The organism is Crenalkalicoccus roseus, from assembly GCF_004761865.1.
Lineage (GTDB): Bacteria > Pseudomonadota > Alphaproteobacteria > Acetobacterales > Acetobacteraceae > Crenalkalicoccus > Crenalkalicoccus roseus.
Genome location: NZ_SJDM01000010.1, coordinates 342 through 57,195 on the forward strand (window position 1 = coordinate 342; position 56,854 = coordinate 57,195).

General features: G+C 76.5%; 44 protein-coding genes, 2 tRNA genes and 1 other RNA gene (1 of these 47 running past the window's edge). 17 read left to right on the plus strand and 30 right to left on the minus strand.

Annotated features, from left to right (window positions below; genetic code table 11):
• The 7 genes from ftsL to ET526_RS09825 all read right to left on the minus strand — a co-directional run.
• The coding region (gene ftsL / locus ET526_RS21250; protein ID WP_456305112.1) for a cell division protein FtsL at window positions 1-418 on the minus strand (418 nt) is incomplete at its 3' end.
• Entirely contained in the window at window positions 415-1,386 is a 972-nt protein-coding gene (gene rsmH / locus ET526_RS09800; protein WP_135467516.1) for a 16S rRNA (cytosine(1402)-N(4))-methyltransferase RsmH, read from the minus strand. The genes rsmH and ftsL, both read right to left, overlap by 4 nt.
• The gene (locus ET526_RS09805) at window positions 1,383-1,751 is read right to left on the minus strand and encodes a division/cell wall cluster transcriptional repressor MraZ (protein WP_135467517.1); all 369 of its coding nucleotides are present in this window, start codon (window positions 1,749-1,751) and stop codon (window positions 1,383-1,385) included. The genes rsmH and ET526_RS09805 overlap by 4 nt, the downstream gene beginning before the upstream one ends.
• 458 nt (window positions 1,752-2,209) lie before the next feature.
• An RNA gene (rnpB, locus tag ET526_RS09810) (RNase P RNA component class A) lies at window positions 2,210-2,624 on the minus strand.
• Window positions 2,625-2,658: 34 nt separating this feature from the next.
• Window positions 2,659-3,363, minus strand: coding sequence for an N-acetylmuramoyl-L-alanine amidase (locus tag ET526_RS09815; RefSeq protein ID WP_192898677.1), 705 nt, complete (start codon window positions 3,361-3,363; stop codon window positions 2,659-2,661).
• A gap of 184 nt (window positions 3,364-3,547) precedes the next feature.
• Window positions 3,548-4,303 carry a TerB family tellurite resistance protein gene (locus tag ET526_RS09820; protein ID WP_135467518.1) on the minus strand — a complete coding sequence of 252 codons (756 nt, stop codon included), beginning with the start codon at window positions 4,301-4,303 and terminating at the stop codon, window positions 3,548-3,550.
• Window positions 4,304-4,370: 67 nt separating this feature from the next.
• Window positions 4,371-5,972 (minus strand): sensor histidine kinase, encoded by a 1,602-nt coding sequence (locus ET526_RS09825; protein ID WP_135467519.1) that lies wholly within the window; start codon window positions 5,970-5,972, stop codon window positions 4,371-4,373.
• A 173-nt stretch (window positions 5,973-6,145) separates the two neighbouring features.
• On the opposite strand from ET526_RS09825, the gene ET526_RS09830 reads away from it, so the two are divergent.
• The 4 genes from ET526_RS09830 to ET526_RS09845 all read left to right on the plus strand — a co-directional run bounded on the left by ET526_RS09830 (window position 6,146) and on the right by ET526_RS09845 (window position 15,024).
• Window positions 6,146-9,775, plus strand: coding sequence for a hydantoinase B/oxoprolinase family protein (locus ET526_RS09830; protein WP_135467520.1), 3,630 nt, complete (start codon window positions 6,146-6,148; stop codon window positions 9,773-9,775).
• 22 nt (window positions 9,776-9,797) lie between these two features.
• Complete coding sequence (locus ET526_RS09835) at window positions 9,798-12,650, plus strand: AsmA family protein (protein ID WP_135467521.1); 2,853 nt, start codon at window positions 9,798-9,800, stop codon at window positions 12,648-12,650.
• A gap of 94 nt (window positions 12,651-12,744) precedes the next feature.
• Window positions 12,745-14,145 carry a M20 family metallopeptidase gene (locus tag ET526_RS09840; RefSeq protein ID WP_135467522.1) on the plus strand — a complete coding sequence of 467 codons (1,401 nt, stop codon included), beginning with the start codon at window positions 12,745-12,747 and terminating at the stop codon, window positions 14,143-14,145.
• Between the two features lie 288 nt (window positions 14,146-14,433).
• Window positions 14,434-15,024: an EF-hand domain-containing protein gene (locus tag ET526_RS09845; RefSeq protein ID WP_204623589.1), complete on the plus strand. Its 591-nt coding sequence runs from the start codon at window positions 14,434-14,436 to the stop codon at window positions 15,022-15,024.
• Between the two features lie 227 nt (window positions 15,025-15,251).
• Here ET526_RS09845 and ET526_RS09850 read toward each other — a convergent pair.
• A tRNA-Val gene (locus tag ET526_RS09850) sits at window positions 15,252-15,326 on the minus strand.
• A 91-nt stretch (window positions 15,327-15,417) separates the two neighbouring features.
• Here ET526_RS09850 and ET526_RS09855 point away from each other — a divergent pair.
• A complete protein-coding gene (locus tag ET526_RS09855) occupies window positions 15,418-16,203 on the plus strand; it encodes a DUF3108 domain-containing protein (protein WP_135467524.1) in 786 nt (261 codons plus the stop codon).
• A 192-nt stretch (window positions 16,204-16,395) separates the two neighbouring features.
• Here ET526_RS09855 and gph read toward each other — a convergent pair whose 3' ends face one another.
• Window positions 16,396-17,049, minus strand: a complete 654-nt coding sequence (gph, locus tag ET526_RS09860; RefSeq protein WP_135467525.1) for a phosphoglycolate phosphatase — start codon at window positions 17,047-17,049, stop codon at window positions 16,396-16,398.
• A 150-nt stretch (window positions 17,050-17,199) separates the two neighbouring features.
• Between gph and glmU the strand changes: the two genes are divergently transcribed.
• The 3 genes from glmU (at window position 17,200) to ET526_RS09875 (ending at window position 21,423) form a co-directional block, all read left to right on the plus strand.
• Window positions 17,200-18,507 (plus strand): bifunctional UDP-N-acetylglucosamine diphosphorylase/glucosamine-1-phosphate N-acetyltransferase GlmU, encoded by a 1,308-nt coding sequence (glmU, locus tag ET526_RS09865; protein WP_135467526.1) that lies wholly within the window; start codon window positions 17,200-17,202, stop codon window positions 18,505-18,507.
• Window positions 18,507-20,330: a glutamine--fructose-6-phosphate transaminase (isomerizing) gene (glmS, locus tag ET526_RS09870; RefSeq protein WP_135467527.1), complete on the plus strand. Its 1,824-nt coding sequence runs from the start codon at window positions 18,507-18,509 to the stop codon at window positions 20,328-20,330. The genes glmU and glmS overlap by 1 nt, the downstream gene beginning before the upstream one ends.
• 121 nt (window positions 20,331-20,451) lie before the next feature.
• Window positions 20,452-21,423, plus strand: a complete 972-nt coding sequence (locus ET526_RS09875; protein ID WP_158295551.1) for a Bug family tripartite tricarboxylate transporter substrate binding protein — start codon at window positions 20,452-20,454, stop codon at window positions 21,421-21,423.
• A 339-nt stretch (window positions 21,424-21,762) separates the two neighbouring features.
• Here ET526_RS09875 and ET526_RS09880 read toward each other — a convergent pair whose 3' ends face one another.
• Window positions 21,763-22,938 carry a UxaA family hydrolase gene (locus ET526_RS09880; RefSeq protein WP_135467529.1) on the minus strand — a complete coding sequence of 392 codons (1,176 nt, stop codon included), beginning with the start codon at window positions 22,936-22,938 and terminating at the stop codon, window positions 21,763-21,765.
• 16 nt (window positions 22,939-22,954) lie between these two features.
• On the minus strand, window positions 22,955-23,239 hold the full coding sequence (locus ET526_RS09885; RefSeq protein WP_135467530.1) for a UxaA family hydrolase: 285 nt from the start codon (window positions 23,237-23,239) through the stop codon (window positions 22,955-22,957).
• Window positions 23,240-23,381: 142 nt separating this feature from the next.
• Between ET526_RS09885 and ET526_RS09890 the strand changes: the two genes are divergently transcribed.
• On the plus strand, window positions 23,382-24,116 hold the full coding sequence (locus ET526_RS09890) for a GntR family transcriptional regulator (RefSeq protein ID WP_135467531.1): 735 nt from the start codon (window positions 23,382-23,384) through the stop codon (window positions 24,114-24,116).
• A 186-nt stretch (window positions 24,117-24,302) separates the two neighbouring features.
• Window positions 24,303-24,626, plus strand: coding sequence for an ankyrin repeat domain-containing protein (locus ET526_RS09895; RefSeq protein ID WP_135467532.1), 324 nt, complete (start codon window positions 24,303-24,305; stop codon window positions 24,624-24,626).
• Between the two features lie 15 nt (window positions 24,627-24,641).
• Here the strand turns inward: ET526_RS09895 and ET526_RS09900 are convergent, their stop codons facing one another.
• The 8 genes from ET526_RS09900 to ET526_RS09935 form a co-directional block, all read right to left on the minus strand.
• Window positions 24,642-26,153 carry an MFS transporter gene (locus ET526_RS09900; RefSeq protein ID WP_135467533.1) on the minus strand — a complete coding sequence of 504 codons (1,512 nt, stop codon included), beginning with the start codon at window positions 26,151-26,153 and terminating at the stop codon, window positions 24,642-24,644.
• A gap of 209 nt (window positions 26,154-26,362) precedes the next feature.
• Window positions 26,363-27,403, minus strand: a complete 1,041-nt coding sequence (locus ET526_RS09905) for a carbohydrate-binding domain-containing protein (protein WP_240048348.1) — start codon at window positions 27,401-27,403, stop codon at window positions 26,363-26,365.
• A 249-nt stretch (window positions 27,404-27,652) separates the two neighbouring features.
• Window positions 27,653-28,795 (minus strand): alpha/beta hydrolase, encoded by a 1,143-nt coding sequence (locus ET526_RS09910; protein WP_135467535.1) that lies wholly within the window; start codon window positions 28,793-28,795, stop codon window positions 27,653-27,655.
• Window positions 28,796-28,806: 11 nt separating this feature from the next.
• Window positions 28,807-29,619 carry an aspartate dehydrogenase gene (locus ET526_RS09915; RefSeq protein ID WP_135467536.1) on the minus strand — a complete coding sequence of 271 codons (813 nt, stop codon included), beginning with the start codon at window positions 29,617-29,619 and terminating at the stop codon, window positions 28,807-28,809.
• Window positions 29,620-29,745: 126 nt separating this feature from the next.
• The gene (locus tag ET526_RS09920) at window positions 29,746-30,702 is read right to left on the minus strand and encodes an acetyl-CoA carboxylase carboxyltransferase subunit alpha (RefSeq protein ID WP_135467537.1); all 957 of its coding nucleotides are present in this window, start codon (window positions 30,700-30,702) and stop codon (window positions 29,746-29,748) included.
• A 315-nt stretch (window positions 30,703-31,017) separates the two neighbouring features.
• Window positions 31,018-31,317, minus strand: coding sequence for a phosphoribosylamine--glycine ligase (locus ET526_RS09925; protein ID WP_135467538.1), 300 nt, complete (start codon window positions 31,315-31,317; stop codon window positions 31,018-31,020).
• Complete coding sequence (nudC, locus tag ET526_RS09930; protein ID WP_135467539.1) at window positions 31,314-32,255, minus strand: NAD(+) diphosphatase; 942 nt, start codon at window positions 32,253-32,255, stop codon at window positions 31,314-31,316. The genes ET526_RS09925 and nudC overlap by 4 nt, the downstream gene beginning before the upstream one ends.
• 54 nt (window positions 32,256-32,309) lie before the next feature.
• On the minus strand, window positions 32,310-33,893 hold the full coding sequence (locus tag ET526_RS09935) for an ABC transporter substrate-binding protein (protein WP_135467540.1): 1,584 nt from the start codon (window positions 33,891-33,893) through the stop codon (window positions 32,310-32,312).
• Window positions 33,894-34,001: 108 nt separating this feature from the next.
• Between ET526_RS09935 and ET526_RS09940 the strand changes: the two genes are divergently transcribed.
• Together ET526_RS09940 and ET526_RS09945 are read left to right on the plus strand one after the other, a co-directional pair.
• Entirely contained in the window at window positions 34,002-34,580 is a 579-nt protein-coding gene (locus ET526_RS09940; RefSeq protein ID WP_135467541.1) for a tyrosine phosphatase family protein, read from the plus strand.
• 114 nt (window positions 34,581-34,694) lie between these two features.
• Window positions 34,695-35,432, plus strand: coding sequence for an ABC transporter substrate-binding protein (locus ET526_RS09945; RefSeq protein ID WP_135467542.1), 738 nt, complete (start codon window positions 34,695-34,697; stop codon window positions 35,430-35,432).
• 62 nt (window positions 35,433-35,494) lie between these two features.
• On the opposite strand, the gene ET526_RS09950 is transcribed toward ET526_RS09945, so the two are convergent.
• Entirely contained in the window at window positions 35,495-36,775 is a 1,281-nt protein-coding gene (locus tag ET526_RS09950) for a capsule biosynthesis protein (RefSeq protein WP_135467543.1), read from the minus strand.
• An 85-nt stretch (window positions 36,776-36,860) separates the two neighbouring features.
• Here ET526_RS09950 and radC point away from each other — a divergent pair, with 85 nt between their 5' ends.
• The gene (gene radC / locus ET526_RS09955) at window positions 36,861-37,748 is read left to right on the plus strand and encodes a RadC family protein (protein ID WP_240048342.1); all 888 of its coding nucleotides are present in this window, start codon (window positions 36,861-36,863) and stop codon (window positions 37,746-37,748) included.
• A 14-nt stretch (window positions 37,749-37,762) separates the two neighbouring features.
• Here radC and ET526_RS09960 read toward each other — a convergent pair whose 3' ends face one another.
• Genes ET526_RS09960 through ET526_RS09975 form a run of 4 tightly spaced genes read right to left on the minus strand, consistent with a single transcriptional unit; the run spans window position 37,763 to window position 48,433 of the window.
• The gene (locus ET526_RS09960; protein ID WP_135467544.1) at window positions 37,763-38,566 is read right to left on the minus strand and encodes a formyltransferase family protein; all 804 of its coding nucleotides are present in this window, start codon (window positions 38,564-38,566) and stop codon (window positions 37,763-37,765) included.
• A complete protein-coding gene (locus ET526_RS09965; RefSeq protein ID WP_135467599.1) occupies window positions 38,566-39,852 on the minus strand; it encodes an aminotransferase class I/II-fold pyridoxal phosphate-dependent enzyme in 1,287 nt (428 codons plus the stop codon). The genes ET526_RS09960 and ET526_RS09965 overlap by 1 nt, the downstream gene beginning before the upstream one ends.
• Window positions 39,853-39,857: 5 nt before the next feature.
• Window positions 39,858-47,147, minus strand: a complete 7,290-nt coding sequence (locus ET526_RS09970; protein ID WP_135467545.1) for a type I polyketide synthase — start codon at window positions 47,145-47,147, stop codon at window positions 39,858-39,860.
• A complete protein-coding gene (locus tag ET526_RS09975; protein WP_240048344.1) occupies window positions 47,144-48,433 on the minus strand; it encodes a glycosyltransferase family 4 protein in 1,290 nt (429 codons plus the stop codon). Before ET526_RS09975 ends, ET526_RS09970 begins: the two co-directional genes overlap by 4 nt.
• 179 nt (window positions 48,434-48,612) lie before the next feature.
• Between ET526_RS09975 and ET526_RS09980 the strand changes: the two genes are divergently transcribed.
• Entirely contained in the window at window positions 48,613-49,044 is a 432-nt protein-coding gene (locus tag ET526_RS09980; protein ID WP_135467546.1) for a hotdog fold thioesterase, read from the plus strand.
• 12 nt (window positions 49,045-49,056) lie between these two features.
• On the opposite strand, the gene ET526_RS09985 is transcribed toward ET526_RS09980, so the two are convergent.
• Window positions 49,057-49,743 (minus strand): hypothetical protein, encoded by a 687-nt coding sequence (locus ET526_RS09985; RefSeq protein ID WP_135467547.1) that lies wholly within the window; start codon window positions 49,741-49,743, stop codon window positions 49,057-49,059.
• A 244-nt stretch (window positions 49,744-49,987) separates the two neighbouring features.
• On the opposite strand from ET526_RS09985, the gene ET526_RS09990 reads away from it, so the two are divergent.
• Window positions 49,988-50,064: transfer RNA gene (locus ET526_RS09990), tRNA-Pro, on the plus strand.
• A 55-nt stretch (window positions 50,065-50,119) separates the two neighbouring features.
• Here the strand turns inward: ET526_RS09990 and ET526_RS09995 are convergent.
• Window positions 50,120-50,311: a DUF2842 domain-containing protein gene (locus tag ET526_RS09995; RefSeq protein ID WP_135467548.1), complete on the minus strand. Its 192-nt coding sequence runs from the start codon at window positions 50,309-50,311 to the stop codon at window positions 50,120-50,122.
• Window positions 50,312-50,518: 207 nt separating this feature from the next.
• On the opposite strand from ET526_RS09995, the gene ET526_RS10000 reads away from it, so the two are divergent.
• Window positions 50,519-51,034 (plus strand): adenine phosphoribosyltransferase, encoded by a 516-nt coding sequence (locus ET526_RS10000; RefSeq protein ID WP_135467601.1) that lies wholly within the window; start codon window positions 50,519-50,521, stop codon window positions 51,032-51,034.
• Between the two features lie 318 nt (window positions 51,035-51,352).
• Entirely contained in the window at window positions 51,353-52,330 is a 978-nt protein-coding gene (locus tag ET526_RS10005; RefSeq protein ID WP_135467549.1) for a hypothetical protein, read from the plus strand.
• A 192-nt stretch (window positions 52,331-52,522) separates the two neighbouring features.
• On the opposite strand, the gene ET526_RS10010 is transcribed toward ET526_RS10005, so the two are convergent.
• From ET526_RS10010 to ET526_RS21255, 4 genes are all read right to left on the minus strand, one after another.
• A complete protein-coding gene (locus ET526_RS10010) occupies window positions 52,523-52,882 on the minus strand; it encodes an Hpt domain-containing protein (protein WP_135467550.1) in 360 nt (119 codons plus the stop codon).
• A 133-nt stretch (window positions 52,883-53,015) separates the two neighbouring features.
• On the minus strand, window positions 53,016-54,044 hold the full coding sequence (locus tag ET526_RS10015; RefSeq protein ID WP_135467551.1) for an NAD-dependent epimerase/dehydratase family protein: 1,029 nt from the start codon (window positions 54,042-54,044) through the stop codon (window positions 53,016-53,018).
• A gap of 109 nt (window positions 54,045-54,153) precedes the next feature.
• A complete protein-coding gene (locus ET526_RS10020; protein WP_135467552.1) occupies window positions 54,154-55,182 on the minus strand; it encodes a phosphatase PAP2 family protein in 1,029 nt (342 codons plus the stop codon).
• Between the two features lie 22 nt (window positions 55,183-55,204).
• A protein-coding gene (locus ET526_RS21255) for an adenylate/guanylate cyclase domain-containing protein (RefSeq protein WP_158295552.1) crosses the window boundary here: on the minus strand, window positions 55,205-56,854 show its 3' portion. Its footprint extends 96 nt past the window's final position; the window shows 1,650 of its 1,746 coding nt (coding positions 97-1,746); its start codon lies off the right edge, out of view; the stop codon is at window positions 55,205-55,207.

Here is a 56,854-nt window from a genome sequence, read left to right on the forward strand (position 1 = left end):
TGGCCGGCTTCGGCGCCGCCGCGGCGGCGAGCTGCACCGGCGCCTCGCGCGGCAGCAGCGCCAGCACGCCGCCTTCCGGCTCGGGCGGGGCCTCGCGCGCCGCGAACAGGGCCGGCGGCCCCTCATAGGCCACCACCGCCGGCAGGCGGCGCTCGAGGTCGGCGAGGCGCAGGAACTGCGCGGGCTGCATCGGCTCGAGCTGCAGGTGGCGCTGCGCCGCCTGGCGCAGCCGCTCCGGCTCGTTCAGCCAGGCCCACTCCGCCTGCAGGGCGAGGCTGCGCTCGTTCGCCTCCTCGATGGCGCGGACGATGCCGCGCAGCTCGCGGTCGAGCAGCGCGACCTCGTGCTTGGTCTGATAGACGTGCAGCCCGGCGCCCATCGCGGCGACCATGGTGACGAGGGTGAGCGGACGGATCATGCGGCCTCCCGGCGGGGCAGGCGTTCGAGGGCGCGCAGCCTCGCGGAGCGGGCGCGCGGGTTGGCTTCGGTCTCGGCCGCGCTGGGGCGGAGCGCCCGCGGCGTGAGCAGGCGGAAGGCGGGGCCGGCGCCCTCCGGGCGGCGCAGCGCCGCCGGATCGTGGCGCGAGGCGCCGGCGCCGCGGCCCGCCGCCTCCTGCATGAAGCGCTTCACGATCCGGTCCTCGAGCGAGTGGAAGGAGACGACGACGAGCCGCCCGCCCGGGGCGAGCAGCGCGGCGGCGGCGGCGAGGCCGCGGCGCAGCTCGCCGAGCTCGTCGTTCACCGCGATGCGCAGCGCCTGGAAGCTGCGCGTGGCGCGGTCGATGCCGGAGGGGTCGCGGGGCGCCGCGGCGCGGATGATCTCGGCGAGGCGGGCGGTGGTCGCGATCGGCGTCTCGCGCCGGGCGGCGACGATGGCGCGGGCGATGCGCCGCGCGTGGCGCTCCTCGCCGAACTCGAAGAGCAGCTCCGCGAGCTCCGATTCGGGCAGGGTGTTGACGAGGTCCGCGGCCGAGCGGCCGGCCCTCTCCATGCGCATGTCGAGCGGCCCCTCGGCGCGGAAGGAGAAGCCGCGCGCCGCGTCGTCGAGCTGGAAGGAGGAGACGCCGAGGTCGAGCACCACGCCGTCGAGCGTCATCTCCGGCCCGCCGCCGGGGCCGGCGAGGCCCCGCGCGGCGAGGAGGGAGAGCATGTCGCCGAAGCGGCCCGCGATCAGGTGCAGCCGGCCCGGATGGCGCGCGGCGAGGGCGGCGCCGCGGGCGATCGCCTCCGGGTCGCGGTCGATGGCGTAGAGGGTGCAGCGGGCGGCGCCGAGGATCGCCTCGGCATAGCCGCCGCCGCCGAAGGTGCCGTCGAGATAGGTGGCGCCGTCGCGGGGGGCGAGGGTGGAGAGCACCTCCCGCAGCATCACCGGGCGATGGCCGCTCATGCCGCGTCCTCCGCCTCGTCGGCCTCCTGGGCCTCGCGCCAGCGGGCGGCGTTCCAGATCTGGAAGAACTTGATGCGGCCGGAATAGACGATCTCGCCGTCCAGCCCCGCCTTCTCGATCAGCTCGCGCGGCAGCACCACGCGGCCCTCGGCGTCGGGCTGGAGCGGATGCACGTTGGCGACCAGTCGGCGCACCTGCTTCTCGTAGTCCGGGGCGAAGGGATCCAGGCTGGCGACGCGGCGCTGCACCTCCTCCTCGAAGGCCTGCTTGGGCCAGAGGTCGATGCAGGGCGAGTGGCTGGACTTGCGCGCCATGAGCTCGTTCGAGTCGAAGCGGGCAAGCACGGCGCGGAACACGGCGGGCACGGAGATACGTGCCTTCTTCGTATCGAACGTCCCGGGCACCGTGCTGGCGAAAATCGACCCGCCCCCCTCCGCGCCGACGGCCAGGGGCTGCCGCAGACTGTCGCCGCGCGCTCCGACGCCGCCGGCAACCCCCCTGGGCTGCGACCGGCGGGGCCCCCCGACCCCGCCGGCTCGCCCGACCACCCGCTTCGGACCACTCGCCCCCCCGAGCTTTCCGGTCCGTCACGGGTGAGCCTGGGATAGCACGGGAGGTTCCGGGATTTCAAGCCACTCCTGCTCGTTCCGCTCCACAAAAAAACCGGTACAAACCCGTGAGACCGCAGGCGCTTAGCCAAGAATTCCGCCGGCCGTACAGAATCCGGGGCGGCCAAGATGGTATTTCCGCCACATACCCCTTTTGTTCTTTCCGCGGGCCGAAGCATCCGGTGGACAGAACTGTGGACAGTCTGTGGACAGTATGCGCCAGGCGGCCTGTAAGCCGGGTTCTGTCCATCCCGTGAATCACGGGGATGGGACGGCCATTCCTCTGCGGCCCGCCTCGCGGCGAGGCTCTCGCGGCCAACCCGGGCGGCGGGGCGGGAACGCCCCCGCGGCCATCCCCCTCGCGGAGAACGCCGCCGGCCACCCCTATTCGGCCTTGCTCCCGGTGGGGTTTGCCCTGCCGCCCCCGTTGCCGGGGGCGCGGTGCGCTCTTGCCGCACCCTTTCACCCTTGCCGCGGGGCCGGTCGCCCGGCGCCGCGGCGGTCTGCTCTCTGTGGCACTTTCCCTGGGGTCGCCCCCGCCGGCCGTTGGCCGGCACCGTGTTCCCGTGGAGCCCGGACTTTCCTCCAGCCCCGGATCGCTCCGGGACCAGCGGCCGTCCGGCCGCCTGGCGCGCCCCTGAGATCGGCCCGCGGCGGCGCCGCGTCAACGCCCCCCGGCGCAGAGCGCCGCCACCGCCGCGAGCCGCGCCAGCGTGCCGGCATCGGCCCGCCCGTCCACCCGCTCCGGCCGCCAGTGGCGCTGGAAGGCGGTGAGCAGCACCGGCACGGGCAGGTCGGTGCGGTAGCCGATGGCGCCGAGCAGCGGCAGCGCCGCGCCCTCCTCGGCCGGCGCCGCGTCCCCGCCCGGCACGCCCGCGGGCCACAGCCCGACGCCGTTCGCCGCCAGCCCCTCCCAGTCGAACAGCTCGCCCGGATCCTGCTTGCGGTCCGGCGCGATGTCGCTGTGCGCCACCACGTCGCGCGGCGCGATCGGGTGGCGGGCCAGGATCTCGAGGCAGAGGTCGCACAGCGCCGCCATCTGCAGCGCCGGGAAGGGGCGGTAGCCCCATTCGTGGCCGGGATTGACCACCTCGATGCCGATGGAGCGGCCGTTCAGCGCCTCCCGCCCGCGCCAGTGCGAGACCCCGGCGTGCCAGGCGCGCCGCGCCTCCGGCACCAGCCGCCAGACGCGGCCGTCCTCCTCCACCACGTAGTGGGCGGAGACGCGCGAATCGGGGTCGCGCAGCCGCGCGATCGCCTCCTTCGCCGTGCGCATGCCGGTGTAGTGCAGCACCAGCGTGTCCACCTGCGCGCCCTCGGGGCGCGGATCGTGGTTCGGGCTCGGCAGGTCGCGGATGCGCAGGCTCATCGGCGGGAGGGCCGGCCCGTGGCGCGCGGCCGGCGCGATTCCCGCCGCCCGGCCTGCCGGGCGGTTGCGTGGCGGGCCTGGGACCGCGGCGGATGCCCCACAGCCCGCGCTCGCGCTTGATGCGGTCCCCGCCGCCCGGCCTGCCGGGCGGTTGCGTGGCGGGCCTGGGACCGCGGCGGATGCCTCACAGCCCGCGCTCGCGCTTGATGCGGTCCCAGGCGGCGTTGATCTCGGCCACCTTGGCAGTGGCACGGCGGACGAACTCCTGCGGCACGCCGCGCGCGGCCAGGCTGTCCGGGTGGTTCTCGCGCATCAGCCGCCGCCAGGCGAGGCGCACCGCCTCGTCGCTCGCCCCGCGCTCCACGCCGAGCACGGCGTAGGGGTCCGGCCCCTCGGGCACCGGCGCGGCATGCGCGGTGCGGCCGTCCCGCGCCCGTTCCCAGGCCCGCGCGTCGAGGCCGAAGCCCACCTGCACGCGCTGCAGGAAGGCGACCTCCGCCCGGGTCAGCGGGCCGTCGGCGCGGGCGATCTGGAACAGCGCCGCCAGCACGTCCTCGAGCATGCCCTTGTTGTCGGCGAAGGCCTCGCCGAGGCGGTCGGCGAAGCCCTCATAGCCCTCGGGCGTCTCGCGGGCGCTGTCGAACAGCCGCGCCACCTCGCGCAGGTTCTCGGGCGGGATGCGGAAGTGGCGCTTGAAGGCGTCGATCTCCTCCCGCCGCACCGGGCCGTCGCATTTCGCCAGCTTGGCCGAGAGCACCACGACGCCGATGGAGAAGAGCTGCTCCTTCGAGCCGAGCAGGGCGGCGAGGCTGGCCGCGCCCGGCGGCAGGCCGCGCCCGGCGTCGGCGGCGTGGCCGAGCGCCGCCCCCACCACGGCGCCGAGCGGCCCCCCGGTGAAGAACCCCGCCACCCCACCGATGATCTTGCCCCAGACTCCCACGCCACCCTCGCGCCGCCCGGCGATGGATTACCACCGCCCCGGCCGCGGCGGGAGGGCCGCGGCGGTATCAGTCCGCGGCCGCCGCCCGGGGCGAGGCGAGCGGCACCGTCAGCTCGCACACCAGCCCCTCCGGCTTCCAGGCGAGCGAGACGGCGCCGCCAAGCTGGCGGCGCGCCGCGGCGTCGAGCAGGCGCGTGCCGAGGCCGCGCGCCGCCGGCGGCGCGGCGGGCGGCGGCCCGCCCTCCTCGGTCCAGCGCAGGCGCAGCGACCCGTCCTCGACCTGCCAGCACACCGAGACCCTGCCCTCCGGCGCCACGAGCGCGCCGTGCCGCGCCGCGTTGGTGGCGAGCTCGTGCACCGCCATGGCGAGCGGCGGCGCGGCGCCCGCGGGCAGCAGCAGGGGCGGCCCGTCGAGCCGCACCCGCCGCCCGGCGCCGAGGAAGGGCGCGAGCTCGCCCTCGAGCAGCGCCCGGAGGTCGGCGCCGCGCCAGCGATCCTCGGCGAGCAGGGTGTGCGCCCGCGCCAGCGCCCGGATCCGCCCCTCCACCGCGCGCACGAAGCCGGCCGGATCCCCGGCCGGGGTCAGCCGCAGCGTCGCCTGCACCACGGCGAGCAGGTTCCGCGCCCGGTGGTCCACCTCCCGCGCCAGCAGCGCCTGCCGCTCCTCCGCCTCCTTGCGCTCGGTGATGTCGATCACCGCGCCGGCATGGCCGAGATAGCTCCCGTCCGGGGCGAGGTGCGGCTCGGCGGCGTCGATCGCCCAGCGCCAGGCCCCGTCGGCGCGGCGCAGCCGGTAGTCGAGGCGGAAGCCCTCTTGCCGGGCATTGGCGGCCAGGAAGATGCGGCGCGCCTCCTCCCGGTCCTCCGGATGCACGGCGTCGAGCCAGCCGAAGCCGAGTCCCTCCGCCTCCCCCTGGCCGGTGAAGGCGTGCCAGCGGCGGTTGAGGAAGGTGCAGCGCCCGCCGGGATCGGTGACCCAGACCATCACCGGCAGCGCGTCGAGCAGCGCGCGCAGCCGCGCCTCCCCCTCGCGCAGCGCCTCGCGCGCGCGGTGCTCGCGCGTGACGTCGTTGCACAGCACCAGCACGCCGCCGATGCCGCCCGGCGCGGTGTCGTCGTCGATCGGGCTGTAGGAGTAGGTCCACCACACCTCCTCCCGCCGCCCGTGGCGGGTGATCGGCACCAGGTGGTTCTCGTGCCAGGTGGCGCCGCGGCCCGACATCACCTGCTCGATCTGCGGGCCGATGACCGGCCAGGTCTCCGCCCACACCTCGCGGCCCGGCCGGCCGAGCGCGCCGGGATGGCGCTCGGGGCCGATGGTGGCGGCGAAGGCGTCGTTGTAGAGGCAGATGAGCTCGGGGCCCCAGAAGACGAACACCGGGTGGCGCGTGCCGAGCGCCAGGCGGATGGTGGTGCGCAGGCTCTGCGGCCAGGCCCCGGGCGGGCCGAGCGGGGTGGCCGCCCAGTCATGCGCGCGCATCAGCGCACCCATCTCGCCCCCGCCTTCGAGGAAGGCGGCCGAGGCGGCCTCCCGCCGGCGCTCCTCCCGCTCGAGCAGCAGCAGCGCCGCCCGCAGCGCCTCCGCCGCGCTGCCGTGGCGGCCGGAGGCGAGCCGGGCGTCGAGAAGCGCCGCGAGCTCGGGCGTGAGCGGCAGGCTGGGGCAGACCATGCTACACCGAACGCGAAGCCACCCGACCCGTCAATTGTCGCCCCGCATCAAGCCACGGTGTCCGCCGCGGCTGCGCGGGCTTGCGCCGCGGCGCGGCTGGCGCCATCACGCCGGCGCGGCAGGGCGGGCCGCTCCGCGCGATCCCGCGCGGCCTCCCGCCCGAAGGGGCGGCGATGGGCGCGGGCTGGCAATTCTGGATCGATCGCGGCGGGACCTTCACCGACATCGTGGCGCGCGACCCCTCCGGCCGCCTGACCGCCCGCAAGCTGCTCTCCGAGAATCCCGGCCGCTACCGCGACGCCGCCGTGGCCGGCATCCGCGCCTGCCTCGGCCTCGCCCCGGACGCGCCGATCCCGCCCGGCCTGATCGAGGCGGTGAAGATGGGCACCACGGTCGCCACCAACGCCCTGCTCGAGCGCAAGGGGGAGCGGGTGCTGCTGCTGGTCAACCGCGGCTTCGCCGACCTGCTGCGCATCGGCAACCAGGCGCGGCCGCGCCTCTTCGACCTCGACATCCGCCTGCCCGAGCTGCTGCACGAGCGGGTGGCGGAGATCGGCGGGCGCATCGCCGCCGACGGGACGGAGATCGAGCCGCTGGACGAGGCGGCCGCCCGCGTCGCGCTGCGCGAGGCGCACGCCGCCGGCATCCGCGCCGTCGCGGTGGCGCTGATGCACGCCTGGGCGCATCCGGCGCACGAGCTGCGCCTCGGCGCCATCGCGCGGGAGGAGGGGTTCGCGCAGGTCTCGCTCAGCCACCGGGCCTCGGCCCTGCCGCGCATCGTGCCGCGCGGCGACACCACGGTGGTGGACGCCTACCTCTCCCCCATCCTGCGCCGCTACGTGGAGCAGGTGGCGGGCGAGCTCGGGGAAGGCACGCGGCTCTACTTCATGCAGTCCTCGGGGGGGCTCGCCGAAGCCGGCAGCTTCCAGGGCAAGGACGCCATCCTCTCCGGCCCCGCGGGCGGCATCGTCGGCGCGGCGCGCACCGCGGCGATGGCAGGGCTCGACCGCGTCATCGGCTTCGACATGGGCGGCACCTCCACCGACGTCGCCCTCTACGCCGGGGAGTTCGAGCGCGCCTTCGAGACGCAGGTGGCGAGCGTGCGCATGCGCGCGCCGATGATGGCGATCAACACCGTGGCGGCGGGCGGCGGCTCCGTCCTGCACTTCGACGGCGCGCGCTTCCGCGTCGGGCCGGACTCCGCGGGCGCGGTGCCGGGGCCGGCCTGCTACCGCCGCGGCGGGCCGCTCACCGTGACGGACGCCAACGTGATGGTGGGCAAGATCCAGCCCCGCCACTTCCCGCCGATCTTCGGCCCCGGCGCCGACCAGCCGCTCGACGAGGCGGTGGTGCGGGAGAGGTTCGCCGCGCTGGCGCGCGAGATCGCCGCCGCCACCGGCCGGCCCGAACAGGATCCGCGCGCGGTGGCCGAGGGCTTCCTGCGCGTCGCCGTCGCCAACATGGCGAACGCGATCAAGCAGGTCTCGATCCAGAAGGGCCACGACGTCACCCGCTACGCGCTGCAGTGCTTCGGCGGCGCGGGCGGGCAGCATGCCTGCCTGGTCGCCGACGCGCTCGGCATGGAGACGGTGTTCATCCACCCCTTCGCCGGCGTGCTCTCGGCCTACGGGATGGGCCTCGCCGACCAGACGGTGATCCGCGAGGGCGCGGTGGAGGCGCCGCTCTCCCCCGAGGGCATGGACGGCCTCGCCGCCCAGCTCGACGCGCTGGAGGCGGCGGGGCGGGAGGAGCTGGCCCGCCAGGGCGCCGACCCCGCGCGCATCGCCTGCGCGCGGCGCCTGCACCTCCGCTACGCCGGCACCGACAGCTTCCTGCCCGTGCCCTTCGGCCCGCACGAGGCGGTGCTCGCCGCCTTCACCGCGGCGCATCGCCGCCGCTTCGGCTTCGCCACGCCCGAGCGCGAGGTGGTGGTCGAGGCGGCGGTGGCCGAGGTCACCGCCGCCGGCGAACGGGTGGAGGAGGCGGCGCTGCCGCCCCGCCCCGCGGGCGAGGCGCCGCCCGTGCTCGACACCATCACCCTCTGGACCGCCGGCGCCGAGCACCGCGCGCCGGTGTTCGACCGCGAGGCGCTGCGCGCCGGGGACCGGCTGGAGGGCCCCGCCCTGATCCGCGAGGCCAACGCCACCACCGTGGTCGAGCCCGGCTGGGCCGCCGAGGTGACGCCGCGCAACCACCTCATCCTGCGCCGCGCGCAACCGCGCGCCGCCGCCGCGCCCGGCGCCGCGGCGCGCGCCGCCGGTGCCGGCCGCCCCGACCCGGTGATGCTTGAGCTGTTCAACAGCCTCTTCATGTCCGTCGCCGAGCAGGCCGGGGCGGTGCTGCAGAACACCAGCCTCTCGGTGAACATCAAGGAGCGGCTGGACTTCTCCTGCGCCGTCTTCGACGCGGAGGGGCGGCTGGTCGCCAACGCCCCGCACGTGCCGGTGCACCTCGGCGCCATGGGCGAGAGCGTGCGCACGGTGATCCGCCTGCGCGGGAAGACGCTGCGGCCGGGCGACGTGGTGGCGCTGAACAACCCCTACAACGGCGGCACCCACCTGCCGGACGTCACCGTCATCACCCCGGTCTTCGACGAGGCCGGGCGGGAGATCCTGTTCTTCGCGGGCTCGCGCGGCCACCACGCCGACATCGGCGGCCTCACCCCCGGCTCCACGCCCCCCCTCTCCGCGACGCTGGAGGAGGAGGGGGTGGTGATCGACAATTTCCTCCTCGTCGAGGGCGGGCGGTTCCGCGAGGCGGAGTTCCGCGCCCTGCTCGCCGCGGCGCGCTACCCCGCCCGCGCGCCGGATGTGAACGTCGCCGACGTCAAGGCGCAGGTGGCGGCCAACGAGAAGGCGGCGCAGGAGCTGCGCCGGGCGGTGGCGGAGTTCGGCCTGCCCACCGTGCGCGCCTACATGCGCCACGTGATGGACAACGCCGAGGAGAGCGTCCGCCGGGTGATCGACCGCCTCTCGGACGGCGCCTTCCGCACCGCGCTCGACGACGGCACGCCGCTTGCGGTCGCGGTGCGGGTGGACCGCGCCGGGCGCCGCGCGGTGATCGACTTCACCGGCACCGGGCCGGAGCGGCCGGGCAATTTCAACGCCCCGCCGGCGGTCTGCCGCGCCGTGGTGCTCTACTGCTTCCGCGCCCTGGTGGGGGAGGACATCCCGCTCAACGACGGCTGCCTCGTCCCGCTCGAGATCGTGGTGCCGCCCGGCACCTTCCTCTCGCCGACGCCGGGGCGGGCGGTGGTGGCCGGCAACACCGAGGTCAGCCAGGTGACCTGCAACGCGCTGCTCGCCGCGCTCGGCGCCTGCGCCTCCGCCCAGGCGACGATGAACAACCTGCTGTTCGGGGACGAGACCTACCAGTATTACGAGACGATCTGCGGCGGCACCGGCGCCGGCCCGGGCTTCGACGGCACCGGGCCCGTGCAGACGCACATGACCAACACCCGCATGACCGACCCCGAGATCCTGGAGCTGCGCTACCCCGTGCGGCTGGAGGAGTTCTCGGTCCGCCGCGGCTCCGGCGGCGCCGGGCGCTGGCGCGGAGGCGACGGGGCGCGCCGGCGCCTCCGCTTCCTGCGCCCGATGCAGGCGGTGGTGGTGGCCTCGCGCCGCACCGTCGCCCCGCACGGGCTGATGGGCGGGGCGGACGGCGCGCCGGGGCGGCAGTGGGTGGAGCGGTCCGACGGGCGGATCGAGCCGATCCCCGGCAACACCGGCGGCGCCGATCTCCGCCCGGGCGACGCGCTGGTGGTCGAGACCCCCGGCGGCGGGGGGTGGGGCGCGCCGTGAGCCGCCGCCCCGGCGGCCCCTGATGCGCCGCCTCGCCGCGCTCGGCCTCGCCCTGCTCGCCCTGGCCCTGGCGGCGATCTGGGCGGTGCCGCGGCTGCTCGACTGGGAGCATTACCGCGCCGAGCTCGCCTACATCGCCGGCCACCAGCTTGGCCGCACCGTGACGCTCGACGGGCCGATCACCCTGGCGCTGCTGCCGCAGCCGCGGGTGGAGGCGGCGGCGGTCTCGATCCTGCCGGAGGGGGACGGCCTCACCTTCACCGCCGAGACGCTGGAGGTGCGCCTCGACCTCGGCGCGCTGCTCGCCGGCCGGCTGGAGCCGCGCGAGCTGGTGATCGTCAAGGCCGACATCCGCCTGCCCTGGCCGCCGGCCGAGCTGCCGAGCTTCCGCCCGCCCGCCTGGCTCACCACCCTCGACGCGCGGCTCGAGGACTCCCGCCTCGTCGTCGGCGGGCTGCGGATCGAGGGGCTGGATGCGCGCCTCGTCACCGGCGGGGTGACGGAGGCGCTGGTGGCGGAGGGCAGCTTCGCCTGGCGCGGCCAGGCGGTGCGCTTCACCGCCCAGCTCGGCCGCGCCGGCTTCGACGGCATCGCGCCCCTCGACCTCAGCCTGGCGGCGGGGGGGGCGGTGCTCTCCGCCCATGGCACGCTGCAGCCGGGAGGGGGGTTCGAGGGGCGGCTCGAGGCGGCGGGCAGCGACCTCTCCGCCCTGCTGCCCGCCCCGGCCCTGCCCTTCCGCGCCACCGGCCGGCTCTCCGCCGCGGCCGACCTGATCGCGGCGACCGGGCTCGGCCTCGACCTCGGCGGGCAGCCGGCGCGCGGGGCGGCGGCGCTGCGCCTCACCCCCGCGCCGCGGCTCGAGATCGCCCTCGCCGCCGGGCGGCTCGACCTCGACGCCTGGGTGGCGGCGGCGCGCGGCGCGCGGCCGCGGCCGATCCCGGTCGGGATCGACCTCTCGGCCGAGGCCACGGCCTTCGCCGGCATGCCGCTGCGCCGGCTGCGCGGCGCCTTCTTCCTGGAGGGGGAGCGGCTCACCTTCTCCGACGTCACCGCCCTGCTGCCGGGGGAGACGGAGGTGGCGCTCGACGGCGCCACCGCCGGGCAGCGGATCGAGCTCGCGCTGCGCTTCGAGACGCCGAACGCGCGCGAGGTGCTGGCCGCCCTCGGGGTGCCGGTGGCGGCCACCGACCCGGCCCGGCTGCGCCGCGCCGAGGGGCGGTTCCGCCTGGCGCTGCAGGAGGGGCAGGCCACCATTTCCGACCTCGCGGCGGTGCTGGACGGGGCGCGGGTGAGCGGCGCGGGGGTGGTGCGGCAGGGCGCGCGCCCGGCGATCGGGCTCGGCCTCACCTTCAACCGGCTCGACCTCGACGGGCTGCTGCCGCCGCCCGCCGCCTGGTCCGGCCCGCCGCCGGGATGGGCGGGCCTCGACCTCAACCTGCGCCTCGCCGCCGAGGAGGTCGCCTGGGGCGGGGTGGGGGCGCGGCGGGCCTCGCTCGACGCCACGCTGGAGGCCGGGCGGCTGACGCTGCGCCGCCTCGCCTTCCGCCTCGCCGAGCTCGACATCGCCGCCGCCGGCACGGCGGCGCCGGGGGCGGGGCCGACGCGGCTCTCCGAACTCAGCCTGGAGGTGACGGGCAGCGCCGGCGCCGCCACCCGCGCCCTGCTGCCCGCCGCCTGGGCGGGGCTGCTGCCGGCGGAGGAGGGGGTGCCGGTGGCGCTGCGGCTCTCGGGCGGCGGCGTGCCGGAGGCGCTGGGGCTGAAGGCGGAGGCCGATCTCGGCGACCTGCGGCTGGAAGCGCAGGGCACGCTGGACGGGCCGGGCCGCCGGGGCAGCGGCACGCTGACGCTGCGCCACCCCGGCGCGCCGCGCCTGCTCGCGCCGCTGCTCGGGCCGGGGGTGGAGGAGTGGCTCGGCCAGGGCTCCTTCTCGGTGATCGCAAGCCTCGCCGGCACGCCGCAGGCGGTGGCGGCGGAGCATCTCGACCTGGTGGCGGGGGTGCTGCGCGCGCGGGGGCAGCTTGCCCTTGCCCTCGGGGCGGCACGGCCGCGCCTGACCGGGCGCCTCGCCGCCGAGCGGCTGCCGCTGCCCGGCGCCGGCCTCTCCGCCGGGGAGCCGCTCGGGTTCGGCCGCCTCGGCCGCCTCGACGCCGAGCTGGCGCTGGAGGCGGAGCGGCTGGAGATCCCCGGCGCCCCGGCCCTGGAGCAGGCGGCGGCGACGCTTGGCCTGGCCGAGGGGCGGCTGGGCGTGGAGGGGTTCCGCGCCAGGCTCGCCGGCGGCACGCTGCAGGGGGCGCTCCTGGTCGAGGCCGGGGCCGAGGTGCCGCGCCTCGCGCTGGAGGCGGAGCTGGCCGGGGCCACGGTGGCGGGGCCCGTGCTCGGCCTGCCGCTCGATCTCGGCGCGGGCCGCGTGGGGGGGACGGCGCGGCTGCGGGCGGAGGGGCACAGCCTCGCCGCGCTGGCGGCCACCGTCTCGGGCGAGGTGACGCTCCTCGCCGAGGACGGGGTGCTCATCGGCTACGACCTGCCGGCGATCCTCGCGGCGGCGGCCGAGCCCGCGCTCGACGCCGCCGAGGCGGGGCTGCGCCGGGCGCTGGCGGAGGGCGGCGCCACCGCCTTCGAGCGGCTGGAGGTCGCCGCCCGGCTCGACGGCGGCCGGGCGATGCTGGACACGGCGCGGCTCGCCACCGAGGGGGGCGCGGAAGCCGTGGCGAGCGGGGAGGCGGATCTCGGCCGCGCCGCGCTCGACCTTGCCCTCGCCACCGCGCCGGTGGCCGGGGCGCCACCGGTGGTGCTGCGCCTCGCCGGCCCCGCCGCGGCGCCGCGGCGCCTGCCGGAGGCCGCCGCCTTCCTGCGCTGGCGGGCGCAGCGGGGATGAGAAAGGGGGCCTGACGGCGCCGCGCCGCCGTGGGAGAACCCGCCGCGGGCGGGTGCCGGCCGCATCCGCCCCGCAACGGCAAGGGATCGGGCAGATGGGCACACGCGAGGGCGCGCTGGCGCGCGCGGCGGCGTTCTTCGACGGCGGCGGCTTCCGCGACCTGCTCGCGGGGCTGGTCGCCATCCCCTCCACCGCGCAGGAGCCAGGCTTCGAGAAGGAGCTCGACCGCTACCTCGCCGAGGCGATCCGCCCCTGGCTCGCGCGCATGGGCTTCGAGGTCTCGATCCATCCCAACCCGCTGCCCGGCTTCGGCCCGATCCTGACCGCCGCCCGCATCGAGGATCCGGCGCGGCCGACCGTGCTGCTCTACGGCCATGGCGACACGGTGCGCGGCCTCGACGAGCAGTGGCGCGAGGGCCTCTCGCCCTGGCGGCTGACCGAGGAGGAGGGGCGCTGGTACGGCCGCGGCAGCGCCGACAACAAGGGCCAGCACGCGCTGAACCTCGCCGCGCTGGAGGCGGTGCTGGCCGAGCGCGGCGGCCGCCTCGGCTGCAACGTGAAGCTGGTGCTCGAGATGGCGGAGGAGCGCGGCTCCCGGGGCCTGCGGGAGTTCGTCGCGGCGCGGCGGGAGGCGCTGGCGGCCGACGTGCTGATCGCCTCGGACGGGCCGCGCGTGGATCCGGCGGTGCCGACCATCGCCACCGGCACCCGCGGCACCTGGCATTGCGACCTGGTGGTGGCGCTGCGCGAGGGCGGGGTGCATTCCGGCCACTGGGGCGGTCTGACCACCGACCCGGCGATCCGCCTCGCCCACGCCCTGGCGAGCATCGTGGATGCGCGGGGCAGGATCCTGGTGCGGGACTGGCTGCCGCGGAACGGCGTGCCCGCCGCGGTGCGCGCGGTGCTGGAGGGCTGCCCGGTCGGCGGCGGCGAGGGCGCGGCCACCATCGACGAGGGCTGGGGCGAGCCCGGCCTGACCCCGGCCGAGAAGATCTACGGCTGGAACAGCTTCATCGTGCTCGCCATGCTCAGCGGCAGGCCGGAGAACCCGGTGAACGCCGTGGCGCCGGACGCCCGCGCCCACTGCCAGATCCGCTACACCGTGGACACCGACCCGGAGGGCTTCGCCCCGGCGCTGCGCCGCCATCTCGACGCGCAGGGCTTCGGCGACGTGCGGGTGGAGAACCCCTTCGTCCGCATGCCGGCGAGCCGCACCGCCCCCGATCACCCCTGGGTGCGCTGGGCGCAGGAGAGCATGCAGCGCAGCCTGGCCAAGCGGGTGCAGATCATCCCCAACAGCTCCGGCGGGCTGCCGGGCGACGTGTTCGTGGACCATCTCGGCGTGCCGCTGGTCTGGGTGCCGCACAGCTACAATGGCTGCAAGCAGCACGGGCCGGACGAGCACCTGCTGGTCGGCCCGGCGCGGGAGGGGATCCTCGCCTTTGCCGGCCTGTGGTGGGACCTCGGGGAAGGGGGCACGCCGCCGCGGCGCTGAGCCGTTCCCACTCGGCGGCGGGTGCGGGAACGGCTCCGGCCCATCGGTTGCGGGGCAGAGTCACGCTCCCGGCCGGTTCCGGCCCTCCGCGATCCGCTCTGGCGCCCGGTCCGTGGGGGCGTCCTCGCCGCAGCGGTGGACCGCTTGCCCGACAGGAAGCGGGCAGGCCAAGCCGCGGGGCGGCGGCGCTGTTACGCTTCCTCACGCGGCGCGGGCCCCGCGGCAATGCGGGCGTTACACGGCGCCCGCACTGTCTCCCCGGGCCGAAAGGCCGAAGAGGAGAGACGCATGATGAGGAAGACGACCGCCGCCCTGCTCGGTGGCGCGCTGCTGGCCGCGACCGCGCTCCCCGCCCTGGCGCAGCCTGGGCCGGGCCCCGGCGGGCCGATGATGGGGCCGGGCGGCCCGCGCATGGAGATGCCGCGCGGCCCCGGCCATCATCACGGCCACCACCACGGGCGCGGCGGCGCGGCGCGCGGCTTCATGATGGGCGAGATGTTCGCCCGCGCCGACGCCAACAACGACGGCCGGGTGACGGAGCAGGAGGCCTGGGCCTTCGTGCAGGCCCGCTTCGCGGAGATGGACCGCGACCGCGACGGCGCCGTGACGCCGGAGGAGGTGCGCGCCTGGTGGGAGCAGCGCACGGGCCGGCCGATGTCGCCGCGGGCCGAGCAGCGCGCCGCGACCATGTTCCGCGCCCTCGACGCCAACCGCGACGGCCGGGTGACGCTGGAGGAGATCCGCCCCATCGCCGGCGCGATGTTCCGCGTGCGGGACCGCAACAACGACGGCGTGCTGACCCGCGACGAGGTGCTGCCCGCCCCGCGCCCCGCCCAGGGGCCGGCGGGCGGCCCGCCGCCCGCGCCGCAGCAGCGCTGAGCCCGGACGGCGCCGCCCCGCGCAGGGCGGCGCCGCACCGAAGGCCGGGAGCGCGATCCGCTCCACGAGGCTGCCGCGCCGTTGCCGCGGGCGGGGCCGGGCGGCGCGATCCCCGCAACCGGTTCACGCATCCGCCCCTTGCCCGCGCGGCTGACCCGCCGCTCTGGCGTCAGCGTCTCCGCGCACGGTGGCGGGCGCCCCGCATGGCATGGAAAGGGAAGGGGGAATGGTGGGCGCGGCAGGGATTGAACCTGCGACCCCCCGCGTGTGAAGCGGATGCTCTCCCGCTGAGCTACGCGCCCGGAGAGGCAGCGGGATAGGAGGGTAGCGGGGCGGTGTCAAGCCGCGCCGGGCCGCTTGGCGGGGACGGGGAGTGGCGCCCATATCGGGGCCATGCGCCGCGCCCTGCCGCTCGCCTGCCTCGGGCTTCTCCTGCTTCCCGCCGTTGCCGGCGCCGCCCCCTTCACCGCCCGCTACGAGGTGCGCGCCGCCGGCCTGCCGCTGATGCGCGGCGAGGTGGTGTTCGACCTCGGCGAGGCCGAGTACCGCCTCAGCGGCCGCCTGCGCGCCGTGGGCCTCGTCGGCCTGGTGGTGGGCGGCGGGCAGGAGAGCAGCGTCGAGGGCCGCTGGCAGGGGGCGCGGCCGGTGCCGCGGCACTTCCGCAGCGAATCCACCTGGTACGGCCGGCCGCAGCGCGTGGCGATGGACTACCCCGTGCCCGGCCGGCCGGAGCCGCGCCTGCTCGACCCGCCGGTCCTGCCCGACCGCGAGCCGGTGCCGCCGGAGCTGCGGCACGGCACCATGGACAGTCTTTCCGCCCTCGCCAAGCTGACCCGCGCCGTGGCGCTCACCGGGCGCTGCGACGGCGCGGTGGCCACCTTCGACGGGCGCTGGCGCACCGACATCGCCGCGCGCAGCCTGGGGACCGAGCGCATCCCCGAGGCCGGGGAGGCGCTGCGCTGCGCCCTGGAGGGGCGGATGCGCGCCGGCTGGCGCAGGGACCGCGACCCCGCCGACGCCGCCCGCCCGCACCCCGCCACCGCCTGGCTCGCTTCGCTCGGCCCGGGCGGGACGCCGGTGCCGGTGCGCGTGGACGTGCCGAGCCGCTGGTTCGGCTTCTTCCGCATCGTGCTCGTCGGGCTGGAGCCGGGCGGGGAGGGTCATGCCAGATCCCCCTGAGCGCGGCCCGCGCCCGCCGCGCGTGCGGCGACGCCGGCGCGGACCCCGGTCGAGCGGGTCCGCCCGAACGGGGGAAGAGGCCCGCACGACCAGCGAGCCGGAGCATGCTCCGTGGGCCAGGGCGAGCGGACCATGCCCCGGGGCGCGCCGGCGTCCGGGGGCGGATCGGGCGCGCTCCGCGAGACCTGAGCATTACCCCGGCACCAGCCGCTCCAGCAGCGCCGGCAGCGCCGCCGGCGCCGGCGCCACCAGCGCCGCGCCCTCGGCCATCGCCGGCGGGCCGTAGCCCCAGGCGGCGAACAGGCAGGGCAGCCCGGCGCCCCGTGCCGCCAGCACGTCGTTGCGGTGATCCCCGATCATCGCCGCGCGCCCCGCCTCCCCGCCCGCCGCGCGCAGCGTGGCGAGGAGATGCGCCGGGTCGGGCTTGCGCACGGGGAAGCTGTCTCCCCCGCCGATCGCGGCGAAGCATCCGGCGAGGCCGAGCGCGCCGAGCAGCGCCTCGGTCGCCGCCACCGGCTTGTTGGTGCAGATGGCGAGGCGCCAGCCGGCCTGCCGCAGCGCCGCCAGCGCCTCCGGGATGCCGGGGAAGGGCCGCGTCTTGACCGCCGCATGGGCGGTGTAGTCGGCGGTGAAGCTGGCCAGCGCCGCCGCATCGAAGGGCCGGCCGCGGGCGGCGAGCGCCCGTTCGACCAGCGCCTTCACCCCGTCGCCGATCATCCCCACCACCTCGGCGCGGCGGAAGGGCGGCAGGGAGAGGCGGGCCATCAGCCGGTCGAGCGCGGCGTGGAGGTCGGGCGCGCTGTCCACCAGCGTACCATCGAGGTCGAAGACGGCGGTGCGGGGCATGTCCCACCCTGGCCCCTCCGGGCCGGGCGCGCAACGCGGGGGGACCACACGCCGCGCTTGCAACGGCGGCGGCGGCCGGTCACATCCGGCAACGCTTCTTGACCGCGCCGGGCTTGCCCGCGGCCGGACGCCAGGGGAGATCATGGGCCCATGCCAGCCGCCGCCATCATCCTCGCCGCCGGTCTCGGCACCCGCATGCGCTCCGCCCTGCCCAAGGCGCTGCACCCCCTGGCAGGGCGGCCGATGCTCGGCCACCTGATCGCCGCCTGCGAGCGGGTGTTCGAGCGCATCGTCGTGGTCGTCGGGCCGGACATGCCGGCGCTGGAGCGGGCCGCCGCCCCCCACGCCACCGTGGTGCAGGCCGAGCGTCTCGGCACCGGCCACGCCGCGCTGCAGGCGGCGCCGCTGCTGCGGGGCTTTCCGGGCGACGCCGCCGTGCTCTACGCCGACAACCCGCTGATCGGGGAGGGGACGCTGCGCCGCCTGCTGGCCCGGCGGGGGCGCGCCGGCCTCGCCCTGCTCGCCATGCGCCCGGCCGACCCCGGCCGCTACGGCCGGGTGGTGCGGGAGGCGGACGGCTCGGTTGCGCGCATCGTCGAATGGGCCGACGCGACCGAGGCCGAGCGCGCCATCGGCCTGTGCAACGCCGGGGTGGTCTGCGCCCCGGCTGCCGACCTGTTCCGCTGGCTCGGCGAGGTGCGCCCCGACAACGCCCGCGGCGAGTACTACCTCACCGACATCGTGGCGCTGGCCCGCGCCGAAGGCGTGCGGGTGGAGGCCGAGGAGGCGGAGGAGGAGGAGCTCGCCGGCGCCAACAGCCGCGCCGAGCTGGCGGCGCTGGAGGCGCGGCTGCAGGCGCGGCTGCGCGCCGCGGCGATGGAGGGCGGCGCCACCCTGGTCGCGCCGGAGACGGTGTTCCTCTCCTGGGACACGCGCCTCGGCCGGGACGTGACGGTGGGGCCCAACGTGGTCTTCGGCCCCGGCGTCACGGTGGAGGACGGGGTGGAGATCCGGCCCTTCAGCCATCTCGAGGGCTGCGTGGTGCGCCAGGGCGCCGTGATCGGCCCCTTCGCGCGGCTGCGCCCGGGCACCGAGGTCGGGCGCGGCGCCCATGTCGGCAATTTCGTGGAGCTGAAGGCGGCGCTGCTGGAGGAGGGGGCGAAGGCCAACCACCTCAGCTATCTCGGCGATGTCCGGGTCGGCGCACGGGCCAACATCGGCGCCGGCACCATCACCTGCAACTACGACGGCGTCGCCAAGCACCGCACCGAGATCGGCGCCGGCGCCTTCATCGGCAGCGACACCGCGCTGGTCGCGCCGGTCCGCGTGGGCGCGCGCGCCCTGGTCGCCGCCGGCAGCGTCATCACCGAGGACGTGCCGGAGGACGCGCTGGCGATCGCGCGCGGCCGGCAGGCGATCAAGCCCGGTCGGGGCTTCAGGGGGAAGGGCGGGCACTGATGTGCGGCATCGTGGGCGTCGTGGGCAGGGGCGAGGCCGCGCCCCTGCTGCTGGAAGGGCTGCGCCGGCTGGAATACCGCGGCTACGACAGCGCCGGCATCGCCACGCTGGTGAACGGCCACATCGAGCGCCGCCGCGCCGAGGGCAAGCTCGTCAACCTCGCCGCGGTGCTGGAGCGCGAGCCGCTGCCCGGCACCACCGGCATCGGCCACACCCGCTGGGCCACGCACGGCGCGCCGACCGAGCGCAACGCCCACCCCCACGCCACCCGGCGCTGCGCCGTGGTGCACAACGGCATCATCGAGAACCATGCCGAGCTGCGCGCCGAGCTGGAGCGCGCCGGCGTCGCCTTCGAGACCGAGACCGACACCGAGACCTTCGTCCGCCTGCTCGACGCCAACCTGGCCCAGGGCATGGAGCCGCGCGCGGCCTTCGCCGCGGCGCTCAGGCGCGTGCACGGCGCCTTCGCGCTGGCCGCCATCTTCGCCGGCCATCCGCGGACGCTGCTGGCGGCGCGGCAGGGCGCGCCGCTCGCCGTCGGCTTCGGCGAGGGCGAGATGTTCGTCGGCTCCGACGCCCTGGCCCTCGCCCCGCTCACCCGCCGCATCGCCTATCTGGAGGAGGGCGACTGGGCGGAGGTGGGCGCCGAGGGGGCGGCGTTCTTCGACGCCCGCGGCGAGCGGGTGGAGCGCCCGGTGGTGGTCACCGCCGTCTCCGGCGCCGCGGTCGGCAAGGGCAACTACCGCCACTTCATGGAGAAGGAGCTGCACGAGCACCCGGCGGTGCTCGGCGACACGCTGCGCCAGTACCTCGACCCGAAGACGCTGGAGGTGCGCCTGCCGCGTCTGCCCTTCGACCCGGCGCGGGTGCCGCGGCTGACCATCTCCGCCTGCGGCAGCGCCTTCCTCGCCGGCCTGGTCGGGCGCTACTGGATCGAGCGCCTGGCGCGGCTGCCGGTGGACGCCGACATCGCGAGCGAGCTGCGCTACCGCGACCCGCCGCTGCCGGAGGGCGGCGGCGCGATCCTGGTCAGCCAGTCCGGCGAGACGGCGGACACCCTCGCCGCGCTGCGCCTGCTGCGCGAGGGCGGGCAGCGCGTGCTCTCGGTGGTGAATGTGCCGGAATCCTCGATGGCGCGGGAGAGCGACGGCTGCGTGCTGACGGTGGCGGGGCCGGAGATCGGCGTCGCCTCCACCAAGGCCTTCACCGCGCAGCTTGCGGTGCTGGCCTGCCTCGCCGTCGGCTTCGGGCGGGCGCGGCGGGAGCTGACCACCCTCGACGAGGGGCGGCTGACCCAGGCGCTCCTGGAGGTGCCGGGCAACGCCGCCGCCGTGCTGGAGCAGGACGCGCAGATCCGGGAGCTGGCGGCGGAGGTGGCGAAGGCGCGCGACGTGCTGTTCCTCGGCCGCGGCAGCCTCTACCCGATCGCGCTGGAAGGCGCGCTGAAGCTGAAGGAGATCAGCTACATCCACGCCGAGGGCTACGCGGCGGGGGAGATGAAGCACGGGCCCATCGCGCTGATCGACGAGAGCGTGCCGGTGGTGGCGCTCTGCCCCACCGGACCGCTGTTCGAGAAGACGATGAGCAACCTGCAGGAGGCGGCGGCGCGCGGCGGGCGCATCCTCGCCTTCACCGACGAGGACGGGGCCGGGCCGCTCTCCCGATTCGCCGAACGGGTGACGGTGCTGCCTAAGGTGGGGGCCTTCTCCACCCCCATCCTCTACGCCATCCCGGTGCAGCTCCTCGCCTACCATGTCGCCGTGCTGAAGGGCACGGACGTGGACCAGCCGCGCAACCTGGCGAAGTCGGTGACGGTGGAGTGATCGCGGGCCCCGGCGGGGCGATGCCGGCTATGGCATCCGCCGCCGCTGGGGTATGGTTCGGCGGGAAGAATGGCTGCCCCGCTCCCTGGCGGGGCGCCGCCGAAACCAGGGAAATGTCCGCATGCCGACCCGCCGCCAAGCCCTCTCCCTCGCCCTCGCCGCCGGCCTCGCGCCCTCGGCCCTCCGCGCGCAGTCCTGGCGGCCGACGCGGCCGGTCCGGATGATCGTTCCCTTCGCCCCCGGCGGCTCGAACGACATCGTCGGCCGGATCATCGCGGAGACGGCGGCGCAGACCCTCGGCCAGCCGATCGTCATCGAGAACCGCGCCGGCGCCGGCAGCGTGGTCGGCGCCGAGCATGTCGCGCGCGCCGCGCCGGACGGGCATACGGTGCTGATCAACAGCGCCCATGCGACGGTGCCCGCGATCGTCGCGCGGATGCCCTACCACCCGGTCAACGACTTCGTCGGCGTCGCGGTGGCCGGCTTCTCGCCGCACGTGCTGGTGGTCAACCCGCAGCTTCCGGCGCGCACGGCGCAGGAGCTGGTGGCGCTGCTGAAGTCCAGCCCCGGCCGCTACAACCTGGCCTCGGCCGGGCTTGGCAGCGGCGTCCACCTGGCCGGGGAGCTGCTGCGCACCATCGCCCAGGTGGAGGTGGAGATCGTACACTACCGCGGCGGCGGCCCGAGCGTCGTCGCCCTGGTCGCCGGCGAGGCGCAGGTCGGCACGCCGACCATGGCCTCCTCCATCGGGCAGATCCGCGGCGGGGGGCTGCGCCCGCTCGCGGTGCTGGCCGAGCAGCGCAGCCCGGCCCTGCCCGAGGTGCCGAGCGCGCCGGAGGCCGGCCTGCCCGGGCTGATCCACGAGGAGTTCTTCCCCATCCTCGCCCCCGCCGGCACGCCGGCGCCCGCGGTGGCGGCGCTCGGCGCCGCCTTCCGGGGCGCCATCCAGCAGAACGCCGCGCGCCTCAACGAGATGGCCGGGGTCACGCCGCGCGAGGGCTTCGACACCCCCGAGCAGGTGATGACCCTGGTGCGCGAGGGGGTCGAGCGCTACACGGCGATCCTGCGCGCGGCGGGGGTGCAGCCCGAATAGGGCGGAGCGGCGCCGGGACGGATCGCGGAGGGCTGGAAACGGTCGGGGGCGTGACTCCACGGCCGTTTCCGCGACCGCGGCCGCGAGGAAACGGCGCCAGGGCAGATCCCGTTCGGGCGGCCTCGCCCGGACGGGTGAGGGTGCCCGCGCGATCAGCGGGCCGGGGCATTTGCCGTCAGCCAGGGCGAGCGGAACATGCCCTGGCGCCCGATCCACGAGGGTGGGAGCGCCGGAGCGGCGACCCGGCCGCCCGATGAAGGGCGGAGGCGTGATCCGACGAGGCGGATCACGCCGCAGGGTGCCGCGGGAAGGGGCGCCCCTCCCGCGGCCGCGGCCCGCTCAGGCGCTCTCGTAGAGGCGCGTCATCACGAACTCCCGGTGGCCGAGCACCTCGGCCGCCGTCAGCTCGCCGTCGGCGGTGCGCAGGATGCAGTCGAGCAGCGCCTCGCCCGCCTCGTCCATGTTCATCCGCTTCTGCAGCAGGCCCGTCACGTCGAGGTCGATGTGCTCGGACATGGTGCGCTGCGTGCGCGGATTGGCGGTGATCTTGATCACCGGCAGGATCGGGTTGCCGATGACGTTGCCCTGCCCGGTCGGGAAGGTGTGCACGGCGAAGCCCGAGGCGGCGCAGAGCGTGACCATCTCGGCGGCCGCGCTCGACGAATCCATGAACCACAGGCCGGGATGGGTCGGCGTCTCGGCCTTGTCGAGCACGCCGTCCACGGTGCACTTCTTGCCGATCTTCTGGATGTTGCCGAGCGCCTTCTCCTCGATGGTGGTCAGCCCGCCCTCGATGTTGCCCTTGGTCGGCTGGCTCTCGGAGAGGTCGTTGGTCTTGTTGGCCTCGATCACGCGCTGGTAGCGGTCGAACATCGCCATGAACTTCTCGCGGATCTCGGGCGTGCGGCAGCGCGCGGCCACCAGGTGCTCGCCGCCCGTGATCTCGGAGGTCTCGCCGAAGACCAGCGTGTTGCCGTTCTCCCACAGCTTGTCGAAGGCGTTGCCGACGGTGGGGCAGGAGGCGAGGCCCGAGGTGGTGTCGCTCTCCCCGCACTTGGTGGAGACCCAGAGCTCCTCGAGCGGCGCGCGGGTCTTCTTCAGGCGGGAGGCGTGCTTCACCATCCGGTAGGCGGCGCGCGAGGCGCTGGCGATGGTGTTGATGTCGCCGTTCTGCTCGATGGCGAAGCCCTCGACCGGCTTGCCGCTCTTGGCGATGCCCTCGACCAGCCGCCCGGTCCAGCCCGGCTCGATGCCGATCACGACCACGCCCGCGACGTTCGGGTTGCGGCCGACGCCGATCAGGGTGCGGAAGTGCAGCTCCAGGTCGGCGCCGAATTGCAGCCGCCCGTAGCTGTGCGGCAGCGCCAGCGCGCCCTTGATGTTGTTCGCCACCGCCTCGGCCGCGGCGTTGGAGAGGTCGTCCACCGGCAGGATGACGACGTGGTTGCGCACGCCCATCCGCCCGTCCTCGCGCCGCCAGCCCTCGAAGGTCGCGTTCTTGAGGTTCATGCCCATGCTCGCGCCCTCCCTCTCACCAGCGCTTGGTCTTGACGTTGTGCACGTGCAGGTGCTCGCCGGCGCCGATGTCGGCGATGGCGCGGCCGATGTCCACGCCGTACTTGATGATGGTGTCGCCCTTGCTGATCGGCTTGATCGCCAGCTTGTGGCCGATCGGGATGTCCGACCTGGCGTCGAACTCGATCATCTTGTCCTGATCCATGATCCAGCCGGTGAGCTTCTGGCCGGCCTTCAGGCCCTCCACCACCACCACGCCCACGCTGTCGCCCTCGTCGTGGACGACGAAGTGGATCGTCATCGCGCCCTCCCTTCCCCGGTTCGCGGCTGGCCCGCGATCGCCCGAGGCGGGATGCCGGGGGCCTGGATCGCCGGGTCCAACTGGGACGTCCACCCTAGGGGGCGCTTGACGGGCGGTCAACTAGATGACCTAGATCATCTACATGAATGCCGAGCCGCCCCTCTGGCGCACCATCCACGCCGCCCTCGCGCGCGACCTCGCCGAGGGCGCCTTCCCCCCCGGCACGCCGCTGCCGGCCGAGCGGACGCTCGCCGCGCGCTTCGGCTGCGCCATCGGCACCGTGCGCCGCGCGGTGGACGAGCTGGTGGCCGCGCGCGCCCTGGTGCGCCGCCAGGGCAGGGGCACCTTCGTCCCCGACCTCGGCGGCGACGCCGCGGCGGCCGACCGTACGCAGTTCTACTTCTTCCACATCGCCCGCGCCGACGGGCTGCGCGAGACGCCGCGCACCGAGATGCTGGACTTCGCCTCGCCGCTGCCCTGCCCGGAGGAGCATGCGGGCCCGCTCGGCCTCGCCCCGGGCGCGCCGATGCACCGCGCGCAGAACCTGCAGCACCTGCAGGAGCGCCCGGTGATGGTGGAGGAGCTGTGGCTGCCCGAAAGCCTCTTCCCCGGCCTCGACGCCGCCGGCTTCGCCGGGCGCGAAGGCACGGTCTACGGCCTGTTCCAGCGCCGCTTCGGCATCTCCGTCCTGCGCACCGAGGAGCGGCTGCGCGCCGAGGCCGCCGCCCCCGACATCGCCGCGCTGCTCGGCCTGCCGCCCGCGCATCCGGTGCTGCGCATCCGCCGCGTCGCCTACGCCATCGGCGACCGCCCGGTGGAGCTGCGCCTGTCCTGGGCGGATACGCGCGCGCACGAGTACTTCAACCGCCTCGACTGAGGCCGGATCCCGCCGGGCGCGACCCACGCCCGCGGCAGCGGCGGAATGACGCCGCTGTGCCTTGGTCCGCCGGTCGCCGCCGTCCTAGGCTCCGCCGCGCGACGGGGCGCAGGCGCCGCCGCAGGGCGCCGCAAGGGCTCGCCGCGACAAGGGCCCGCGCCCCGGTCGGGAGAGGAACGACTCAAGATGAGACAGCAGGCCGACAAGGCGGCCGAGATGCTCTCGGCCGCGCTCTGCGGGGACATCGCCCGGCTGCGGGAGCTGCTGCCCCCCACCGGCGACCCGGCGGAGGACGGCCCGCTCGGCGTGCCGGACTGCGTCACGCCGCTGATGGCCGCCGCCGCCTGCGGGCACGAGAAGGTGGTGGAATACCTGCTGCAATGCGGCGCCGATCCCTCGCGCCGCGACCGCCGCGGCCGCACCGCCGCCTACTACGCGCGCTGCAACGGCCACCCGCACCTCGCGGAGCGGCTCGATACCGTGGTGGACAAGGAGAAGATCATCTGGTGAGGCGGGCGGCGGGGCTCACACCCGCCGCACCGGCACCCGCCATGCCAGCCAGGCGCCGAGCGCGGCCAGCGCCGCCGCCATCAGGAAGCCGACCCGGAAGGCGAGGGAGAGGCCCTCCTGCAGCGCCTGCCGAGTCGCCGCCGGCAGGGTGGGCAGCAGCGCCGCGCCCTCCCGCACCAGCCGCCCGAACAGCTCCGCCACCTGTGGATCGCCCGCCGCCAGCGTGCCGAACAGCGCCCCGCCGAGCAGCGTCGTGCCCACTGCCGCACCGAGGGTGCGCGCATACTGCACCGAGGCCGCCGCGGCGCCGAGCCGCGCCGGTCCCGCCGCCACCTGCACCGTGATCTGCGACACCGGGTAGGAGCAGCCGAGCCCGAGCCCCGCCGCCGCGAAGGCCCAGGCGAGCTGGGCATCCGACAGCGCGGGCGCGGCGAGCGCGATCGCCCCGAGCGCCAGGGCGGCGAGGCCGAGCCCCGCCCCCGCGATCGGCGCGGCGAGGCCGGTGCGCGCCATCAGCCGCCCCGCCGTCAGCCCGCCCGCGCCGCTGCCGAGGGAGAGCGGCAGCAGCATCGGCCCCACCTCGCTCGGCGTCAGGCCGCGCACGCTCTGCAGGTAGAGCGGCAGGAAGGTGACCAGCCCGACCACCGCGCCGTGGCCGCAGGCGGTGAACAGGTTGCTGCGCAGGATGGTGGGCTCGGCCAGCAGCGGCAGCGGCAGCAGCGGGTCGCGCGCGCGCCGCTCCCGCCGCAGCAGCAGCCAGAGCGCGAGCCCGGCCGCGGCGGCGAGCCCCGCCACCCCCGGCAGCGCCTCGGCCGAGAGCAGCCGCGCCTGCGCCAGCGCCAGCAGCGCCGGCGCGACGAAGGCGGCGAAGAGCAGCGCGCCCGGCAGGTCGAAGCGGAAGCCCGCGTGGCGGGCGCCGGGGCGCGGCGGCAGGCGCAGCGCCAGCAGGAAGGCCAGCGCCGCCGCCGGAAGCTGCGCCCAGAACACGGCGCGCCAGCCGGCCGCCTCGGTCAGCCAGCCCCCCGCCACCGGCCCGAGCGAGGAGGCGAGGACGAAGGTGCCGGCGATCCAGGCCTGGAAGCGCCCGCGCTCCCTGGGCGGGATCGCCTGGCCGATGATCGCCATGGTGAGCGTGGTCAGGCCGCCGCCGCCCGCCCCCTGCAGCAGCCGCCCCGCCATCAGCCAGGCGAAGGAGGGGGCGGTGGCGGCCACGGCCGTGCCGGCCAGGCTGAACAGCAGCGCCACCAGCAGCAGCCGCCGCAGCCCGAACACGTCCCCGAGCCGACCATAGACCGGGGCGGCGACGGTGGCGGCGATCAGGTAGCCGACCACCACCCAGGAGATCCCCTCCACCACCCCGAAATCCCCGGCGATGGCGGGCAGCGCGGTGGCGACGATGGTCTGGTCTATGGCGCCGAGCAGGATCGCCACCGCCACCGAGGGGAAGACGCGGAAGAAGGCGCGGCGCAGCTCGGCCGGCGTCATCGGCGGAGGGGCGGGGGCGCTCCCGGCGTCGCGCGGGGTCATGCGGCGGGGCGGCGGCGTGGCATGGGGGGATCATGCCCCGGCGCGGCGGTTTGGCCAGACCCCCCGGCGCATGGCTGGCGCCTGATCCGCGGAGGCGCTCGCCGGAGCGGCGAAGCAGCTGCCCGAGGTGGGGCGAAAGCGTGATCCGAAGGGGAGGAGCACCCTGCACCGCGGGAGGGCGATGGGCGCACCCTCCCGCGGACAACGCGTCAGAGCAGCACGGCGTCCCGCGCCGCGTCGCTCACCGTGAAGGCGCCGCCCCACCAGGTCGCGCCGAGCGCCTCGTTCGGCACCTCGTTGTAGGTGGCGGAGGTGACGTAGAGGTTGCGGTCGGTCTCCGGCGTGCCGTGCCAGAGGTCGTTGAGGAAGGTCACCTCCACCAGGTGCTCGCCCGGGCCCCAGTCGCCGCGCAGCACCACCGTGTCGCTCGCCCCGCTGGCGCGCTCGGCGGTGGCGGCGAACACCTCCCCGACCTGGCGGCCGTTCACGCGCACGGTGTAGAGCGCATCGCCGAGATAGCTGTCCTGGCTGACCTGCAGCACCAGCGTGTCGGCGCCGGCCCCGGCCTCCAGCCACGCCCCCGCCGCGGCCTCCGGCGCCGGCGCCACGCCTTCGGGCTGCGGCGGCGGCGTGGCGCCGCTGGCGAGCGGGGCCAGGATCTCCGTCAGGCTCTCGCCCAGGCGCTGCCCGACCAGCCTGGCATCGGCATCGCCCATGTGGCTCGATCCGGGGAAGCCGTCGCCGTCCATGCGGAGGCCCTGGGCGGCATGGGAGATCGAGGCGTTGAACGCCGGATCGGCGGCGAGCTCGCGCATCCCCTCGCCGATCGGCTGCCAGTTCCTGCCGTGGGGATACTGCACGGGGACGAAGAGGTAGGGCGTGGTGGCGGCGTCCTGGCCGAGCGCGCCGCGCACCAGCGCCGCATCGGCGCGCACCGCCGCCGTCCAGTCCGCGGCGGTGAAGGAGAGGCCCTGATCGTACTCGTTGTGCATCCACAGGGTGAGGGTCGGGTTGGCCTTCACCTCCGCGGGCAGTGCCTCGATGTGGCGCAGCAGGCTCTGCTGCTGCCCGCCCGAATCCCACTTCATGAAGGCGGTGGCGGAGTGGATGGTGCTGGTGGGCGTGCCCCATTCGGCGATGAGGTGCACATTGACGCCGAGCGCCTGTTCCAGCGCCCGCTCCAGCGCGTGTGCGCCGCCGCGGTCGACGAACAGCAGCGCGTTGCTCTGCCCGCGCACGAGAACATTCACATCCTGCAAGAACAGCCCTCCTGGCGATGCTGCGCACCGGCGCGTGCGGCGCGCCGGCGACAGGCCGATGGTGCGGAATGGCCGCATGCGGCAGGAACGCCGCGCGGCGTGCCGGCGGGATGGCGGAGGCGCCCTCTGGCGCGGGGCATCCCGGTCGTGGCCGGCGGCGCAGACTGGCCGCGGCGGCGGCGGAGGGTCAACCCGCCGGCGCGCACAAGGCCGCGAGAGGCGCCGCCGCGCGCTGCAGGATCAGGTGCTGCGCGCCGCGCGCAGGAAGTCGAGCAGCAGCGTGCTCACGCGCTCCGGCTGCTCCTGCTGCACCCAGTGGCCCGCGCCCTCGACGAGGTGGCAGCCGATCATGCGCGCGCAGGCGGCGGTCTGCATGCGCTCGAGCGCGCCGGGCACCTGGTGGATTCCCCAGTCGCTGCGGCCGGCGATGAACAGCGAGGGCACCTCGATGCGCAGGCCGGAGAAGATCTGCATCTCCGCCTCGAACAGGCCCGAGGTGCGGCAGCGGTACCATTGCAGCCCGCCCTGGAAGCCGGTGCGCGCGTATTCGGCGGAGTAGACGCGGAGTTCCTCCTCCGGCAGCCAGCGGCAGGCGGCGATCTCCTCGGGCGAGGGCATGTGGTGCGCCACCGTCTCCGCCATCGTCTCGCCATGATCCATGATGTAGTAGGTCGGCATCTTCGCCAGCTCCTCCGCGGTCCAGCCGGCGAGGGGGAAGGGGCGGTTCTCCTTCCAGTCGGCGCTCTTGTGGTGGAAATAGGCGCGCAGGAAGGCGTGCACGCCCTGCGGCGCGCGCCACATGTCCGCGTTCGCCTCGCGCGTCGAGTAGTACCACTGGTAGTGCTTGCGCGGGCGCGGCAGGGCGGCGAGCGCGGCGTGGATGTCGGGGCGCGGCGCCTGCGGGCCGGAGGTGAGGGCGGGCGGGCCCTGGAAGGGCGCGCTCATCAGCGCGCAGGCGCGGAAGATGTCCGGGCGCACCAGCGCGCACCAGGCGGCGACCGAGGCGCCGAAATCATGGCCGATCACCGCCTCCACATGGTCGCGGCCGAGCGCGTGCAGCAGCCCCATCATGTCGCGCACGAGGTTGAGCAGGCGGAAGGGCGCGAGGTCGCCGTCGTACTCGGCGCTCCATCCCGTGGTGCGGCCGTAGCCGCGCTGGTCGGGCGCGACCACGTGGTAGCCCGCCGCGGCCAGCGCCGGCATCACCTTGCGCCAGGAATAGGCGAGTTCCGGGAAGCCGTGCAGCAGCAGCAGGCAGGGGCGGCCCGCCTCCTCGAAGCCGGCCTCCAGCAGGTGCATCCGCAGGCCGTTGATGCCCTCCGCGAAGCGTGCGCGCACGCCCCGCGGCAGCACCGAGCGGTCGAGTGGTTCAAGGTCCGTCATCGCCGCCTCCCTCAGCTTCCGACCTTGAGGGTGCTGGTCATGCCGCGGAGGCAGGCGAGGATCGAGAGCGGGGTGATCCTGCCGGTCCGCGGATTCTCCTCGGAGGGCACGTTCTCGATCGTCATGGTCAGGCGCGCCGCCGCGGCCTCCACCCGGATCGTGTGCATGTTGCGCGACACCGACGGGTCCGCCCAGATCTGCACCCGCGTGCGCTCCGGCCCGATGCCGGCCAGCGCCAGGGCGGCGGCGACGTTGACGTTGGCGGGGAAGCCGCGCGCGGCGTCGAAGGCGTTCCCCTCGAAGACGCGCACCGGCTCCCGGATGCCGAGGAGCGTCACCCTGTTCTCGACCAGGTAGGGGGCGCCCTCCAGCCCTTCCGGCGGCTTGCGCGTCTCGATCGTCACGCTCTCCACCGCGTCCTCGGCGGCGGCCCGCACGGCGTCGAGGCCGAGCAGCGCGCCGGTCGGCACCACGATGCGGGCGCCGCTCCGCCGCGCCTCCTCCACGAGGTGCATCCGCGGCAGGAGGGCCCCGGCGCTGCTCGCGACCAGGATCCGCCCCCGCGCGATGGCGGGCCGCGCGATCTCCTCGAACACGGAGGCAGGGGCCGCCTCCACGACGATGTCGGCATGCTCCGCCAGGTCGGGCAGCGGCACGATGGCGGGCGGGTGGCGGAACGCCGCGACCGTCTCCTGCGCCTTCCGCCGGTCGCGCGCCGACACCGCGACCAGGCGCAGCCCCTCCACGCCCGCGTCGAGGGCCCGCGCCAGCCGGCCGCCGATGGCCCCGAGCCCGCCGATCGCAACCGTCAGATGCCTCGCCATGCCGCTCTCCTCGCCTGGGGCATGGCCGGGGCGTCATGCCCCGGAGAGGGGGGCAGGGGTCCCGGCCGCGCGCGGGCAGCATAGCCCCGCGCCGCCGCCCCCGGCGAGTGGGGGGGAGGAGCGGCCCTACAGCACGCTGTTGCGGCCCATCTCCAGGAACTTCTCGCGCCGCCGCGCGCGCAGCGTCGCCGCGTCGAGGGCGAGCAGCGGCTCCAGGCAGGCCTGCACCTGCTGCCCGACGGCGGCGATGGCGGCGGCCGGGTCGCGGTGCGCGCCGCCCATCGGCTCCGGCACCACCGCGTCCACCAGGTTGAGCCGGCGCAGGTCCTCCGCGGTCAGGCGCAGCGCCTCGGCGGCCTGGGGTGCCTGGGCGGCGTCGCGCCAGAGGATGGAGGCGCAGCCCTCCGGCGAGATCACCGAATAGACCGCGTGCTCGAGCATCAGCACCCGGTCGGCGGCGGCGAGCGCGATGGCGCCGCCCGAGCCGCCCTCGCCGATGATGGTGGCGACGAAGGGCACGGGCGCCTCCAGGCAGGCCTCGATGGAGCGCGCGATCGCCTCCGCCTGGCCGCGCGCCTCGGCCTCGATGCCGGGAAAGGCGCCGGCGGTGTCCACGAAGGAGAGGATGGGCAGGCCGAAGCGGCCGGCCAGCTCGATGATGCGCCGCGCCTTGCGGTAGCCCTCCGGCCGCGCCATGCCGAAATTGTGCCGCACCCGGCTTTCCGTGTCCTTGCCCTTCTCGGTGCCGAGCACGGCGACGGCGCGGCCGCGGAAGCGGCCGATGCCGGCGAGCACCGCCTTGTCGTCGGCGAAGGCGCGGTCGCCGGCGAGCGGCGTCCATTCCGTGACCAGGGCGGCGACGTAGTCGCTGGCGTGCGGACGGTCGGGGTGGCGGGCGACCAGGGTCTTCTGCCAGGGGGTGAGCTTCGCGTAGGTGGTCTTCAGCAGCGCCTGCGCCTTGTCGCGCAGCCGCGCCACCTCCTCGGCGACGTCGATGCCGCCCGCATCCGTGGTGCGGCGAAGCTCCTCGATCTTGCCCTCGAGCTCGGCGATGGGCTTCTCGAAATCCAGGAAGTGGCGCATGGGGGGCGGGGGTTAGCCGAAAACCCCTGGTTGCGGAAGCGGCGCGGGCGGCCGGAGCCGCCCGGCGGATCCGTTTCACGACGACATCGGAAGCGGGCTCCACGAAGATTGGGCAACGCCGTATCCTCGGCGCCATGCATGAGGGGGCGGGGCGATGCCGGGCGCGGCGCTGCCGCCCCTCGCGCCGGGGCGGCGCTGAGGCGGCTGCCCGGCCTGATCCTGGCGGCCTCGGCGGTGAAGCTGGCCCGGCGCCAGCGCCCGATCCGCGGCGGCGCCCTCGCCGACGCGGCGGATCGGTCGCCCGGCGAGGGTCGGTCAGCGCCGGCGCAGCGGCTCCACCCCGCCCGGCAGGGTGAGGCCGGCGCGGCGCAGGCAGTCGCGGTAGGCGCGCTGCTCCAGCACGCTGCGCTCCTCGGCCAGGCGCTGCTGGTTCGCGGGATCGAAGGGGTTGGCCTGGCGGTCGAGGGCGCGGATCTCCGGGGCGCGCCGCGCCTCGGCGCGGCAGGCGCGGTGGGCCGGCGTGTCCTCCCCGGGCGGCAGGGCCGGGCGCGTGGCGGTGCGGGCGCAGCCGGCGAGCAGCAGCAGCGCGCAGAGGGCGGGAAGGAGGCGGGTCATGATGCCTGGGCCAGCCAGTCCTCGATCAGCCGCCGCGCGATCGAATCCGGGCGGGGCAGGGCGAAGCCGTGCGCCTTCGGGTCGCGCAGCTCCGCCGGGGCGAACCAGCGCGCATCGCGCAGCTCCTGCGGATCTATGCGGATCTCCTCGCTCAGCGCCTCGGCGTGGAAGCCGAGCATGATGGAGGAGGGGAAGGGCCAGGGCTGGGAGGAGTGGTAGCGCACCGCGCCCACCTCGATCCCCGCCTCCTCCCGCACCTCGCGGCGCACCGCCTCCTCCAGGCTCTCGCCCGGCTCCACGAAGCCGGCGAGCGTCGAGTACATGGCGGTGTGGGGGAAGCGGTGGGAATGGCCGAGCAGGCAGCGCTCGCCGCGCACCACCAGCATGATCACCGCCGGGTCGGTGCGCGGGAAGTGCTGCGCGCCGCAGCCGGTGCAGAGCATCACGTGCCCGGCCGAACGCGGCTCGCAAAGGTTGCCGCAGACGCCGCAGAAGCGGTGCTTCGTGCGCCAGTGCATCAGCCCGCGCGCATGGGCGAGCACCGCCGCCTCGCCCTCCGGCAGCAGGCCGGCGACGGTGCGGAGGTCGGTGAAGCCGATGCCGTCCCACCCGTCCCCCCGCGGCAGCAGGGGCAGCGGGTCGTCGGCGGCGGAGCAGTCCACGGCGAAGACCGGGCGCCGCTCCCAGAAGCCGAGGAAGCTCCACGGCCCCCCGGCCATGCGCACCGCCTCGGCGGCGGCGCCGGTCAGCAGCACCGCCTCCGGGTGGCCCTCCTGCACGCCCTTCATCAGGCTGCGCGCGCGCCAGACCGGGACGAAGAGCGTGTCGGGGTCGGCCAGCGCGGCGGCGATGAAGGCCTCGTCCTCGCGCCGGTCGGCGGCGCGGTCGAGCGGGCTGCCGGTGTAGGCGTTGGGCCGGCTGGCGGGGATGGAGAGCATGCGGGCGCGACCGTGCCACGCGGCGCGGCGGGCGGCAACCGGCGGCGCGGCGGGTCATGCCTTGCTGACGTTCCAGAACACCGGCACCGGCCCCTTCAGGATGCCGCTCAGGCTGCTGCGCCAGGCGGCGGAGGGCAGGTACTGGCCGAGCGGGATGAAGGGCACGGTCTCGAAGGCGCGGGCCTGGATCCGCTCGGAGAGGCGCATCATCTCCGCCTCGTCGGTGCTGTCGATCCAGGCGTCGCGCATCGCCTCCATCTCCGGGTCGTGCGGCCAGCCGAACCAGGCCTTCTCGCCGTTGCCGCGCAGGTTGGTGGCGAAGAGCGGGTCGCGGTACTCTGCCGCCGGGAAGCCGGCGGGGAAGATGGACCAGCCGCCACGGTCCAGCGGCTCGCGGTTGGTGCGCCGCTGCACCACCGTGCCCCAGTCCATCGCCTGGTCGTCCACGGTGATGCCCACCCTGCGGAAGGCCGCCGCGGCGACCAGCGACATGGCGTCGTAGAAGGTCTGGTCGGTCGGATGCATGAAGACGACGCGCTCGCCGCCGTAGCCGGCGGCGTCGAGCATCGCCTTCACCGCGTCGGTGCCGCGGCGGTGGCGGACGTTCTCCATCCCCGCCTCGTTCTCGGAGGGCGTGCCGGGCAGGAAGAAGCCGACCGGGGCGCGGAACAGCGAGCGGTCGCCGCCCATCGCCGCCAGCATCACCTCCTCCTGGTCGATGGCGGCGAGCATGGCGCGGCGCACGCCGGGGTTGGCGGTGGGGCCGTGCAGGTGGTTGGGCCTGAGGGCGCCGAAGGTGCCGTATTCGTCGATCCGCCCCACCACCACGCCGCGCGCGCGGCGCAGCCGCGGCAGCAGGTCGGGCAGCGGCTGGTCGATCCAGTCCACCTCGCCGCTGATCAGGGCGTTGGCGGCGGTGGCGGGGTCGGGGAGGAAGTGCCACTCCACCCGGTCCACCTTCACATGATGCCCGCCGGCGGCGTGGCTCGGCGGCTCGTCGCGCGGGCGGTAGCGGTCGAACCTGGCGAACACGGCGCGGCTGCCCGGCACGTATTCCTCGGCCACCCAGCGGAAGGGGCCGCTGCCGACGATCTCCGGCACCTGGCGGTAGGGATCGGTCTCGGCCAGGCGCGTCGGCATGATCACCGGGCTCGGCTGGGTCTTGGCCAGCGCATAGGGGAGGGAGGCGAAGGGCTTGCTTAGGCGAATGACGACGGTGCGGTCGTCCGGCGCCTCCAGCGCGTCGAGCCGCGCGGCGATGGTCTGGCCGATCTGGTCGCGCACCATCCAGCGCCTGAGCGAGGCGACGACGTCGCGCGCCAGCACCCGCTCCCCGTCGTGGAACACCATCCCCTCGCGCAGCCGCAGGGTCCAGCGGCGGGCGCCGTCCTCCACCTCGTGGCCCTCGATCATCAGCGGCCGGGGGACCAGATGCTCGTCGCGGCCGTAGAGCGTCTCGAACAGCATGGTCGCGGCGTTGCGCGTGACCACGGCGGTGGTCCAGACCGGATCGAGGCTGGCGAGGCTCGCCTGCGGCACGTGGATCAGCACCTTGCCGCGGCTGGCGAGGGCTGGGCTGGCGAGGCCTGGCGCGGCGGCGAGGGCCGCGCCCCCGAGCAGGAACTGGCGACGCTGCATGGCGGTTTCCTCCCGCCGGGGATCTGCCGCCCCGGCTCCGTGCCCGAGTGTTCCCCGCGGGCGCGCGGCGGGCAACACTCGCGGCATGGTCGGTGCAGGAGTGACACGGTGGACACCATCGCCCCCTTCAGGATCAGCGTCTGCGGCATCGAGGAGCTGGCCGGCCATTGCGAGACCGGCGTCAGCCACGTGCTCTCCATCCTCGATCCGGACTGGCCGGTGCCGGAGGCCTTCGGGGCCTTCGGCGAGCACGCGAAGCTGGAGCTGCGCTTCCACGACGTGATCGAGGAGGGGCTCGGCGGGCTGGCGCCGCAGCCCGAGCACGTGGCCGGGCTGCTCGCCTTCGGGCGCGACCTCATGGCCGAGCCGCCGCCGGAGGCGCACCTCCTGGTGCACTGCCATGCCGGGGTGTCGCGCTCCACCGCCTCCATGGCGCTGATCCTCGCCCAGGCGCTGCCCGAAACCCCCGCCGAGGCGATCCTCGGCGAGGTGCTGCGCATCCGCGACAAGGCCTGGCCGAACCTGCGCATCCTGGAGATGGGGGATGCCATGCTGGGGCGCGGCGGCACGCTGGTCGCCGCGGCGCGCGGCATCTACCGGCTGCAGCTCGAGCGCCGTCCCTGGCTGGCGGAGCGGATGAGCGCGGACGGGCGCGGGCGGGAGGTGGCGGCGGCCCGCGCGGCCTGAGCTCCGCGCCCCGCCGCTTGCCGGCGCGCGGCAGGCGCGGTGTAATCCCGCCGCCTCCGGCGCGGCGCGGGCGGCCCGCGCCCCTGCCCGCACCCCGACAGACGGAGCCCGCCCATGTCCCCCGACATCCTCGCCCAGCTCGCCCCGACAGGGGTGCTCCGCGCCGCGATCAACCTCGGCAATTTCCTGCTCGTCACCGGCCGCAGCCCCGCGGGCGAGCCCGAGGGCGTCTCGCCCGACATGGCGCGCGCCATCGCGGAGCGGCTCGGCGTGCCGGTGCGCTACGTGACCTATCCGCGGCCGGGCGAACTCGCCGACGCGGCGGGCACCGGCGCCTGGGACATCGGGCTGATCGGGGCGGAGCCGCAGCGGGCGGAGAGGATCGCCTTCACCGCCGCCTATGCCGAGATCGAGGCGACCTACCTGGTCCCCGCCGGCTCGCCCATCCGCTCCATCGCCGAGGTGGACCGGCCCGGCGTGCGCATCGCCGTCACCGCGCGGGCGGCCTACGACCTCTGGCTCGAGCGCAACATCCGCCACGCCACCCTGGTGCGCACGGACAGCCTGGACAGCGCCTTCCGGACCTTCGTGGACCAGGGGCTGGACGCGCTGGCCGGCCTGCGCCCGCGCCTGCTCGCGGATGCGGAGGCCCTGCCGGGGTCGCGCCTCCTGGAGGGGCGCTTCACCGCCGTGCAGCAGGCGATCGGCACCGCGCGCGGCAACGAGGCCGGGGCGGCCTTCCTGCGCGACTTCGTGGAGGAGGCGAAGGCGAGCGGCCTGGTCGCGCGGCTGATCGAGCGCCACGGGGTGCGCGGCCTTTCCGTCGCGCCGGCGGCGCGGGACGGGGGCTGAGGCGGCGGCCGCGCCGCCTTCCGATCGCGACGGCCGGAAACGGCCGGGAGCGCGGCTCCTCTCTAGCCGGGCAGCGCCGCCTCCTCCCCCTCCGGCAGCGGGACGTTCACCGCGCCGAGGTGCAGGCGCCGCACCGTCCCCGCCACCGCCGCGTCGAGGCCCGGCCGCCGGTAGTACACGCCGCGCACGTGCAGGCAGGCGGCGATGGCGCGCAGGAAGGCCGCGGTCAGCGCCGGGTCGGGCGGCGGCGCCTCCCGCCAGAACGCATCGAGCGGCCCGCGCCAGACGAGGCCCTCGACGCCGTAGATCGCCCGCCCAAGCGCGCAGGTCGCCCGCCCCATGGCGATGGAGCGGATGCCGACCGTGCTGTTGACGGTGACGACGCCGCGGCAGGCCTCGATCACCGGGTCCATGTGCAGCGCGCCGTCGAGGACATGCACCCGCCCCTCCACGCCCGAGGCGGCGGCGATGCGGCGGATGCGCCGCCCCCAGGCCTTCAGCCCCGGATCGAGCGGATGCACCTTCACCAGCAGGTGCGCCTCCGCCGCCGCGCCGCGCGCGAAGCTCTCCACCGCCAGCGCGATCGCCTCGTCGTTGCTGCGGAAGTCGGAATAGGCGCGGATGGAGTAGTCGTTCTCCATCTGCATGGCGAAGAGGTAGAGCGGCCCCCGCCCGCGCAGCGCGTCGAGCGCCGCCGCCGCGCGCCGCGTGTCCCGCCCGCGCCTGAGCAGCCGCAGCGCGGTGCCGAGATAGGCCGGGATCGGGTGGTGCAGCAGCCAGGTCTCGTAGTGGCGGAACGGGAAGGGCAGCAGGTTCGCCAGGTGGAAGGCCACGTCCCACGCCGCCTGGCGCGGGAAGCTGTCGGCGAAGCGCGGCGTCATGTCCGGGGCCGGGCAGGCGGCGGCGAGGGCGCGGATCGCCGCCGGCTCGCGCGGGAAGCGGCTCTCCGCGCCCATCCCGTCGCGCTCCAGCACGACCCAGTCGGGGCGGATGTAGCCGAAATCGGTGACGGTGACGGCGATGCCGCGCGCCCGCGCCGCCTCGATGGCGATGCGGTGATAGGCGCGCTGCTCGCCGAGCAGCACGAGGTCGGTGATGGCGTGGCGGTCGAGGAAGGCGCCGACGAATCCGGGCCAGTCCCGCAGCCGGCCGCGGAAGTCCACCGCGCCAGGGCCGCGCCAGAACAGCCGGTCGCCGAGGCAGAGGTTGATGCGGTGCGCGGCGTGGCCGAGCGCGCGCAGCCCCGCCGCCACCTCGGCGAAGAAGGGCGAGACGGGGCCCTGCAGGAACAGGAAGCGGCGGGGCGGCGGCGGCCGCTCCGGCACGGGGAGGATCACGTTCATCGGGAGTACCGCACGGATCAGGAATCTTCCGATTTCGCACCGATCATGGCAGGATGCCCGCGCTCGGCAGGAGGCGGGGCGGGACGTGTGGCTGCGTAGGCTTCTGGGGGGAGCGTCCGGGCGCGCGGCGCCGGGAGGCGGTGCCCCCGACCATGAACACCCCCATGCGCGGATCCCCGGCCTCGCCGAGGCCGGCCCCGGCCCCATCGAGGGCCTGCCCCGCCCGGAGGCCGGGGAGCGGAGCGGCAGGGGGTGGAAGCCCGCCGCCCCCGCCGCGGCGGGGACGGAGCTTCCCTTCCCGAGCACCGGCCCGCACGGCCACCGCGGCCGGATGCGCGAGAAGCTGCTCACCCGCGGCCCCGACGCGCTGGCGGATTACGAGCTGCTCGAGATGCTGCTCTACTTCGCCATGCCGAAGGGCGACACCAAGCCGCTGGCCAAGGCGCTGATCAACCGCTTCGGCAGCTTCGCCAGGGTGCTCGCCGCGCCGCAGCAGGCGCTGCTCGACACGCGCGGCCTCGGCCCGCACAGCGTCGCGGCGCTGAAGCTGGTGCAGGCGGCGGCGCTGCGCATGGCGCGGGCCGAGGTGATGGAGCAGCCGGTGCTGAACAACTGGGACCGGCTGATGGACTACCTCACCGCCGCGCTGGCGCGCGAGCGGACCGAGCAGTTCCGCGTGCTGTTCCTCGACCCCAAGAACCGCCTGATCGCGGACGAGGCGCAGGCGCGCGGCACCGTCAACCACACCCCCGTCTATCCGCGGGAGGTGGTGAAGCGCGCGCTCGAGCTGCATGCGACGGCGCTGATCATGGTGCACAACCACCCCTCGGGCGACCCCACGCCGTCGCGCGCCGACATCGAGATGACGCGGGAGGTGAAGGAGGCGGCGGCGGTGCTGTCCATCGTGCTGCACGACCACGTCATCATCGGCAACGGCCGCTGGCTGAGCTTCCGCCGCGAGGGGCTGCTGTAGGGGCGCCGCCATGCTCAGGCGCCCCGCGCGCCGAGCGCCGCGCGCAGGTCGGCGAGGCCGACCGTCCGCCGCCGCCGCCGCGCCAGCGCGCGCAGCATGTCGGGCGGGGGAAAGGGGCAGTAGGGCAGCGGCGCCGGCGGGGCGGGCTCCGGCGCGCCCGCGGCGAGGGCGCGGATCGCCTGCTCGAGCAACGCCACCCCCGCCTCGTGCAGGCGCCGCGCCGCGGCGGAGGCGGTGGTGCCGGCCGGCAGCGCCAGCGCCGCCTGCGCCAGCACCGCGCCGGCGTCGATGCGCTCCGCCAGGCGGTGCACCGTGACGCCGAAGCGCGGCGGGTCCTCGGCCAGCGCCCAGAGCGTCGGCGCCGGGCCGCGGTGCAGCGGCAGCAGCGAGGGGTGCAGGTTGATCCCGCCCATGGGCGCGAGGGCGAGCGTCTCCGCGGCGAAGATGCGGTCGAAGTGGAAGGAGACGATGAGGTCCGGCCGCGCCCGGCGCAGCGCCGCGGCGGTGTCCGGCCCGTTCACCTCCTCCACCTCGAGGAGCGGGATGCCGCGCGTCGCCGCCATCGCCGCCAGCCCGTCCGCGCCGCCGAGCAGCCGCCGCGCCCGCGCCAGCATCTGCGGCAGCGCGTAGTTCACCGCGAGATAGGGCAGCAGCCGCGGGCCGGAGCGGCGCAGGTGCCGCCAGCCGGCGCGCAGCAGCCCGCCGCGCACGCCGCGCGCGCGGCCGATCAGCACCACCTCCGCCGCGCCGCCTTCGAGGAAGCGGCGCAGCGCCGCGGCGCTGAGCGCGCTCTCCAGCGTGAACAGGGCGATGCGCATCAGCGCGACGCGGCGACGAGCGCGGCCACGGCGCGCTCGATCTCCTCCGCCGTGTGCTCGCTGCACAGGAAGAAGCGCAGCCGCGCCGAGCGCTCCGGCACCGCCGGGAACAGGATGGGCTGCACGTTCACCCCCGCCTCGAACAGCGCCGCCGCCATGCGCGCCGCCCGCACCGAGCTGCCGAGGATCACCGGCACGATGCCGAGGCCCGCGGAGCCGCCCGTGTCGAACCCCGCCTCGCGCGCAAGCCGCAGGAACAGCGCCGCGTTCTCCTGCAGCCGCCGCACCCGCCAGGGCTCGGCCCGCATCACCCGCAGCGATTCCAGCGCCGCGGCGGCGAGCGGCGGGGCGAGACCCACGGAATAGACGAAGCCCGGCGCGGCGTGGCGCAGCAGGTCCACCAGCGCGCGCCGCCCGGCGATGTAGCCGCCGCAGGCGGAGAGCGTCTTGGACAGCGTGCCCATCCAGATGTCCACGCGCGCCGGGTCCACGCCGCACTGCTCCGCCACCCCCTGGCCGGTCGGGCCGAGCACGCCGAGGGAATGCGCCTCGTCCACCATCAGCAGCGCGTCGTGGCGCTCGGCGATCTCGACGAAGCGGGCGAGGTCCGGCACGTCGCCGTCCATGCTGTAATGGCCCTCGATCACCAGCAGGGCCCGGCCGTGGCGGCGGCGCTGCGCGGCGAGCTCGCGCTCCGCCGCGCGCCAGTCGTTGTGCGGGAAGGCGACGCGCCGCGCGCCGGCGAGCCGCGCCCCCTCCGCCACCGAGTTGTGGATCAGCGCATCGTGCAGGATCAGGTCGCGCGGCCCGAGCAGCTGGCCGATGACGGTGACGTTGGTGGCGTGCCCGCTGACCAGGGCGAGGCAGGCCTCGGCGCCGTGATGCGCGGCGAGCGCCGCCTCCAGCGCGCCATGCACCGGCCGCTCGCCCGAGGCGAGGCGGGAGGCGGAGGCGGAGACGCCGTGCCGGTCGATCGCCGCCTTGGCCGCGGCGGCGACGCGCGGATCGCCGTTCAGGCCGAGATAGTTGTAGGAGGCGAAGTTCAGGCATTCCCGCCCGCCGATCACGCTGCGCGCCCCGGCGATGCCCTCATGGGGGCGGAAATACGGGCTCTCCAGGCCGAGCGCGGCGCCGGCCTCGCGCATCATCGCGATCTCCGCCGCGCCGGGCAGGGTGGAGAGGTCGCGGCCCGGGCTCGCGGCCGGCGCGGCGGGGGCCTCCTCCCCGCGGCGCCGGGTCAGGCGCTCGAGCAGCGCCGCGCGCGCCGCCGCCGAGAGGCCGCCCATGCCGCTCACGCCGCCGCCTCCACCGCCGCCGGCGCCTCGGGCGGCGGCTCGTGCGCGGCGATCAGCGCCGCGACGCTCTCCTCCGCCCGCGCCTCGCGCGCCGCCGCCGCGATGCGCCGCGCCAGCGCCTCCACCGTCAGCGTCTCGGTCACGGCGGAGAGCGGCACCGGCATGCCGAGGCGCTGCTCCAGCGCCGTGCGCAGCTCCATCCCGCCCAGGCTGTCGAGGCCGAGCCCGGCCAGCGTCGCGTCCGGCGCCACCGCCGCCGCGGGCAGGCGCAGGATGCGGCCGAGCTCGGCGGCCAGCGCCTCGCGCAGCAGGCCGAGGGCCACCTCCTCCGGCGCGCCGCGCAGCAGGGCGCGCAGATCGGCCTCGCCCGGCAGGGCGGCGGCCTCACGCACCGCCTCGAAGGCGGGCTCGGCCAGGACGGAGAGCGCCGCCCCCGCCTCGCCCCAGGCGATGCGCGCCACCCCGGCGCAGGCGGTGCCGGCGGCGAGCAGCGCCGGCAGCGCGGCGAGCGCCGCCTCGGCCGGCACCGGCTGGGCGCCGAGGCGGCGGCGCAGCGTCTCGGCCGTGCGCGCCTCCCGCGCCAGCACGCCGGCATCGGCGATCGGCCCCCACTGCACGGCGAGCGCCGGCCGCCCCTCCGCCCGGCGGCGCCGCGCCAGCGCCTCCAGCGCCGCGTTGGCGGCGACATAGGCGGCCTGGCCGGGATTGCCGACCGCGACCGTCGCCGAGGAGAACAGCAGGAACAGCGCCAGCGGGTCGGCGGCGGTCAGGCGGTCGAGGATCTCCGCCGCGCGCAGCTTGGCCGCCAGCACCGGCGCGGCGCGCGCAGGGTCGAGCGCGGCGGCGGCGCCGTCGGCGAACACCGCGGCGGCGTGCACCACGCCGCGGATCGGCGGCATGGTGGCGCGGATCGCCCGCAGCGTCGCGGCGAGCGCCGCCTCGTCGGCGGCGTCGCAGGCCAGCAGGCAGGCGGCGGCGCCGCGCGCGGCGAGGTCGCGCAGCGCAGCCTCGGCGCCGGGCGTGTCGGGGCCGCGGCGGGAGAGCAGGGCCAGGTGGCGCACGCCCTGCGCCGCCAGGAAGCGCGCCGTCGCCAGGCCGAAGCCCTGCGCGCCGCCGACCACGACGACGGTGCCGCGCGCCGCCTGCCGCAGCGCGTCGCCGCGCGCGGGGGCCGCGCCCGCCGCCGCGGCAGGCGGGCGCAGCACCAGCTTGCCGATCCGGCGGCTGGCCTGCAGCGCGCGGAAGGCGCCCTCCGCCTCCTCCGCCGCGTGCACCGTGGCGGGCAGCGGGCGCAGCGTGCCGGCGGCGAGGCGCGCGGCGATCCCGGCCATCAGCCGCGCCGCCAGCGCCGGGCGGGCGCGCGGCAGCTCGTCCACGTCCACGGCGAACCAGGTCGCGTTGCGGCGCAACGGGCGCAGCGCCACGCGGCGGTTCTCGGCGAAGTCGCGCTTGCCGAGCTCGACGAAGCGGCCGAAGGGCCGCAGCAGGCCAAGCGAGCGCTCCATCGCCTCCCCGGAGAGGGAGTTCAGCACCACGTCCACGCCCTCCGCCCACGCGCCGCGCAGCGCGTCGGCGAAGCCGGGGTCGCGCGAATCCAGCACCAGCGCCGCCCCGGCCGCGCGCAGGAAGGCGCGGCGCGCCGGCGTGCCGGCGGTGGCGGCGACCACGGCGCCGCGCGCCAGCGCCACCTGCAGCGCCGCGAGCCCGACCGCGCCGGCGCCGCCATGGATCAGCACCCGCTCCCCCGCCTCGACCCGCGCCAGCTCCTCCAGCGCGTGGACAGCGGTGAGGAAGGCGACCGGCACCGTCGCCGCCGCCGCCGGGTCGAGGCCGGGCGGCAGCGGCGCCAGCGCCTCGGCCCGCGTCACGGCGTGCGTCGCCAGCGCCGAGGGCGCGATGCCGAAGACGCGCTCGCCCGGGCGGAAGGGCACGCCCTCGCCCACCGCCTCCACCACCCCGGCGCATTCCATGCCGAGGCCGGGGCCGGTGAAGCCGGGCAGCAGCGTCTCCTCCGGCAGCAGGCCCTGCGCCCACATCAGGTCGCGGAAATTGATCCCCGCCGCCTCGACGCGCAGCGCCACCTCGCCGGGGCCGGGCAGGCGCGGCGCCATCCGCTCCCAGGAGAGCGTCGCGAGCTGGCCGGGCTGACGGATGGCGAGGCGCAGCGGCCCGGGCGGGCGCGGGGCGGGCGGCAGGCCGGGGCGCAGCCGCGGCACCAGCCGCGCCTCGGCGGTCAGCGTCACCTCCGCCTCGCCATCGGCCTCGTGCAGCAGCTCGACGGCGAGGCGGCGCGCCGCCGCCTCCGGCGCCAGGGCGGGGCAGAGGTCGAGGCGACGGGGCTTCAGCCCGGGATGCTCGTTGGCGAGCACGCGGCCGAGGGCGAAGACCGCCGCCGCGGCGGGGTCGTGCCGCCCGCCCTCGGGCTGCTGCCCGCCGCGCGTCACCAGGCGGAAGCCGGCCGCGTTCCCCTCTGCGGCGGCGGCGAGGCGGGCGAGGGCGGCGAGTGTCGCGGCCAGCGCCTCCGGCGTGGCGCCGCCGCCGGCCAGCGCCACCACCAGCGCGTTGTGCAGCGCGCGCGGCGGAGGGGGCGCCGCCGCGAGGTCCTCCACCGCCACCGTCGCGCCGCGCGCCTGCAGCGCCGCGGCGAGCGGCCCGCGCAGCGGCGCCATGGCGGCATCGGCCAGCAGCACCACTCGCCGCGGCAGCGGCGCGGGGAGCACGGCGGCGCCGGCGGGGGCGCGGGCGGCGAGCAGCACGGCCGGCCAGGGCGCGGCGGCGAGCGGGGTGACGGCGCCCTCCTGCCAGCCCTCTGCCGCCAGCAGCGCCGCCCAGCTCTCGGCGCCGGGCAGGGGGGAGGCGCCGCCCGGCGCGCTCCACCAGGCGGGATCCTGGCCGCAGGCGAAGTCCCAGAGGCGGCCGGGCAGCGGCTCGGCCAGCAGCAGCGCGCCGCCGGGGGCGGCCGCCCGGCGCAGCGCCGCCGGCAGGGAGGCGCCGGCACGCAGCCGCAGCCCGGCGCCGAGGCCGATCACCAGGTCGGCGGCGACGGGCGGCGGCTCGGCGCCGAGCGGGTCCCAGAGGGCATGGGAGACCTCCACCCCCGGCGCCTCCGGCGGCGGCGCGGCGGCGGCGCCCTCCGGCAGGCTGGCCGCGCAGTAGAGGATGCGCCGGCCCGGCCCGGCCAGGGCGGCGACGGCGCGGGCGGTCAGGCCGCCCGTCCCGGCGCCGATCTCCAGCACCCGCAGCGGGCGGGCGCGCGGCCAGCCGGCGGCAAAGACGGTGAGCGCGGCGGCGAGCACCCCGCCCAGCCGGTCGAATCCGGCCATGGCGGCGGGGAGGGCGGGCTCCGCCGGGTCCGGCGCGGCGCCCGCCAGCGCCTCCGGCAGCCGCTCCGCGGCGCGGGCGAGCCAGGCGAGTTCGGGGGCGAGGTCGGGCTGCTCCAGCAGCACCTGCCGCCAGATCTCCCCGGCCGGGGGCAGGTCGGGCGCCGGCACCGGCCGGAGCCCCGCCGGGCCCGGCGCGGCGAGGCCGTCCGCCGCCAGCTCCTCCAGCAGGGCGCGGGCATAGCGCCCGGTGGCCGGGGCGGCGGCGAGGGCGGCATGCGCCGCGGCGGCGCAGTAGCCCTCCAGCAGCATCGCCGGCTCGGGGAGGCCGAGCTCGGCGTCGCGCGCCCGCGCCGCCTCCACCGCCGGGGCGAGCGGCACCGTCTCCGGCGGCTCGGCGGCGGGGCCGGGCAGGGCGGGCAGCAGGTCGAAGCGGAAGGCGTCCGCCTCCGGCGCGGCGCGGCCGGGCAGGCGGAGGCGCTGCAGCCAGGCGCCCTCCAGCACCGCCACCGGTGCGCCGGCGGCGTCGTGCAGCACGAGGTCGGCGGCGACGCTGCGGGTGCCGCGGGCGGCGATGCGGATGGCGGCGCCGGTGGCGGGCGCGGCGTCCCGCCGGAGCGCGAGGCGGGCGAAGCGCACCGGCACCAGGCCGGTTCCGGGCTCCGCCGCCTCCTCGGCCAGCAGCCCGACCAGCCCCTGCAGCGCGCCGTCGAGCCGCGCCGGGTGCAGCAGGAAGCCGGCATCGGGCGGCGCCGCCTCCGGCAGGTCCAGCGCCGCCCGGGCGGTCCCGGCGGCGGGGTCGAGCGCGACCGAGGCGACGGCGGCGAAGGCGGGGCCGTAGCCGAGCCCGGCGCCGGCGGCGAGCGCGCGCAGCGCCGCGCCGTCCATGCGCGAGCCGCCCGAGGGCGGCGGCGCGGCCGGCGGCAGGCGGGGCAGCGGGCCGGCGCGGCCCTCGGCGTGCAGCGTCCAGGGCTCGTCGCTCAACCGGCGGCGGCTGCGCAGGGTGAAGCGGCCGGACTCGTCGAGCTCGCAGCGCAGCTCCCGCGTCACCCCCTCCTCCAGCGGCAGGGCATGCGGCACGGCGAACTCCGCCACCTCCAGCGCCGGCGCCTCCGGGTGGCGGAGCGCGGCGGCGGCGAGCGCCATCTCCAGCATCGCCGCCGCCGGCAGCACCGGCTCCCCGGCCAGGCGGTGATCGGCGAGCCAGGGCTCCTGCGCGGTGTCCAGGTGGCGGGTCCAGACCCCCGGCTCCGCCCCCTCGCGGCAGCCGAGCAGGGGGTGGTCGTGGCGCGGCGCGGCGAGCGGCGTGGCCTCCGGCGTCGGCGCGTACCAGATGCGGCGGCGCGCGAAGGGGGTGCGCGGCACGGCGCGGCGCTCGGCGGGGCCGGCGAAGGCGGGGCCGCCGCGCGGGTCGGCGCCGCGGACGAAGGCGCGGTCGGCGATGCCGGGGAAGGGGTCGCCCTCCCCGTCGCGGCGCGAGAGGGTGGGGAGGATCGCCGCCTCGGAGCCGGCGGCGCGCAGGCTCTCGCGCAGGTAGGATTGCAGCGCCGGGTGCGGGCCGATCTCCAGGAACAGCGCCGGGCGCCGCGCCGCCGCGGCCTCGACCGCCGCCCGGAAGCGCACCGGCTCGCGCAGGTTGCGCCACCAGTAGGCGGCGTCGCAGGCTTCCAGCGCCTCCCCGGTGACGCTGGAGAGGAAGGGCAGGCGCGGCGGCCCGCCCGCGAGGCCGCCGAGCTCGGCCAGCAGCCCCGCGCGCACCGGGTCCATCGCGGCGCTGTGGAAGGCGTAGTCGAGGTCGAGCGGCACGAAGCTCCAGCCCCGCGCCTCCGCCGCCTCGGCCAGGCGGCGCAGCGCCGCCTCCGGGCCGGCGATGGTGAGGGCGGCTGGCCCGTTGATCGCCGCGATCTCGAGCCCCGGCCCGCACGCGGCCAGCACCGGCGGCGCCTCCGCCTCGGGCGCGCCGAGCGCGGCCATGCGGCCCTCGCCGCGGGTGCGGTGCTGGTGGCGGCTGCGCGCCACGATCAGCCGCGCGGCTTCGGGCAGGCCGAGCAGCCCGGCGGCCAGCGCCGCCGCCACCTCGCCGACCGAATGGCCGAGGCAGAGGGCGGGGCGGATGCCCTGCGCCGCCAGCGCCGCGACGATGCCGTGCTGCACGGCGAAGAGCAGCGGCTGGGCGCAGTCCGTCGCCGCCAGCGCCTCCGCTGTCACGCCCTCCGCCAGCCGCTCCGCCACCGACCAGCCGAGCAGCGGGGCGAGGGCGGCGTCGGCCTCCGCGACGGCGGCGCGGAAGGCGGGGCTGGCGGCGAAGGCGGCGCGGGCCATGCCGGGCCATTGCGCGCCGTTGCCGCTGAAGACGAAGGCGATGCCCTCGCCGCCGCGCGGCGCCTCCCCCGCGATGGCGGCCTCGGCCTTGCCGCCCTCCCAGGCGGCGAGGGCGGCGGCGAGCGCTTGCGGGTCCCCGCCGCGCAGCGCCAGCCGGTGCGGCCGCAGGTCGCGGTGCCGCGCCGCGCCGCGGAGCAGCGCCGGCAGGGCGGGGGCGGGCGTCTCCGCCAGCCGCTCCCGCCAGCGCCCGGCGAGCGCGCGCAGCGCCTCGGCGGAGGGGGCGGAGAGCAGCAGCGGCGGCGGGCCGGCCTCGGGCGCCGTGTCCGGCCGGGGCTGGCGCGGCGCCGGGCCGAGCAGCGCGCAGGCGTTGGTGCCGCCGAAGCCGAAGCTGTTGACGCCGATGACGGCGCGCCCGCGCCGCGGCAGCGCCTCCGCCGCCACCGGCACGCGCAGCCCGAGGCCGGCGAAGTCGATGGCGGGGTTCGGCGTCTCGAAGTGGAGCGAGGGCGGGATGCGGCCGTGCTCCAGCACCAGCATCGCCTTCAGCAGGCCGACCAGGCCGGAGGCGGGCTCGGTGTGGCCGATATTGGTCTTGGCCGAGCCGATCGGCAGCGGCGCCTCGCGCCGGCGGCGGCCGATGGCGGCGCCGATGGCCCCGGCCTCGATCGGGTCGCCGGCGGCGGTGCCGGTGCCGTGCGCCTCGAAATAGGCGAGGCGGTCGGGCGTGACGCCGGCCTCGGCCAGCGCGCGCTCGATCAGCGCCTGCTGCGCCGCCTGGCTCGGCAGGGAGAGGCCGACCGTGCGCCCGGCGGCGTTGGCGGCGGTGCCGAGGATGACGGCGCGGATCTCGTCCCCGTCCGCCAGCGCGTCCTCCAGCCGCTTCAGCACCATCACCACGGCGCCCTCGGCGCGGACATAGCCGTCCGCGCGGGCGTCGAAGGCGTGGCAGCGCCCGCGCGGGGAGAGCATCCCGGCGCGGGCGAAGCCGATGAAGGGGAAGGGGGAGAGCAGCAGGTTCACCCCGCCCACCAGGGCGGCGGGCAGGCGCCCCGCGCGCAGCGCCTCGCAGGCCCAGTGCAGCGCTACCAGGGCGGAGGAGCAGGCGGTGTCCACCGTCTGCGCCGGCCCGCGCAGGTCGAAGACGTTGCCGATGCGGTTGGCGAGGATGGAGAGCGCCGAACCGGTCATGAACCAGCGGTCGCCCGAGGCGGCGTCGGCCTGGCGCAGGTCGCCGTAGTCGGTGAGCGAGGCGCCGACGAAGACGCCGGTGCCCGACCCGGCGAGCGCGGAGGGCGGCCAGCCGGCATCCTCCAGCGCCTCGGCGGCGGCTTCGAGCAGCAGGCGCTGCTGCGGGTCCATCTCCGCCGCCTCGCGCGGGGAGATGCCGAAGGCGCCGGGGTCGAAGCCGGCGACGTCGCCGAGCGTGCCGGCGGCGAAGCTGTAGGACTTGCCCGGCTCGCCGCGGCGCGGATGGGCGAAGCGGGCCTGGGTGAAGCGGTCGGCCGGCACGGTGGTGACGGCGTCCCGCCCCTCGGCGAGCAGGCGCCAGAAGGCGTCCGGGTCCGGCGCGCCGGGCAGGCGGCAGGCGGCGCCGAGGATGGCGATGGCGCCGCCCTGGCGGCGCGGGGGTGGGGGCGGGATCATGCCGGGCGCGCCCCGGCGGCGAACGCGGCCCGCCCCGGCAGGGCGAGCGGCGGGACGGGCAGGGGGCGCTCCGCGGCGCGCGTCGCCGCCACCCGTTCGAGCAGCCCCTCCACCGCCGCGAAATGCGCCTCCCAGCTCGGTGGCCGCCAGGCGGCGAGGCGGGCGAGCTGCGCCGCGCGCCGCGGCGACTCCGGGGCGGCGTAGTCGAGCACGGCGCGGCGCCAGGCGGCGCCGTCCAGCGGGTCGAGGAACTCCGGCACCGCGCCGCCCACCTCGCGCAGTGCCGGGATGTCGCTGCAGATCGCCGGCACGCCGAGCGCCAGCGCCTCGGCCAGCGGCAGGCCGTAGCCCTCGGCGAAGCTCGGGAACAGCAGGGCGCGGCTGCCGGCGAGCAGGGCGGCGGCCTCGGCGTCGGAGGGGGTGCCGAGCTCCTGCACCAGGCCGCGCAGCGCCCCGCAGCGGTCGAGCAGGTCGAGGATGTTCTCGTTCTCCCAGCCGCGGCGGCCGAGCAGCAGCAGGCGCGGCGCGCCGGGCGCCGGCCGGGCGGCGAATTCCCGCCAGAGGTGCAGCAGCAGCAGGTGGTTCTTGCGCGGCTCGATGGTGCCGAGGCAGACGAAGCGCGGCGCCTCCTCCGCCGGCGCCGGCGGGGCGGGCGGCCGCGGATCGAGGCCGAGCGGCGCCACGGCGAGGGGTGGGGCCACGCCACGGGCGGCCAGGTGCGGCCGCAGGCTGGCCTCGGTGGCGGCGGAGTTCACCAGGATGCCGTCGGCCAGCGCCGCGGTGATGGCGACGCGCCGCGCATGGCGCTCGACCTGCGGCGGGCGGGCGTATTCGGGATGGGTCAGCGGGATCAGGTCGTGGATCAGCGGCACGAAGGCCGCGCCCGCGCGACGCAGCGCCATGATCGGCGCGGCGCGGTCGAGCCCGCGATGCGAGACCAGCAGGAAGACGGGGCGGCGGTGCGCGCCGAGCGTCGCCCTGAGCGCCGTGCGCCCGGCGCCGAGCACCTGCGCGGCGGCAAGGCCGGCGGCACAGCGCCAGCGGCGCGTGGCCGCCTCGCGCCCCCCGCCTTCCCAGGCTGCCCGCACCGCCTCCACCAGCGCCGCCACCGCCTCCCGCGGCACGGCGGCGAAGCCGCCCCAGGCGCTCTGCGCGACGAAGGTGCATTCCCGCGCCGGCCGGGCGAGCCAGCGGCGCGCATAGGCCATCTCGACACGGTCGATGCCCGAGGGGGCGGCGCGGTGGACGGAGAACAGCAGGCGCGAGATGTCGAGGATGACGTGCACAGTGCTCCCGCCTTATTGGTCCGGAGTGTTGCTGTGTCCGCCGGCGCTTCGCGAAACGGCGAGAACCGATGAGTAGCTTGTATGCGATCCGATGGTCAACCTGTGCGAGAGATGATGCGCGCGAAAGTTGCACGCCGCTGCCACTCCCGCCGCCTGTGGGGAAGAGGAGTGCGCGCGCGGTGAGCATCTGGAAGAAGCCCTTCACCCAAGACGGCTTCGCCGCGGCGCATGAGGGGACGCTGCCCGGCCTGCTCGGCATCCGCCTGCTCGAGATCGGCCCCGACTTCGTGCGCGCCGAGATGCCGGTGGATGAGCGCCACATCCAGCCCTTCGGCATCCTGCACGGCGGGGCGAGCGTGGTGCTGGCGGAGACGATCGGCTCCTTCTGCGGCGTGATGGCGCTGCCGGAGGGCCAGGCGGTGGTGGGGGCGGAGGTGAGCGCGAGTCACCTCGCACCGGTGCGGCGGGGCGATTCGGTGCAGGCGCTGTGCCGGCCGCTGCGGCTCGGCCGCACCCTGCAGGTGTGGGAGATCGCGCTGCGCCGCGGCGACGGCGCGCTCACCTGCGTCTGCCGCCTGACTGTTGCGGTGCGCGAGGCGCGGGCGGGCTGATCCGCGCTCCGCTCAGCCCCTGCGGCGCTGGAAGAGGGCGGCGCGCAGGAGGCGGCAGGCGGCATCGCCGTGATAGGCGGCCCAGGCGCAGATGCCGGCGAATTTCAACCCGTCCTCCAGCAGGATCTGCCAGCGGCCGAGGCCCGGCTCGGCGATGTCGAGGAGGATGCTGGCGCCGAACAGGCACAGCGCCGCGGCCATCAGGTCGGCGCGGAAGCCGAGATGCAGGCGCCGGAACGCCCAGAGGTAGCCGAGGGCGAGCAGCCCGTAGGCGGCGAAGATGGCCTCCTCGGGAATGCCGAACAGGGTGGGCAGCACCACCTCGTGCAGCATCAGCGCGTCGTCCAGCCCGAGCAGCGCCGAGAGCCCGCCGCCCGCGGCCGCCATGCGCCAGGCGCCGCCGGGGTGGCCGCGCAGGGCGGCGGCCGCGGTCAGCGCCGCGACCGCGGCGGTCCACCAGGCGAGCACGCCAAGCTGCGAGAACAGGCCGAGATGCCAGGGCGCCCCCGCCGCCACGGCGGGGTCCCGCAGCGTGAGGTCCGGCTCGAGCCCGAGCAGGAAGGTGGCGGCGAACACCACCGCCAGCGGCCCCCCGACGACCAGGGGCAGCGGCGCGAGCAGGCCGCCTGGGGCGCCATCTGCCCTGGCGGCCGCGCCGGCGCGGTGAGGGTGGCTGGCGTTCAGCGTGGCCTCGCTCATGCCTGTCCTCCTGTGCCGGGAGGTTACAGGCATATGACATGCCAGTCGGGATCCGCCCTGGCGTTTCAAGGGCTTGCCCGGCGGCGGGCGGCGGTCGCGAGGGGTGGTGTAAGATATACCGACAGCCCGGTGGAGGGCGCGCTCGGCTCCGCATCGCCGCCCGCCGCGCCGCTTGCCGGCGCGACGTGGCCTCGCTATATGCCTCGCCCCGTCACGGCCGCCCGGCCGTGGCGGCAGCCCCGACCGGAGCGTAGCTCAGCCTGGTAGAGCACTGTGTTCGGGACGCAGGGGCCGGAGGTTCGAATCCTCTCGCTCCGACCAGTCGGGCGCCATGCAAGCCCCGCCGGCCCGCCGGCGGGGCTTTCGCCTTCCAGGCTCAGCGCGCCCCCGCCGCCCAGAGCATCAGCCGCCGCGCCGGCAGCACCCAGAGGGTGCCGGCGAGGGCGAAATAGGCCACTTCCAGCGCCCAGTGCCGGCCGAGCACATGGTCGGCCAGGGCCACCGCGGCGGCGACATAGGCAAGGAAGCCGACCAGCCCGAGCGGCACGGCGAGAGCGAGGCGCGACATGGCGCGCAGATGCCCCCGGACGCCGCCGCCGCCAAGACGCCGCGGCCGGAACGGCACCGGCGCCGCGCCCCGGCGGTTCCAGCCCTCCGCAATCTGCTCTAATACCGGGTGCCGGCCGGGCGGCGCCGAGTGCGGCCCGGCCGCCCGGCAGCCTGCCGCACCCTGTTCCCCGAGCGCAGCGGAGCCACCGTGGCGGACACCGAGAGCATCGACCTGAAGGAGCATATCCGGGGCATCCCGGATTTTCCCAAGCCGGGTATCCTGTTCTACGACATCTCCACCCTGCTCCGGCACGGCCCGGCCTGGAAGGCGGCGATGGCGCGCCTCGCCGCCGCGGTGCGGCCGCACCGGCCGGACCTGTTGGCCGGGATCGAGAGCCGGGGCTTCCTGGTCGCGGCGCCGCTGGCGCTGGAACTCGGCCTCGGCTTCGTCATGCTGCGCAAGCGCGGCAAGCTGCCGGGGCAGACCATCGGCCTCGACTACGCGCTGGAATATGGCGCCGACCGCATCGAGATGCAGGCCGACGCGGTGCAGCCCGGCCAGCGGGTGGTGGTGCTCGACGACCTGCTGGCCACCGGCGGCACCATGGCGGCGGGCATCGCCCTGCTGCGCGAGGCGGGGGCGGTGGTGCCGGCGGCGGCGGCGCTGATCGAGCTGACCTTCCTCGGCGGCCGCGGCCGCCTCGACGTGCCCTTCGAGGCGCTGCTCCGCTACGACCGCTAGAGCGTTTTCCATTCGCCTCGGCTCACGGAAAATGCTCTAGCTCGTTGATTGTGCAGCATCTTCATCTGTTCGGCTGAGCCCAGCTGAACGGGATCTGCTCTAGCGATCCGTGCCTGGGGGCGGGTCCCGTTTCCGGCCCCCCGCGATCTGCTCTAAGGATGCGCCGCCGCGTCCGCGCGACGGCGGCCACGAACCGGGCGGGCCGCCCCCGCCCTTCCGGCCGGCGCCTGCCCCGGATGGGGCGGCACCGGCCCCACGGCGTGGTCCCGGCGAAACCCGCCTCGCCCGGATCATGCGCCAGGGAGGAGGATGCCGCCGATGCACGCGCCGACGCGACGTGCGCTGCTCGCCACCCCCATCGCCGCCGCTTGGCTGGCACGGCCGGCGGCGGCGCTGCTGCCCGGCGCCGCCACCCTGCTGGTGCCCGGCCCGGCGGAGGGGTCGCTCTCCGCCTGGACAAGGCGGCTGGCGGAGGCCCTTGCCCAAGGCGCCGGCACCGCAGTCCGGCTGGAGCGCAGCGTGCTTGGCGGGCCGGACGGCGTCACCGCCGCCAACCGCTTCGCCACCGCGGCGGGGCCGGACGGGCGGTCGCTGCTGGTGCTGACCGGTGCGGCGGCACAGGCGCGGCTGGTCGGCGACCCCCGTGCCCGCTTCGATCCCCGTGGCTGGCTGCCGGTCTGCGCCATGCAGGCGCCGGTGCTGGTGGCGGGGCGGGCGGCGATGCCGCGCCCCGGCGGCCGGCCGCTGCGCCTCGGCCTCGGCGCTGCGGAAGCGCCGGGCAGCGCGGCGCTGCTGGCGCTCGACCTGCTCGGCATCGCCGCCACCCCGGTGCTCGGCCTCGGCCCGGCGGAGGCGGAGGCGGCGCTGCGCCAGGGCGCCGTGGAGGCCATCGTACTGCAGGGGCCGGGCGCGTTGGCGCGGCTGCGGACGCTGGGGGCGGAGGCGTGGTTCCGCCTCGATGCCCTGGCCGTGCCGGAAGCCGCGGCCATGCCCCTGCCCGAGCCACTGTCCGGCGCGCCGGCGCCGCTGCTGGCCGCGCTGCGCGCCGCCGGCGCCTGCGCCGGCCTGCCGGCCTGCCTGGTGCTGCCGGCGCTGACGCCCGCCGACTTGGTCGCGCTCTGGCGCGGCGCGGCGCGGCGCTGGCTGGAGGAGGAGGGGCGGCACACCCCGGAGGGGGTGCGGTTGCTGCCAGGGGTGGAGGCGATGCCGTGGCTTGCGGCGCTCGCCCCATCGCCGGAGGCGAGCCTCGCCTATCGCGAATGGCTGCTGCGGCGGCTGCGCTGGCACCCCGGATAGCGCCTGATCCGCGAAGGCGTGTGCGCCGGAGCGGTGAATCAGCCGCCCGGCAAGGGCGCCTGATCCGCGAAGGCGAGTGCGCCGGAGCGGTGAATCAGCCGCCCGGCAAGGGTGCCTGATCTGCGAAGGCGTGTGCGCCGGAGCGGTGAATCAGCCGCTCGGCAAGGGTGCCTGATCCGCGGCTTCGGGGCATCAGGCCCAGGCGGGGCCTTCCTCCGCGGGGGCGGGGGTGGCGGCCAGGGCGTTGAGCGCGACCAGGGCCGCCGCGCCGTCGGAGCGGGTGCGGGCCACCAGCTCCCGCGGATCGGTCCCGGGGGGCGGGGCGATAAGCTGGCGCGCGGTGCGCTCCAGCGTCAGGGCGCCGAGGCCGGCGGCGGCGCCGGCGAGGCCGTGCGCGGCGCGGCGACAGGCTTCCTGGTCGCCGCTGGCCACCGCCGCCTCCATCTGCGCCACCAGGCGCTCCAGATCCTCGGCGAAGGTCGCGAGGACGCGCTGCAGCCCGGGACGCGGGATGTCATTGGCCAATTGGCGGGCGATGATGGGGTCGAGCACGCTCACCTCCCGAAGTTGGGGTCTGAGGCGCGGAATTTACAACTAAAAGTCGTCTTACATTGGTTAAAGTAACCCTAACGAGCATCCGACGCAATTCACACATCCCGCGAGCCTCGCTCCGGCCAGGGCAGCCTCACCCTGCGCCCCGCCCCTCCTTCCCCTCCCGCCAGGCGATCAGCCGGCGCAGCCCCTCCTCCATGTCCACCAGCGGCCGCCAGCCGATCGCCCGCTCCGCCGCCTCATGCGCGATGCGGAACGCGCCGCCGGAGGTGAGGCGCACCTTGCCCGGCTCCTCGCCGACGAATTCGGGCTCCGGCGCCGGGTGCCCCCCGGCCCCGGCGAGCCGCGTCACCAGCCGTACCAGCTCGAGCGTGGTGATCGGGGCGGGCCCGGAGCAGTTCACCGCGACATCGGTCGCCGCCGCCTCGAAGGCCATGCGGTTGGCGCGGGCGAGATCACCGACATAGACGAAGTGCTTGGTCTCGCTGCCGTCGCCGAAGACCTGCGGCCGCTCGCCGCGCCGCACCCGGTCGTAGGTTTCGATGATGTAGAGGGCGTTGGCGGCGCGGTAGTGCTGCCGCTCCCCGTACACGGTGGAATAGCGCAGCACCACGTAGTCCAGCCCGTGCCGGCGGTGGTAGTCGCGGCAGAGCTGCTCGCCGATGATCTTGGAGGCGCCGTAGAGGATGGCGGCGGGCGGGGCGCCGACGCTGTGGAAGGGCGTATCCTCGACGAGCTCGCCCGCCACCTTCGGCCCGTAGCCGTACACCGCGTTGGAGGAGGCGAAGACCACCTTGCGCGCCCGGTTGGCGCGCGCCGCCTCCAGCGCGTTCTGCACGCCGCGGATGTTGACGTCGAGCCCGCCCCACGGGTCGCGGTCCATCGAGAGGGTCATGTAGGCGGCGAGCAGCAGCAGCCCCGCCGCCCCCTCGGTGGCGCGCAGCAGGTCGGGCAGGCGCATCACGTCGCCGCGCACCAGCCGGAGGCGCGGGTGGTCCTTCAGGTGCGCGACCGCCTGCTCGGAGCCGAAGGCGAAATTGTCGAACAGCACCACCTCGGCGGCGCCATGGTCGAGCAGCTCCCCGGCGGTGGCGGAGCCGACGAGGCTCGCGCCGCCGACGATGACGAAGCGGTTTCCGGCGACGGGCAGGGCGGCGGGCATGGGCGTTCCTCCTTGGACCGAGGCATGATTACGCGCCGCGCCCGGACGCGGCCAAGCCCGGGCGGGGCGCCCGACCCGCCCGGATGATCGCGCCCGAAGGCGGCCCGCCTCAGGGTCCCGTGCCGCGCGGGTGCCATTCGCTCCTTGCCACCGGCAGGAGTTCCTGCACGCTGGCGCAGCGCTTGAGGAGGGGCCAGGCCCGCTCGGCCAGGGTCTCGCCGATCCGGGAATCGCTCGGGTAGTGCACGCCGATCACTTCGCGGTTGCGGGCGATGCGGCTGGCAAGGCGCCGCAGCGGCCGGTGATGGGCAGGCGGTGCGGCCACGGCGGCGGGCAGCACCTCCTCGAGCAGCCAGGCGATCAGATGCGCCTGGGTCGCGTGACCGCTGGGATAGGCCGGATGGCCGGGCGGATCTATCGACGGCATCAGCGCGGGAGAGAGGCGGGAAGGGCGCGGCCGGTCGAACCGCCGCTTGAAGTGGGTGGCGAGGAAGCTGCCCGCCTGCAGCGCCGCGGTGCAGAGATAGGCGGTCGCCGGATGCGAGGAGCGGTTGAAGGTGAGGATGCCGGCGAAGTAGTCGAGCATGCCGGCGCGCTGCGCCATCGCCTCCGCCATCACCGCCGGGCGGTACTCCACCAGCGCCCGCAGCTCGGCCAGCTCCGCGTCCACATCGGCATAGCCCATGGCGGCGAGCACCTGGTTGTAGTGGTCCGGCGAGGTGGGGGCGGTGTCCAGCAGGGCCGTCCATTCCGGCTGCGCCGGCGCCGCGGGCGGGCTCGCGGGCCAGGGATCCGGCAGCGGCGGCATCAGGGTGACCAGCTCGGCGAGCACGGACTGCGCGAAGTGCCAGCGCGACCAGGCGCCGTAGCGGAACGGCAGCAGCGACGCCGCCGCATGCGCGAAGGTCGTGCCGTGCGGCGCCGAGGGCCAGGCGACGTGGGAGGGCAGCGGCGGCGGCCAGCGCTCGCCCTCGAAGGCGGGGGGATCGAGGTCCGGTATGGCGGCGACGGAAGGCGCGACGCCCATGGGGCGGTGCGCGCCGGCGCCGCGGCGGGCGGCGAGGGCGAGCGCCGTCCCGTCGGTGCCATCCGTCCCGTCGGTGCCGTCGGTGCCGTCGGTTCCGTCGAATCCGCTCATCCCTGTCCTCCCAAGGCGGGTCTCACGGCAGTCCGGCCGCGCGCAGGTCGCGCGCGAAGCGCGCGCGCAGGGCCGGCTCGCGGAACGGCATGCGCGCGCGGACATACTCCTCCAGCCGGAAGCCGGGCTCGGATTCGAGCATCCGCCGCGCCGCCTCCGCCGCCTCGTCGGTGCGGCCCTGGGCCGCGAGCGCGGCGGCGAGCACCCGCCAGCTCGAGGCGTGGTCCGGATTGGCGCCGATGGAGGCGCGGCTCCAGCGCTCGGCCCTGGCGAGCTCCTCGTTGGCGTAGTGCGCGATGGAGAGGAAATGGTGCTGCGAGAAGCGCAGCGGGTCGTAGGGCGAGAGGCGCAGCCCGCGCTCCGCGTGGCGCACCGCCTCCCCGCCGCGCCCGAGATAGCTCAGCGTGCAGCTCGACAGCGTCCAGGCGAGCGCGCTGTTCGGGCAGGCGGCGAGCGCCTGCTCGAAGCACCGCATCGCGGTCTCGCAGTCGTGCCGCAGATAGGCGGCGAGGTGCCCGTAGGTGGCGAGGGCGAGGGCGTTGCCGGGGTCGAGGGCGATCGCCCGCTCGGCCAGCGCCATCGCCGCGGCGTTGTCCGCCGCCGGATCGGCCGACCAGCCGCGGCCGATGTTGAGGCTGTGCCAGCGCGCCGCCCAGGCGAGCGGCAGCGCGAAGCCCGGATCCTCCGCCGCGGCGCGGCGCAGGTGGTCGAGCGCCTGGCGGAACGGCCCCCGGTCGCGCCCGGCGAGCGCGTGCAGGCCGCGCAGCAGCAGGTCGTAGGAGGTGAGGCTCTCGGGCCGCTTGCGCATCGCCTCGCGCAGCGCGCTCGCCCGCACGTTCGGCGCGATGCCCGCCACCACCTGGCCGACGATCCGCTCCTGCAGCTCGAAGATGTCCTCCTGCGGCGCGTCGAACCTGTCGCCCCAGAGCATCGCGCCGCCCGCCGTCTCGGTGAGCTGGACCGAGACGCGCAGGCCGCGGCCGGTGCTGCGCAGGCTGCCGGTGACCACGAAGCGCACGCCGAGGGTGCGCCCCACGCGCAGCGGATCGGGGCGCTGCCCGCGGAACATGCGTGCCGAATCCTGCGCGATGACGAACACCTCGTGCAGGCCGGCGAGCGAGGCGATGACGTCCTCGACGATCCCTTCGGCGAGGTAGTCCCGCGCCGGGTCGCCGGTGCGGTTCTCGAGCGGCAGCACGGCGACCGAGGGCAGCCGCGCCGGCGGCGGCGGCAGCGGCACCGGCACGACGCCGGCCGGCCCCTCGATGGCGAAGGCCCGCACCGTGCGCGAGAGGTTGCGCAGCGGCAGGTCGCCGAGGTCGCGCGCCGGCCCCGCCGCGCCTTCCGGCAGCGCCGCCAGCGCCTCGCGCGACAGCACGGTGCCGCCCGGCGTGCCGTATTCCTGCAGCCGCGCCGCGAGGTTCACGGTGTCTCCGAACACGCCCTCCGCGCTGGCCAGCACCGGGCCGCAGTGGATCGCCACGCGGAAGGCGATGGGCGGGCGCTGCGGCTCCGCCTCCGAGGCCGCGAGCGAGGCGGCGTGCAGCGCGCGCGCCCAGGCGAGCGCGGCGGCCGCGTCGGGGAACTCGGCCAGCACGCCGTCGCCGCGCAGCTCCGCCACGCGCCCGCCGTGGCGCCGCGCTTCCGGCGCCACCACGCCGCGGTAGAGCGC

Bases quoted from the DNA above. Each gene is read 5' to 3' on its own strand.
- rsmH (WP_135467516.1), bottom strand. From the start codon at position 1,386: ATGAGCGGCCATCGCCCGGTGATGCTGCGGGAGGTGCTCTCCACCCTC.
- ET526_RS09815 (WP_192898677.1), bottom strand. From the start codon at position 3,363: ATGAGCCTGCGCATCCGCGACCTGCCGAGCCCGAACCACGATCCGCGC.
- ET526_RS09825 (WP_135467519.1), bottom strand. From the start codon at position 5,972: ATGGTCTGCCCCAGCCTGCCGCTCACGCCCGAGCTCGCGGCGCTTCTC.
- ET526_RS09830 (WP_135467520.1), top strand. From the start codon at position 6,146: ATGGGCGCGGGCTGGCAATTCTGGATCGATCGCGGCGGGACCTTCACC.
- ET526_RS09835 (WP_135467521.1), top strand. From the start codon at position 9,798: ATGCGCCGCCTCGCCGCGCTCGGCCTCGCCCTGCTCGCCCTGGCCCTG.
- ET526_RS09840 (WP_135467522.1), top strand. From the start codon at position 12,745: ATGGGCACACGCGAGGGCGCGCTGGCGCGCGCGGCGGCGTTCTTCGAC.
- ET526_RS09845 (WP_204623589.1), top strand. From the start codon at position 14,434: ATGATGAGGAAGACGACCGCCGCCCTGCTCGGTGGCGCGCTGCTGGCC.
- ET526_RS09855 (WP_135467524.1), top strand. From the start codon at position 15,418: ATGCGCCGCGCCCTGCCGCTCGCCTGCCTCGGGCTTCTCCTGCTTCCC.
- gph (WP_135467525.1), bottom strand. From the start codon at position 17,049: ATGCCCCGCACCGCCGTCTTCGACCTCGATGGTACGCTGGTGGACAGC.
- glmU (WP_135467526.1), top strand. From the start codon at position 17,200: ATGCCAGCCGCCGCCATCATCCTCGCCGCCGGTCTCGGCACCCGCATG.
- glmS (WP_135467527.1), top strand. From the start codon at position 18,507: ATGTGCGGCATCGTGGGCGTCGTGGGCAGGGGCGAGGCCGCGCCCCTG.
- ET526_RS09875 (WP_158295551.1), top strand. From the start codon at position 20,452: ATGCCGACCCGCCGCCAAGCCCTCTCCCTCGCCCTCGCCGCCGGCCTC.
- ET526_RS09880 (WP_135467529.1), bottom strand. From the start codon at position 22,938: ATGGGCATGAACCTCAAGAACGCGACCTTCGAGGGCTGGCGGCGCGAG.
- ET526_RS09885 (WP_135467530.1), bottom strand. From the start codon at position 23,239: ATGACGATCCACTTCGTCGTCCACGACGAGGGCGACAGCGTGGGCGTG.
- ET526_RS09890 (WP_135467531.1), top strand. From the start codon at position 23,382: ATGAATGCCGAGCCGCCCCTCTGGCGCACCATCCACGCCGCCCTCGCG.
- ET526_RS09895 (WP_135467532.1), top strand. From the start codon at position 24,303: ATGAGACAGCAGGCCGACAAGGCGGCCGAGATGCTCTCGGCCGCGCTC.
- ET526_RS09900 (WP_135467533.1), bottom strand. From the start codon at position 26,153: ATGACCCCGCGCGACGCCGGGAGCGCCCCCGCCCCTCCGCCGATGACG.
- ET526_RS09910 (WP_135467535.1), bottom strand. From the start codon at position 28,795: ATGACGGACCTTGAACCACTCGACCGCTCGGTGCTGCCGCGGGGCGTG.
- ET526_RS09915 (WP_135467536.1), bottom strand. From the start codon at position 29,619: ATGGCGAGGCATCTGACGGTTGCGATCGGCGGGCTCGGGGCCATCGGC.
- ET526_RS09920 (WP_135467537.1), bottom strand. From the start codon at position 30,702: ATGCGCCACTTCCTGGATTTCGAGAAGCCCATCGCCGAGCTCGAGGGC.
- ET526_RS09925 (WP_135467538.1), bottom strand. From the start codon at position 31,317: ATGACCCGCCTCCTTCCCGCCCTCTGCGCGCTGCTGCTGCTCGCCGGC.
- nudC (WP_135467539.1), bottom strand. From the start codon at position 32,255: ATGCTCTCCATCCCCGCCAGCCGGCCCAACGCCTACACCGGCAGCCCG.
- ET526_RS09935 (WP_135467540.1), bottom strand. From the start codon at position 33,893: ATGCAGCGTCGCCAGTTCCTGCTCGGGGGCGCGGCCCTCGCCGCCGCG.
- ET526_RS09945 (WP_135467542.1), top strand. From the start codon at position 34,695: ATGTCCCCCGACATCCTCGCCCAGCTCGCCCCGACAGGGGTGCTCCGC.
- ET526_RS09950 (WP_135467543.1), bottom strand. From the start codon at position 36,775: ATGAACGTGATCCTCCCCGTGCCGGAGCGGCCGCCGCCGCCCCGCCGC.
- ET526_RS09960 (WP_135467544.1), bottom strand. From the start codon at position 38,566: ATGCGCATCGCCCTGTTCACGCTGGAGAGCGCGCTCAGCGCCGCGGCG.
- ET526_RS09965 (WP_135467599.1), bottom strand. From the start codon at position 39,852: ATGGGCGGCCTCTCGGCGGCGGCGCGCGCGGCGCTGCTCGAGCGCCTG.
- ET526_RS09970 (WP_135467545.1), bottom strand. From the start codon at position 47,147: ATGATCCCGCCCCCACCCCCGCGCCGCCAGGGCGGCGCCATCGCCATC.
- ET526_RS09985 (WP_135467547.1), bottom strand. From the start codon at position 49,743: ATGAGCGAGGCCACGCTGAACGCCAGCCACCCTCACCGCGCCGGCGCG.
- ET526_RS09995 (WP_135467548.1), bottom strand. From the start codon at position 50,311: ATGTCGCGCCTCGCTCTCGCCGTGCCGCTCGGGCTGGTCGGCTTCCTT.
- ET526_RS10005 (WP_135467549.1), top strand. From the start codon at position 51,353: ATGCACGCGCCGACGCGACGTGCGCTGCTCGCCACCCCCATCGCCGCC.
- ET526_RS10015 (WP_135467551.1), bottom strand. From the start codon at position 54,044: ATGCCCGCCGCCCTGCCCGTCGCCGGAAACCGCTTCGTCATCGTCGGC.
- ET526_RS10020 (WP_135467552.1), bottom strand. From the start codon at position 55,182: ATGAGCGGATTCGACGGAACCGACGGCACCGACGGCACCGACGGGACG.